This is a genomic window from Haloferax sp. ATCC BAA-644, assembly GCF_000336975.1.
Lineage (GTDB): Archaea > Halobacteriota > Halobacteria > Halobacteriales > Haloferacaceae > Haloferax > Haloferax volcanii.
Genome location: NZ_AOLF01000013.1, coordinates 494,516 through 550,175 on the forward strand (window position 1 = coordinate 494,516; position 55,660 = coordinate 550,175).

The window sequence follows — 55,660 nt, forward strand, 5'->3', positions numbered from 1 at the left end:
GGGGAACTCCCGCGTCTTCATGGTCTACGTCGACCCCGACGCGGACATCTCCGAACCCGATCTGTTGGCCTCCGACGAAGTCGTCGCCGTCGACGCGCTCGGGCGCGCGAGCGGTAAGGACGTCTTCCAGACCACCATCGAACTGGACGACGTCGTTTCGGAGGCGTTCGCCCCCGAGCGGTTCACCGCGACCCAGGTGGAACGGACGGTCGTCACGCCCGACGGCTGGTACGAAAAGAAGCTCTTTCAGAACTACAACGCGTTCAACGGGATGCGGACCCGCTGCGAGGAGTACGGCATCTCTATCGAGCTGATTTCTATCACGCAGAACCCCCGGGAACGCGACGAGTCGTCGCAGTACGGACTGACCGAGCGACAACAGGAGGCGCTGACGCTCGCCATCTCCCGCGGCTACTACGAGAGCCCGCGGCAGGTCTCGACCGAAGAGCTCGCCGGGGAGATGGGTATCTCGCAACCCTCCATGTCGAGTCTCCTCCGCCGCGGCGAGCGGCAGCTTCTCACCTCCGCGCTCGGCTCGCAGTCGCAGGTCAACACGGTCAGCAGATAGCGGCGGACCCCAGCTTTGTGTTCCGATAGCCGTGACCCCGAACCGACGGACCGTATTTAAACATCCATTCCAGATAGCATCGAAACCAAGTCATACGACACCCAACTGAGAGGTGGAGACAATCATGGATATCACCGAAGGCTGTGCGAACCCGTCCGTCGAAGGGCCCGAGGAGTACTTCACGGGAGACGCCCGAATTGACCCCCTGTTCGACTCTCAGGGCGAGGCCCGCGCGGCGGCCGCGAGCGTCACGTTCGAGCCGGGCGCTCGCACTGCGTGGCACACGCACCCACTCGGCCAGCGACTGGTCGTGACGAGCGGGTGCGGCCTCGTGCAGCGCGAAGGCGGAGAGATCAAACGAATCCGCGCGGGCGACGTGGTCTGGTTCCCCCCGGGCGAGAAACACTGGCACGGCGCGACGCCGGACAACGCGATGACCCACATCGCCATCCAAGAAGAGCAGGACGGCGAGGCCGTCACCTGGTTAGAACACGTCACCGACGAAGAGTACGGCCCGGCTCCGGAGAACTAACCCAACAGCGCGACCGGGACCGAACGCGGTCCGGCCTTATCCCCGCCACCGACGACCCGCGTGCGACGCGGCCGTCGCTTCGGAGCCACGCGGTGACCGTCCGTGTGGCGGACGACACGCGCCAGTATTTAAAAGGACTTTGTAGATAGCGCCGAGTTCAGGGAGCTTCTGCGCCTCCGTTGAGATACGACCCGACCATGAAAGCAGTACGCATTCACGAGTACGGTAGCCCGGACGTCCTCCGGTACGAAGACGTAGACGAACCGGAACCGGCCGCCGACGAGGTTCGCGTTCGGGTGCGCGCCGCCGGCGTGAACCCGGTCGACTGGCTGACGCGGAACGGTCTCGTCGAGCGCGACGAACTCCCGTGGACGGTCGGCTGGGATGCCGCCGGCGTCGTCGACGCGGTCGGTTCCGACGTGCACGACCTGGAGGTCGGTGACGAGGTGTACGGTCTCGTCGAGTTCGAGTACGGCGGCGGCGCGTACGCAGAGGCCGTCACGGCACCGAAAGACGAACTCGTTCGGAAACCGGCGTCGCTCAGCTTCGAGGAGGCGGCCGGCGTCCCGATGGCGGCGCTGACCGCGTGGCAGGCGCTGGAGGCGGTTGACGTGGATGCCGGCGGCCGCGTTCTCATCCACGCCGCGGCCGGCGGTGTCGGTCACTTCGCCGTCCAGTTCGCCCGGGAACGGGACCTCCACGTTATCGGCACCGCCTCGGGGTCGAACGAGGAGTACCTCCGAGAGCTCGGCGTCGACGAGTTCGTCAACTACCGCGAGCAACGCTTCGAAGCGGTGCTCGACCCCATTGACGGAGTCATCGACGGCGTCGGTGGAGAGACCTTCGACCGGTCCCTCGAAATCCTGAACGAAGGCGGTATCATCGACAAGCTCCCGAGTCCGCCGACCGCCGAGCAACAGGAACTGGCGGACGAACACGGCGTGGAAGCAATCATGACGAATGTCCGCTGGAACGGCGACTGGTTCGACGACATCACCGAGTTACTCGCAGACGGCACCGTCTCGGTGACGCTCGACACGGTGTTGCCGCTCTCCGAAGCGCGGGAGGCCCACCGGCTGAGCGAGGCGAAACACGCCCGCGGGAAGATTATCCTCACGCCCGGCGACGACGAGTCCGCGTCGAACTAATCGTCGCGAGTACCTCGTCCGGCGAGAAAGCCGGATGAGGTGCGCCATCGCCCACATCATCGCGGTCCCGAGGCTCCCCCAGATGACGATTTTGGGAGTCACGTAGCCGATGAACCCGACTCCGACGATCCCGACGACGAGCACGTACGCGAGTTCTAACATCGAGTGGTGGGTACGCTGACGGGTGGCTTGTGAGCACCATCTTTCCACTGACACTTCTATACCGAGAATTAGTCACCCGAGCAGAACAGACCCGATGCGGTAATTTATAAATGATAAGGCATCAACGCACCTTCTATGTTTGAACTCTCGTCTCTCGGAGGGTCGTACGATGTCTGAATCGGGGATGGTCTCAGCCATTCGCTCCACGATTGAGGATTTCCTCTCGATACTACACGACCGTCTCGACGCGCGGCAACTGGAGAGGGTTCTCTCGGGTGACGAGACCATCACCAGTAGCAAGGTCCGACAGCGCCCGGAGGCCTTCGTTGAGGACGAGCTTCTCTGGGACCTGCTGGCCGACCTCGGTCTCGAACGTGACATCCGACCATACGGCGAAGGCGGCGGGCGAGGGGAGTGGCCGGATTTCGAAATCACCAACCTGAGTGAACCTGTGCTCGGGGAGGCGAAATCGTTGAACGGGATTGATGAAGGTGTACGCGATGCGCGTGAGTACCTCGACCGAAAGTCGCTCGGTCCCGATTTCGCGCTCGCGACGGACGGGTTTGAATGGTCACTTCTCAAAATCGAGCAGTCTGGCGACTCAACGAACTTCCCAGAACTGAATCGCATCAACCTCCGACCCGTCTTCCAGCAAATCGCAAGAGACCGGGGGTTCATCGGACAATCAGCGGTGGACCCACCGGACATCGACGAGGAACTGGCCGAGTTCGCGGCGACGTTCGCCCGAAACGCGTTCGACACTCGGTTGACCGAAGCCCCCCGCGAACTCCGCGACCGCCGACAGCGGGACGTGGAGGAGTTCTATGAGCTATACATCGAGTTGCTCTTCGGGGAGAGCAACGATTACGCAGACGACTATGATACCTGCCTCCTCGACGACATCAAGCCCCCCCGAGACGCGGATGTAGACGAGGACGAGAAACGCCTCTTCGCGGTCACGCTGATGAACCGGCTCCTGTTCATCAAGTTCCTCGAACAGCGTGAGGTCCTCGAACGCGACGACGAGGATGTCCCCTTCCTGCTCCAGCGTTTGCAGGAGTACGAGTCGATGCAGGACGAATTGGCGGCGAACTTCTACGAGTCACAGCTGAAGCCGCTGTTCTACGAACTCCTGAACACGGAGAAGGACGACCGTGACCCGAAATTCACGCGGGGCTGGTTCTCGGAGGTCGAATACCTCAACGGGGGACTGTTCCGCCCCAACGTAGACCGGGAGAAAGAGTACCGGGTCCTCGACAGGACGCTCCCAAACATCATCCGCGACCTCATCGAGGGGTCGCGCCTCGAACTGTCGTCGGGTCAGGCCTTCGACCCGGCGCTCATCGGGAGTGTGTTCGAGATGACCATCAACCACCTGAACGAGGACTCGGACCAATCCGACACGGGGGCGTACTACACGCCAAACGACGTGACGAATCTCATCACCGAGCAGTCGGTTGACCCCAAGCTCCGTGAGGAAATCATCGAGGGGTACGTCGAAACGATGGGGGGTGACGACGACGACGCCAGCATCATACGGGGGCAACTGGAGTCGAAGTCACTCGAAGAAATCCTCCAGCGCGTCGAGGAGGGTGAGGGGTGGTACGCAGACCCCGACGCGATAGACGCGGCTCTCGACCGGATAGGGAGTTTGACCGTCGTTGACCCTGCGTGTGGGTCCGGCCACTTCCTGACGACGGCGATGGACGAGATTCACCGCGCACAGGTGTCGTTGCTTCGCGGGAAGCTTGGCGACGAACCGCCTGCTGATGACCGATACGAGGCCAAGAAGACGCTCGCTCTGAACTCGATATACGGGGTGGACATCGAACCAGTGGGTGTCGAAATCGCCAAGCTCCGCGTCTGGCTCAAGATGGTCGAGGGGAATGGATGGTCGCCCTCGTTCGGTCGCCTCCCCAACATCGACGTGAACATCGAGGCCGGGAACTCCCTCGTCGGCTTCCCGGTTCGCGGCCCTGTCGAGAGCATCGACATCTGGGACGAGCGTATCGACGCGCTCGACGAACTCCGGCAGAACTACAAATTCGAAGAGGATGCCGACGAGCACGACCGCCGCGAAATCCGCCGCCTGCTTAGTGAAGAGATTCGTCCCGAGAAGGACCGGGAGTTCATCCAGCACCTCAACTTCGCGGTGGACACCCGCATCGAGACCGTCGAGGCGTTCGACCGTGTTGTCGAGAGCATCGACGAGAACACCCTGTTCCCTACCGTCGAGTCGGTGAAACTCCAGCGTGCGGATGGAGACAACATCGAGGCCGAAGACGACCTCGAAGAACTGGGGTACACGGTGTACTCGAAGAGTGCCCGGCTAGACGTTCAGTCGCGCGAGTCAGAACTGAAGAAGGGCGGGAACGGGAGTGCCCGGGAGGACCTCGAATCGGAACTGCGCGGCCTGCTCGAAGGAGACTACGTGTTCGATGAGTTCGTTCGCAAGCCGCTCTCGTGCGACCTCGACGACATCCTCGGTCGTCCGTTCCACTGGACGGTCGAGTTCCCCGAACTCGTCCGAGACGACATTGGCAGGCGAACTATTGACTTCGACATCCTCCTCGGGAACCCGCCCTACGGCGACCTCCTCTCCGATACCGAGAAGAGCCTCGTCGATGGGTACGACACCGGGAGCATCAACGACATCTCGGCCAACTTCGTCGAGCGGCAACTCCAGTTGCTCGCTGAGGACGGGTACTTCGGGAATATCACGACGCTCCGACTGGTGTATCAGGGATCGCTTGAGCCTCTCCACGACCTGATGGGCAAGAAGCTCTCCGGGACGCGTATCGCGTGCTTCGGGACGCGGCCCTCGCGAGTCTTCGAGAACGCGGACATCAAGGTCGCCATTATCACCGGCAAGCGAACGGAGAGCGATGACCCGATTTACACCAGCGACGGCATCATCTTTACCGACGAGAATCGGGAGGAGAAGTTCAGAGGCATCGAGTATGGTAGCACAGAGAACCTCGTACTACGTGACGAGATAGGCGGTGACGAAGGGAACCGTGCAATCCTCCCAAAGGTAGGCCCAGACATCAAGCGAGGGATTCTGGAGAAGCTACGCGACTACGACGGGGACGTATTCTCGGAAGTCTATGAGCGCGATGAGGTCTCTGATGGGTTCCCTGTCTGGCGGCGAGAAGGCCTCCGGTACTGGACGAATGTGATGAGAGAGGAACTGTATGAGGCGCGTGAAGTCAAGCCGATGTTCTACGAGACGGAATTGGAGCGGGATGCCGCGTTCATCGTACTCAACTCCTCTCTGTTCTATACGTACTGGCTGACCTACGGCAACTTCCATCATCTGAACTGGACCCAGATTAAGGCGTTCCCGTTCCCCGAGCAGGAGTCACTCAACGAACACGAGGAGGAAATCACCGAGCTTGCGGACGAACTATGGGAGGAGATGGAAGACCACTTCTACCCCGAGCGGGGCCGGACAGGTGAGTTCGAGATGAGCCCGGTGAAGCCGGTGGTTGACCGCGTAGACGACCTCCTACAAGACGTGTACGACCTAAGCGATGAAGAAGTGGAGTTCGTGCAGAACTACCTGACGGATTGCGGCCCCGGTATGGGACGTGTCGGCCCCCAGAACGAGGACGTTCGCGGGTACGGGGAGAGCGAGGCCGAGGTCGAAGCCGAAGACTGATGCAACGGTTCGTCCCGGGCGACCGCGTTCGTGTGGACATCCTCGACGAACGAGACCCCGATTTCGAAGCGTATCACGGTCGTCGCGCGGAGGTGGTCGAAGTCTTCGAGGATGACGCGGGCGACGAGACCGGCGACGAGCGCGATGAAGTACTGTACCGGGTGCGGCTGAACGACGGGGAACAGATGGACTTCCGCTGGCGCGACCTGCGGCCCGCCTGATGCGCTTAGGCAGGCGGGCTTGATTCGGCGTTGGGCTTCTCGGAGATACTCGCTCACGTCGATTCCATCGTCCTCCAGCGCGGCTCTGAGCCCCCGGAGGTAGAGTTCGGCGGCCTCGTTCCAGTCGCAGGTGTAGGCTTCGAGGTCGTCCAGATGTTCTTCTACCGCGTCAAGCCGTTCTTCGAGTTGGTCCACCGTGGGCTGGGCCGCTGTGACCGTATCGAGTCGTCGTTTGTGCTGGTCAATTCTCTCCCGTATCGCGCGAACCTCTGCCTGCAAGCCAACGGTCGCGCCCTCGCTCGACCTTTCGTCACGAAGGGGGCTGAACAATCCTCGCTCGATTGCTCGCCTCGCAGTTCCGGTAAGGTGGGCGACCTTTGGCGGACTCCGTTCACCGAATCCTTGGTCAGCGTATGTTACGGAGATGAGACCAAGTTCTTCGAGCCGCCGGAAACGGTAGTTCGCCGCGTCACGCGAGAGTCCAGTTCGCTGTCTGATGTCGGTCATCGACGCTTCTCCACCGTAGTACTCGACCGCACGGAGGAACCGGAGTCCCTTGGTATCGACGTGACGGGCTACATCTGATGTCATATCGAAGACTCCTCCTACAAGCCCATATGAGCACTCCCACCCCGAAAACGCCGTGTAGTCTTGGTGTGAGAACGAGAACGTGTAGAAACCATGATTTCCCCGCTTCAAAACAACTGGCGACCCCTTCTATAAGACCTCCCCCGTGAACCGCCCGTGCTGGAGGCTTCGAGGGGGGTTACTTCACGTAGTTCTCATCGAGATGGTCAATCAACTGTTCCTCACGCGCTTCGATGAATTCCTCCGCGTTACTCGGGTCGAGGGAGACATCCGGGTACTGGTTCACCCGCTTGAGTTCATCTACCTCTGCATCCCCGATAGTATCGAACCATTCCTCGGGCCACATCTCTCGCTTGTCCTCGCGGTTGAGTGGATGGTAAAGTAGCTGGAGGTTCCCAAGCCGGTCAAGATCAACCTCGTGACCGACTGCTTCTTCGATTTCCTCGGCTTTGTCACGGGGGAAGATGTGGTCTACGTCGTAGTCACCGATGTCCCGCGTTGAATGGGTTGTATAGGCCCCATCAAGCAAACCGAGGATAGCCGCGACGTTCTTGTTGGTGAACACGGGTTGGCCCGGTTCTCCCGTGTAGTGAGCGTTCTCGACGACGAGACTGATATCTTCGCGAGAAGGATTGAGGTTCTCATGAGCGAGCAGTTCGTCTCCCGGGAAGACCTCGTACTCGTCCTGCCGGTCGTGGAGATACCGCATCCAACTACGCGCGTTCCCGATGGTGAACACCGAATATGACTGGTGGAGAAGTAGACACTGGGCGATGAACCGGAAGAAGGCATTTCGATTCTCGTTATTCACCTCTGCATCAGGATTGTAGTAGTAGAACACACCGAGAACGGCGATGATGGGCATGTTGCTCATCACTTTCGGGCGAATCCCAGCATCGATGATAGTTTCGAAGGCGTCTTCGAGACGCGACCGGAACCACTCGAATCGACCATAGGTCGGGGCTGGACTTCCGTCAAGCCACTTCTCTCGCAGAACGTCCATATCCCCCTCTGAGAAGCGACGGAGGTCGTCGCCCGCGAGGTCGCGTTTGATGAGATACGATGAGTACCGCATGAACAAGTCTCGGCTCATCTGCTGTTCGTACTCGGGGAACTGACGGCAGAACTCGTTTATCCACTGCTCGACCTGTTCGCGTGGATTGATGCGAAGGTCTTCATCTTCGGCGTACGGCCAGTAGCTCATCAGCCGCGACATGAATATCTGGTAAGGCTTCGGGTCCGAGCCTTCCATATTGAGCCGCTGGAATATCTCGGGGATGTCCGTCTGCGCGTGGTCCACAGAATCGTTCTTAAGGTCTGCTGTGAGAACCTCACTACGAAGGTCACGGACGACGGTAGATGCGATTTCACGAAGTGTAAGTCGAGTGGATTCATCCACCGGCATCGCGGCATCACCGGTATGCTCGCTTACGATGTCTCGCGCTTCACCTTGATTTACGAGGCCGTCGTCCCAGAGAGCACCGACGGGCATCCAGAGGTGGTGAGTCCCGTTGATTTGCTCGTACCGGGTTTCCGCGTCTTTCCCGAACCCATCAACGCGCCTGAACTGGAACTCGTAGTCGCCGCGCACGTCGGCGTCGTTGAAGTCTGGGTGACCGAACAAGTCGATGCAGAGTTGCTTCTGTTCCCAGTTTTCTAGCTCATCTCGGGGATACCCACTACCTCCCCGATATTTCGCGATGGCCCCGCAGACGCCGATGTACAGTGAGTTCAGTCGTTGTTGGCCGTCGATGACCAGTACTTCCGGCGAGGTCCCTTCGGGCATCGGGTCGTTGTGTCGAGTGAATCCAGCGTCGCTCACTTCATATGGCGGGTGGCCTTTGCTCGCGATGTATTGCCCCAGAAATCGATACGCATTGAAGTTCTCGACGTTACTGGCTCGCACGTTCCATTCGGTGAGGATTCCAACGGGATAATCGCGGATGAGAGAGTCGAACAGGCTGGCAATTTGCGTGGGCGACCAGACGAATTCCCGTTGAAGTCCGGGGAGGAAGATGTAGTCGTTAATCCCGGTGAGGTAATCTTTTACGGACCGGCTCATGTCACCGGAGTCGTATTTAAATCATAAAAATCGCCCGGTCATCTAGGTGAGTGCAATTAGGGTTGCAGAAGGAAGCACCAGTCACCGGAGAAAACGCGGCGCGCGCGGTGGCCGCATCGCTTGTTGACTCGTCCATTTCGTGCGAGTCACCGCGCACCTGAACTCAACCTACAGGCTTATGTCGATTGTCTGTGATGTTGGCACCAGCGAATCGCACGACGGCGGTGACTACCGTTACGAAGTATAACGAACCCTTCCGCGAGAAGGAGGGGTTCAATATATACACCCCTACGCGGTCTGTTGGTTCCAAAACGTTAGATTTCGTGATGGGCGCTACAGGATTTGAACCCGTGGCAACTTGGTCCGAAGCCAAGCACTCTGTCCAGACTGAGCTAAGCGCCCTACATGACTTCGTCTGTCGTGGATTGCTTTAAATGGATTGATTCGGGGCGGCGACTCCGCGCGATTTATACGCGGTCTCCGAACAGTACGTGGTATGTCTCTCGGAGCGCGGGCACGCGGGTTCGCGGAACTCACCCGACCGGGAAACGCGGTCGCCGCGGGCGTTCTCACGTTCACCGGGGCGTTCGTCGCCGGGGCGTCACCGAGCGACGCGCTCATCGTCGTCGCGGCGATGCTCGCCACCGTGTTCGCAACGGGTGCGGGCAACGCCATCAACGACTACTTCGACCGCGATATCGACCGCATCAATCGCCCGGACCGGCCGATTCCCCGCGGCGCGGTGACCGCGCCCGAGGCCAAGTGGTTCAGCGTCGCGCTGTTCGGCGGCGCGGTCGTCTCGGCGCTCGTCCTCCCGGTCGTCGCCATCGCCATCGCCGTGGTCAACCTCGTCGCGCTCCTCGCGTACACGGAGTTCTTCAAGGGTCTCCCCGGCGTCGGCAACGTCGTCGTCGCCGCGCTCACCGGCTCGACGTTCCTCTTCGGCGGCGCGGCCATCGGTGAGCCGTTGGGCGCGGTCGTCCTCTGCGTGCTCGCCGCGCTGGCGACGCTGACCCGCGAAATCGTCAAAGACGTCGAGGACATCGGCGGCGACAGAGAAGAGGGACTTCGAACGCTCCCCATCGTCGTCGGCGAGGCGGCGTCGCTGTGGCTCGGCGCGGTCGTCCTCGTGGTCGCCGTCGGCGCGAGCGCGGTGCCGTTCGTCCGGGGGGAGTTCGGACTGGCGTATCTCGGCGTGGTCGTCCCCGCCGACGCGCTCATGCTCGCCGCCACCGCGCAGTCGTTCGGTAATCCGGCCGCGGCCCAGCGCCGACTCAAACACGGGATGTTCTTGGCGGCGTTCGCGTTCATCCTCGGACGGGCGACGGCGCCAGCGGGAAGTCTGTTATAAGTGATTATGGACGGACAATCGGCAAGTTCCCGGAGAACGCCCCGACGAGCCGGAACTGTTCGATCCTCCAATCAAAAAGAATATTACCGGCTCACTGTATCATCGTACTATCCGATGACCCCCGGCGAGCGGAAGCGTCACGCGAGCGCGTTCCTCGGAGTCGACGACATCGAGCCGAGGTACCTGTATGTATAATCTGGGCGCTGATCTCGACGTCGAGGTCGAACCGGGCACGAACCTCCTCCTCGTCGGACCGGCGTTGACCGGCAAGCGTTCGCTGGCGCTCGACATCCTCGCGGAGGGGGCCCGGAGCGGTGAGGGGGCGGTCATCGTCACGACCAAAGACGGCGCGGACCGCATCCTCAACGACTTCGGCAAGCGACTCGACTACGAGGGCAAGCCCGTCGCGGTCGTCGACTGCGTCACGAAACAGCAGGGCGTCGGCGAGGTCCGCGACGACGACCGAATCCGGTACACGTCGTCGCCGGTCGACATGACCGGAATCGGAATCAAGCTCTCGGAAATCCTCCAGGAGTACTACCAGGACCGCGGGCTGCCGGAGAACCGCATCATGCTCCACTCGCTTTCGACGCTGCTGATGTACGCCGACCTCCAGACCGTCTTTCGGTTTCTGCACGTGTTCACCGGCCGCATCCAGAGCGTCGGCGGCCTCGGCGTGTTCACCATCGACGCCGACGCCCACGACGACCGGACGATGAACACCATCAAACAGCTGTTCGACGGCATCATCACGACCCACGAGGACGCGCCGCCGGACATCCGCATCGCGGACCACTAGCCGGTTCGGCGCGCGCCGGACTGGGACGGCGGCCGCGCCGCACAGCCGCCTGACGTTTTTATCCGCAGACGGCCACGTCGTAGGTATGCCCATCACCAGCGACGACGACATCCGCGCGCTGTTCGACGCCGAGACCATCGCGGTCGTCGGCTGTTCGGCCACGGCCGGCAAGCCCGCCCACGACATCCCGGCGTACATGCAGCGCCACGGCTACCGCGTCGTCCCGGTCAACCCCTTCCACGACGAAATCCTCGGTGAGACGGCGTACGACTCGCTGGCCGACGTGGACGAAGACGTCGACCTCGTGGACGTGTTCCGACCGTCCGAGGAGGCGGGCGACATCGTCGACGCCGCAATCGAGCGCGCCGCCGACCGCGGCGACGTGGCGGCGGTCTGGCTCCAACTCGGCATCCGCGACGACGACGCGGCCGCCCGCGCCGAGGAAGCCGGACTCTCGTTCGTTCAGGACAAGTGCTTCAAGGTCGAGCACTCGCGGCTCGCCTGAGCGCCCGCTGAACCGGCGATTCGACCGGGGTCAGCTTCCGGCCGGCCTGTTCTACTCTACCCTTCCCACGACTCGAAGTCGCCGTAGACGCCCTTCGAGAGATATCGCTCCGAGGAGTCGGGGAAGACCGTGACGACGGCGTCGTGCGGGAGGTCGAGGTCGCCGGCGGCGGCGCGCTCGGCCACGTCGACGGCGGCCAGCGAGTTGGCGGCGGCGCTCGACGCGACGAGGTGGCCCTCCTCGGCGGCGAGGCGCCGCATCTCGTCGTGGGTGTCGCGGTCGGCGATTTGGACGATTTCGTCCACCTGCTCGGGGTCGAACAGCTCGTTCGTCGCGGGGTCGTGCGTGCCGATGCCCTCGGTCTTGTACGACGCCTCCGCCACGTCGCGGCCGTGGAGCCGAGCGTAGAGCGACCCCTCGGGTTCGACGGCGGTGACGAACGTGTCTTCGTTGCGCTCGCGGCCGTAGCGCGCGATTCCCATCAGCGTGCCCGCGGTGCCGCAGCCGGCGACGAGCGCGCCGACCTCGCCGTCGAGCGCATCGTACATCTCGGGCGCGGTCGTCTCGTAGTGCGCCTCGGGGTTGAGCGGGTTGGAGAACTGCTGGGGGACGACGGCGTCGTCGAGTTCGTCGGCGAGCTTGTGAGCGCGGTCGATGGCGCCGCCCATCCCGTCTTCGGTGGGCGTGTTCACCACGTCGGCTCCGAGCGCGCGCATGAGCGTCTGTTTTTCCACGCTGAACCGCTCGGGGACGACGAACACCGCGCGGATGCCGAGCTGTCCGGCCGCGACGGCGAAGCCGATACCGGTGTTGCCGGCGGTCGGCTCGACGATGGTGCCGCCCTCGGGGAGTTCGCCCGATTCGAGCATCCGTTCGAGCATGTACTTCCCGATGCGGTCTTTGACGCTCGCGCCCGGGTTGAACGATTCGAGCTTCGCGTAGACGGGCACGTCGTCGGGCGACGCGTGGACCCTGACGAGCGGCGTCTCGCCGACGGTGTCGAGCACCGAGTCGAAGGGTTCGCGGTGCGTAGTCATACGCGGGCAAAAGTTGCCCCCGACCCTGAACGTTTTCATCCCGTTGTCCCCCTCGTCGGAGGTCGGTGCGTGGATGGGTCGGGTCGTATCGGTCGGTCACAGTCGCCTCTCGGGGACTCCGAGACGAGGCTAGGGCTGGGTGCGAAACCGACAGAAAACGGGGAGAGTCGGAGAGTCGGCGTGCTTACGCGTCGTCGGTGGTGGCGTCACTCGACGCGTCGGCATCGGCGTCGGCGGTCTCGTCGGCGGCCGCGTCGTCCTCGGCCTCGGAGATGTGCGCCTGCGCGATGGCGGCGTCGAGGTCGACGCCCTGTTCCTCCGCGATGGCTTCGAGAATCGCCCGCTGTTCGGCGTTCTCGGCTTCGAGCCGGTCGACGCGCGACTTCGTCTCGTTGACCGTCTCGCGGACCTCGACGACCTGCTCGCGCAGTTCGTTGAGCTTCTTGTACACGTCTTCGGCCATCTCTGCGACCTTCTGGAGCTTCTTCGCGGTGCCTCCGAGTGCCATGTGTCGCCTCTCGGACTCGGGGCTTGTACGACTTCCGGTGCGGCGTCGCGAGAAAGCCGGCCACGAACACCGAGAGCGGGGCGGGGCGGGGACACCGGGTCTCAGCCGAGTTCGTTCGGGTCCACTCGGTCGACGACGATCCGGAGGCCGACGAGCGCGACGACGCCGACGAAGACGAGCCCCGCGACGGCGGCTCTCGCGCCGACGCCCGCGGTCCCGAGCGCCAGTCGCGCGGCCGTGTTCGCGGGGTTCAGCGGCAGCAGCGACGTGCCCGCGAAGACGAGGAGCACGCCGATGGAGTACAGGAGCTGTGCGACCCGGCGGTCGGGCGAGGTAATCGCCACCGCCGCGCCGAGGGTGACGACGACGGCCGAGAGCCCGGCGACCATGCCGAACAGCCAGGGCACGCTCTCGATGGCCGTCCCGTTCAGGTGGAGGAGCAGCATCCACGCGACGGCCTGCACCGGAGCCAGTCCGCCGGCCGCGAGGAGCTTCCCGTCCACGACGGCCGCGAAGCTCACGGGCGCGACCCGCAGGAGTTCGAGCGTCCCGCGGGCGACCTCCTCCGTGAGCGAATCGACCACGAGCGACCCCGAGATGAACACGGGCAGGAACAACAACAGCGGGACGAGCACCGTATAGGTGAAGCCGAAGTACGGGCTCGACTCCGCCGCCGGCGGGAGGGAAAGCGGGTCCGTTTCGAGGAAGGCGCGCCGTTCCGCGCGCTCGTTGCGCTCCAGTTCGCGGAGCGCGTCGCGGAGGCGGGTGACGACCGCCGTCGTCTCCACGCCCGTGTCGGGCGCGACCGCCGCGACCCGTATTCTGCCGTCCTCTCCCGTCGATGCCTCTAAGACGGCATCGACCTCCCGCTCGTGGAACGCCGTCATCGCTGCCGACGTGGAGGCGTACGGTCGCCCGCTGAGCCCGTCTTCGGACCCGACGGCGCGCAGCAGGTCCTCGACGGCCTCCTCGTCGCCCGCGACGGCCACGTCCACCTGATAGCTCGCCGCGCCGGGGTCGTACAGCGAGACGAGGCCGACGACGAGGAACGACGAGAACGCCGCGACGAACAGCTGGATGGCCAGCGCCAGCACGATGGTCTTTTCCTTGCGGAGACTGCCGAGTTCGCGCCGGGCGATGGCGAGTCGCGGGCTACCCAAGGGCGCTCACCACCTGAAGGTTGTAGCCGAGGTGAATGGCGATTGCACCCGCGAGCGCGACGCCGTAGGCAGAGCGCCCCCGACTCGCCCCGAAGGCGGTCACGCTGGCGGTCACCGCGTGGAGCACGAGCGGCGCGAGGAACAGCCCGAGGACGACGAGGGCGCTCGCGCCGGTGCCGCCGGCGATGCCGACGCCGGAGGGCGCGAAGGCGGTCTGGCCGAGCGTGAGCGACTGCAACCCGGCGAGTTGGGCGATGGCGGTGAACTTCTCGCCGACGAAGAAGCCGAGGCCGGAGAGCCCGCCGAGGACGAGCGACGACCGGAGCGTCCGCGAAAAGCGCGCCTTCTCGAAGGCGGCGAGGACGTGGAGGCTCTTTGCCAACTCCTCGATGACCGCGACCGCGACGAGCACCATCGGGACGGTCAGGTCCACCGGGAGGACGAATAGCACGGCGATGGCCAGCAGTTCCGCGATGAAGACGAACGGAATCGATAGCGCCGACAGGGTCGCAACCGAGCGCGCCCGGGAGATGCGGCTGTCGAGCGCGTCGAGGAACTTCAGCGGGACCGGTCGCTGGGTGAACATGTCCTCCTCGCGGTAGACGCCGACGCCGAGGAGGAACAACACGCCCGCGGCGAGGAGAATCGGCCCGACGGAAAACAGGAACTCGCCGAGCGGAATCGACTCGCCCGCGAGGTCGCGCACGACGAGCGTCAGCGGCGAGATGAGCGCGATTGGCGTGACGTTCGTGAAGATGGCCGGGACGAACGTGTACGTCGTCAGGAACACCGACACCGTCACCGTGACGAACGTGAGTTCCTTGAACGAGCGGGCGAACATCGCGCCGACGAACGTCGACGCGAGGAACAGGAGGCCGACGGGGACGACCGCGGCCACCGAGACGACGCCGCCGCCGACCGCCGCCGCGATGGCGACGGTGATGCCGACCGTGCCGAGCAGATACGGCAGCGTCTTGCCGGCGACGATGTCGCCCGGCGAGATGGGCGCGACGAGGAGCAGTTCGCCGCGGCGGTTGATGCGCTCGTTGAGGATGCTCGACCCGTACGCCTGAATCACGAAGTTCATCGGCACGAGGAAGGCGAAGGCGAGGACGAGCGAGGCGAACGGGAACGGCGGACTGATGCTCGCCGGCGACCCGCTGGTGTCGCCGCCGAAGAGGCCCGCCATCCCGCCGAGCGACGGGGCGTCGACGCTGCCGTCGTCGGCCGCCGCGGCGTCGGACGCGCTCGGGCCGCCGCCGGCTGTCCCGCCCGCGCCGTCACCGGCACCGGACGCGCCGCTCCCGGCTCCGGTTCCAGCGTCGGCTCCGCCGCTGTCACCGGTTCCGGCTCCGCCACCACCCCCGCCCGCACCGCCGTTGACGCGGCTTCCGGCCGGGACGAGCGCGTCGCGCTCGCGGTACTGGAGGTCCACGACGACCGGGAACGCCGCGGACTGGTTCTCCTCGCGGGCCATCTGTCGCTCGTTGTACGACTGGACCGCGTCGCGGAACGCGGCGTAGGCGGCCCGGCCGGTCTGTGTGTCCGCGACGGAGATGTGCGTCTCGCTGACGACGAGCTCGACGTTCGGGTCCGAGACGGGCCGCGGGTCGAGCGCCGACGACCGATCGACCGCGTCGTAGTAGGGGCTGTCGCCGGCGATGCCGACGCGGTAGAGGTCGCGGTCGAGCGCGACTCCGCCGCCGGCCGCGCCGGCCGCGATGCCGCCGGCGACGAGGACGGCGACGAGACCGATTGCGGCGGTCCGGCGGTCGAGCGTCCCCGCCGAGCGCGACACCTCCCAGCGGGCGATGCGGAGCACGGTCCGGGCGTGCGCGACGAGTCGGGTTCGGAGGTCGGTCACGACTGCCCGCGTCCTCCGGCGACGCGCTGTTCGCGCTCGTCGTCGTACTCGCGCTCGCCGTCAGCGGCCTGCCCGCGGCCGCCCTCGGCTTCGCTCGTCGTCGGTGCCTCGCGGGCGAGGCGGAGGAAGATGTCCTCCAGCGACGCCTCGTCGGTTCGGATGTCGGCGACGCGGCCGCCGGCGGCCTCGGCGCGCTCGCGGAGCGACTCGACGGCCGACATCTCGTCGACGACGGCGACGTGGCGCTCCTCGCCACCGACCTCGTCGTCCGCGGGGAGCGTCTCCGCGAGCGGGACGGTCGTGAAGACGCGGTAGGTCGTCTCGCCGTGTTCCGCGCGAATCTCGGGGACCGTCCCGCGGGCGATGATTTCCCCGCGGTTCATGATGACGACGCGGTCGCAGATGGACTCGACGTGAAAGAGGTTGTGCGCGCTGAAGACGACCGTCTTGTCCTCGTCGCGGAGTTCGCGGACGAACTCCAAGACGACGTTCGTCGTCAGCGGGTCGAGGCCGCTGGCCGGTTCGTCGTAGATGAGCAGGTCGGGGTCGTTGACGAGCGACCGGGCGATGGCGACCTTGCGCTTCATCCCCTTCGACATGTCCCCGAGTCGGCGGTCGCGGTACTCGAGGTCGAGGCGGTCGAGCACCGCGCCGGTGCGCTCGTCGGCCACGTCGCGGGGCACGTCGTAGAGGTCGGCGAAGAATCGGAGGTACGACCGCGCGGTCATGTCCTCGTACAGCGGCGACTCCTCGGGGAGAAAGCCGAGGTTGCGCCGCATCGCCGGCTCCTCGGGGTCGTATCCGAGCACCGACGCCGACCCGCCGGTCGGTTCGACGAGTCCGGCGAGCATCTTCAGCGTCGTCGTCTTCCCCGCGCCGTTGGGGCCGACGATGCCGAACACCTCGCCCGACTCGACCGAGAAGTCGCTTCCCACGACGGCGGGGAAGTCGCCGTAGGTCTTCCGCAGGTTCTCGACCGTAATCATTGAGAGAGTTTCACGCGGGACGGCATAAAAAGCGTTCGCGCGGGGTTTCAGGATTGATAGCCTTCACCTTCGCGGGGCAACAGTTTCGCCGCCCCGCGGCCGGGAGTGAACGAATGCTCGCGCCGCCGGGAACCGACGCTCGTCTCCTTAGTCGTACTCGTAGAAGCCCTTGCCCGTCTTCTTGCCGAGGTCGCCCGCCGCGACCTTGCGCTTGAGCAGGTACGCCGGCTTGTAGCGGTCACCGAGCTCCTCGAACAGCGTCTCGGAGGCGTCCAGACAGATGTCGAGGCCGATGTGGTCCGCGAGGGTGAGCGGCCCCATCGGGACGTTCGTGCCGAGGGTCATGCCGCGGTCGATATCCTCCTTCGAGGCGACGCCCTCGTCGTAGGCGCGGATGCCCTCGTTGAGCCACGGCATGAGGATGCGGTTGGTGACGAAGCCGGGCTTGTCGTCGGACTCCCACGTCTCCTTGCCGAGGGCCTCCGAAAAGTCGTGGGCGAACGCGACGACGTCGTCGGCGGTCTTCTCGCCGCGGACGACCTCGACGCCCTTCATAATCGGCACGGGGTTCATGAAGTGGAGGCCGACGACGAGTTCGGGGCGCTCGGTCGCGGCCGCGATGGTCGTGATAGAGAGCGTGCTGGTGTTCGTCGCCAGCACGACGCCCTCGGGGACGATGTCGTCGAGGTCGGCAAAGATGTCGCGTTTCACGTCCATGTTCTCGACGGCGGCCTCGACCACGAGGTCGCAGTCCCCGAGGTCCGCGAGCTCGGTCGTCCCCGCGACGCGCCCCTTCGCGGCGTCGGCCTCGTCCGCGGTCAGTTTCTCCTTCGAGACGAACCGCGAGAGGCTGTCGTCGATGGCCGACAGGCCACGCTCGACGTACTCGGGTTCGAGGTCGCGCATGACCACGTCGTAGCCGGCCATCGCGGCCACCTGCGCGATGCCGTTGCCCATCGTTCCCGCGCCGACGACGCCCACCGTGTCGATATCTTCGGTATCGTACATATCCGGGTCTGCGCGAGGGAGGGTGGTAAAACTTGCCGATGCGTTCGGAATAGTGACAGACTCGTGACTGTCACGGGAAGACTCAAGTCGGGGGCAAGAATGGGGATATGCAACGGNGGTAAAACTTGCCGATGCGTTCGGAATAGTGACAGACTCGTGACTGTCACGGGAAGACTCAAGTCGGGGGCAAGAATGGGGATATGCAACGGTGACTGGGGTGAACGACGCCGGCAGATACGACGAAGACGACGCGGGCGGGGACGGAGGGGAAGCCGTCTCGGACGCGCGCCCGAGCGACGCCGAGGGCGCAAACCGGGGGAACGGACCGGACGAGGGGCCGAAAGACCCTGCTGAGGCGCTGACCCACCTGCTCAGACCGCGGGGCGACCGCGCGAGCGACGGCGTCCCGACCGAGTTAGAGGCCTTGAAATACGTCGGCCCGGCGACCGCCGACTGTCTCGCCGAGGCGAACATCGACGCGGCCGCTATCGTCGGCGGCGAGGTGTGTTACCGGGACCTCGTCGCCGCCGGGACGAACCCCGGCGTCGCGGCGAAGATTCGGCGCTGGCACTCGCTTTCGTGGTCGTTCAACTCCGGCGACGACCTCGACCGCCGCTCCTCGCAGGTCCGCGGACTGGGCGACGACGAGCGCGCGTGGGTCGCCGCGAGTTCGGGCGACTGGGGCGCGAGTGACGATGCCGACACCGGCGACAGCGACGGCGACAGCGACAGCGACAGCGACAGCAACACCGGCGATTGGACCCCGGACGGCCGAGGCGAGGCGACGGAGACGAGCGGCCCGGCGCGAGACGGAGACTGGACTCCGTCGGGGTCGGAATCGGACGGCGACGAGGACGCCCCCTCGGAGCCCACGGCGTCGGGCGATTGGACGCCGACCGGGCGAGGGGCGACCGACGCGTCGACCGACGGTTCGGGAGACGCGCTCGCGGCCGAAGAAGCGTGGCGCGAGCGGTCGAAGCCGAGACCGCTGACGACGCTCGCCGACATCGACGAGGCCGACGCCGAACTGCTCGCCGAGGCGGGCGTCCGCTCGGTCAGGCGACTCGCCACCGCCGACCCGGAACACGTCGCGGACGCCCTCCAAATCGACCCGACCGTCGTCAGCGCGTGGAAGGGTCAGGCGCGCGACGCCATGGAGTAACCGTCGGTTCTGACTGCCGTCCGAATTTTTACTATCTGAGTAGTAATTTCTATTCAGGATGATTTCTCCAGTAATATTTTGTTACGACCCCCATAACGACTGAATTCGGCAATATCTCCTAAACCACTCTAGACGCAGTTTTTATATAGGTAGTTACACCATTTTGAATCAGATGATGCCCGGTTCCGACACGGCCGTCGACTCCCCGCAGACGGTATCTCCCGCCCCGACGACGCTCGGGGTCAGCGCTCGACCCGCCGACGATTCGCCGACGACCCGCCGACGCCCGGAGGGGTGGGCCTGATGGCGACGACCGACGTCAACACCGCCGACACCGCCCGCGACGTGCGGACCATCGACGGCGTGGTCGACGTCATCGCGAGCACCGCGCCCGAGATTCGGACCGGCCTCCCCGGTCGCCGCGTCACCGCCGAAGACGAGAACCCGAGCGGCGAGACGCAGATGGCCGCCGACGTGTTCGCCGACGACCTCCTCTGCGAGCGCATCGGCGCGCTCGACGGCGTCGGCGAGTACGCCAGCGAGGAGCGCCCCGAGTCCGTGGACGTGGGCACCGGCCGGCTGTCGGTCGCTGTCGACCCGCTCGACGGCTCGTCGAACCTGAAGCCGAACAACACGATGGGGACCATCTTCGCGGTGTACGATGGCCCGCTGCCGGCCCACGGGCGCGACCTCGTCGCCGCCGGCTACGTCCTCTACGGCCCCGTCATGACGATGATTGTCGCCCGCAACGGCACCGTCGACGAGTACGTCATCCACGACGACGCGAGCCACGAACTCGTCCGCGAGGACGTTTCGCTCCCCGACGAGGGGTCGGTGTACGGCTTCGGCGGCCGCGTCCCCGACTGGACCGGCGACTTCGAGGCGTTCGCCCGCGAGGTCGAACAGGACCCCTCGCGCAAGCTCCGCTACGGCGGCTCGATGATCGGCGACGTGAACCAGATTCTCACCTACGGCGGCATCTTCGCGTACCCCACGCTGGAGTCCGCCCCCGAGGGCAAACTCCGCGTCCAGTTCGAGGGCTACCCCATCGGCTACGTCATCGAGACGGCCGGCGGCGCGACCTCCGACGGCACGAAGTCGCTCCTCGACGTGGACAAGGACGAACTCCACGCGCGGACCCCGATGTACGTCGGCAACACCGACCTCATCGCGAAGCTCGAAGCCGCGCTGGACTGAACGCGCCCGACCCGTCGGCCCCCGGGTCCGAGGCATCAACCGCGTCGACCGAACCGACCGGGCACCTCGTTTTCTCCGAACTCCGCGGTCGATAGCGACCGGCCTCCAAACGGACTACGGCCGGACTGCCGCCGGTCCCGTTCGGCCGACCGGCAAATCGTGCATGGAAAACCATTTTGAATACGGTGGTGCATCACCGAGTATGAAGGTCAGAATCGGTGACGGCGCGACCGGCGACGAGGCCGAGGCCATCGCCAACGCGCTGGCGCGACACCTCGGGACGGACGTGAACGTCTTCGTCGGCGACGGCGAGGAGGCCGTCGCGGACGCCGAACCGCCCGCGGACACCTTCCCGCTGGACGACGACATGGGACCCACCGAGCGCGAGGAGCAACTCCGCGAGGAAATCGCGGACATCCTCGGCGGCGGCCCCGAGAAGTACAAACAGCGCCTGCCGGAGTCGGGAAAGCTGTTCGTCCGCGACCGCCTCGACCTGTGGTTCCCCGACGGGCTGGCGTTCGAAGACGGCAAGTTCGCCAACTTCGACTCGTGGCACGAGAACTCCCCCGAGGTCGACGACGCGGACCCGAACACCCGCCTGCCGGGCGACGGCCTCCTCACGGGAGCCGCCGAGTTCGAAGGCCGCGACCTCCATTTCATGGCCAACGACTTCACCGTCAAAGCCGGGTCGATGGCCCGCCGCGGCGTCGAGAAGTTCCTTCGGATGCAGCAGCGCGCCCTCAAGACGGGCAAGCCGGTGCTCTACCTGATGGACTCCTCGGGCGGCCGCATCGACCAGCAGACCGGCTTCTTCGCCAACCGCGAGGGCATCGGGAAGTACTACTACAACCACTCGATGCTCTCGGGGTACGTCCCGCAGATATGCGTCCTCTACGGGCCGTGTATCGCCGGCGCGGCCTACACGCCCGTCTTCGCCGACTTCACGGTCATGGTCGAGGGGATGTCCGCGATGGCCATCGCCTCGCCGCGCATGGTGAAGATGGTCACCGGCGAGGAGATTTCCATGCAGGACCTCGGCGGCGCGCGGATGCACGCCGAGGAGTCCGGGAGCGCCGACCTCGTCGCCCGCGACGAGGCGCACGCCCGAGAACTCGTCTCGCAACTCGTCACCTACCTGCCCGACAAGGCCGGGGAGAAGCCGCCGCGCGCCGAGTCGAAACCGCCGCGGTACTCGCCCGACGGCATCGACGAACTCATCCCCGAGTCACCGAACCGCCCCTACGACGCCCACGACCTCATCGAGCGCGTCGTCGACGCCGAATCGGTGTTCGAACTGAAACCCGACTACGGGAAGGAAATCGTCACCGCGTTCGCCCGCATCGACGGCCGGCCGGTCGGCATCGTCGCCAACCAGCCGACCGAGCGGTCGGGGGCCATCTTCCCCGACGCCGCCGAGAAGGCCGCGGAGTTCATCTGGACCTGCGACGCCTACGAGATTCCACTTCTCTACCTCTGCGACACGCCCGGCTTCATGGCCGGCTCGCAGGTCGAAAAGGACGCTATCTTGGAGAAGGGCAAGAAGTTCATCTACGCCACGTCGTCGGCGACGGTGCCCAAACAGACCGTCATCGTGCGGAAGGCCTACGGCGCGGGCATCTACGCCATGGGCGGCCCCGCCTACGACCCCGAGAGCGTCATCGCGCTCCCCTCGGGCGAAATCGGCATCATGGGCCCCGAGGCCGCCATCAACGCGGTGTACGCGAACAAGCTCGCCGAGGTCGACGACCCCGAAGAACGGGCGCGGATGGAAGACGAACTCCGCGAGGAGTACCGCGAGGACATCGACGCCCACCGGATGGCGAGCGAGGTCGTCATCGACGAAATCGTCCCGCCGTCGGCCCTCCGCGACGAGCTTGCGGCCCGCTTCGAGTTCTACGCCGACGTGGACAAATCGCTCCCCGACAAGAAACACGGAACCGTCCTCTGAGCCGAGTCGGGAGTTAATGCTCCGTTTTTTCGGCGGGTAATCTCACGGTAACTGACCTAAGCGGTTCGTACTGAGGACGGCGGGGGTGGTACGGACCTCATCGTCGGCCGACTCCCGCCCGTTCCGCCCATCGTGTCCCGACCCGTCTCGCCGCGACATCGGGAACCGTCGCCTGCCGATAGCCAGCCATGAGCCACGAAGTCCCCCTTCCCGAGACGCCCCGCGCGGCACTCGCACACGCGGTGAGCGACGAGCACGTCCTCTGGACCGTGACGATGCTGGCGTTCGTCCTCGACGTGCTGACGACGCTCTACGGCCTCGGCCGGGGGCTGGCCGAACTCAATCCCGTCGTGCTCGCGCTCATCCCCGTGTTCGGGCCGGTCGGCGCGCTCATCTCGCTGAAACTCGTCGTGCTCGCGGTCGCGGTCGTCGCGTGGCGCGTCCTCCCGAGTCGCTACCGCGGGGCGATTCCCATCGGCGTGGCCGTCCCGTGGGGCGTCGCGGGGCTGATGAACACCCAACTCATCCTCGTCACGGTGTTCGGGTAGGCCGCCGGAGCGACTCGACCAACACGGCCCACGCGAGCCCCGCGAGTCCGATGTCGCGGGCGAGCACGTCACCGAACAGGCCGCCTTCGACGACGAAAACGACCGCGAGGTAGAGACACGTCGCCGACAGCGAGACGGCAGCGACGGCGCTCGCGGGGGCGGTGTAGCGGTCCGCGACGATGGCCGCGCCGAAGCCGACTTCGAGGACGCCGTTTGCGAGCATGAACGTCACCGGCGAGACGACGAAATGCGGCGCGAGCCACGGAACGACGTACGCCGACCACGAAAGCGGGTCCAGAAGCTTGTGGACGCCCGCGGCGAACACCATCGCGCCGAGGCCGACCCGGGCGACGGTCGTCGGGTCGGGGGCCCGGGCGGCGACCGCGGCGGCCCGGTCAGCGACCGACGCGGTCAGTGCGGAGAGGCCGTCGAAATCCATGACCGGCCTAGCGACGCCGGGGAGAAAACGGTGTGGTCGGCGGTGAAGGTGGAGACGCGGGACGCGGGACGGGCCGCCGACTCAGTCGTCCGCGTCGTCCACGTCGTCGGCGTCGGCGGAGAACTCGCGTTTCAGCGACAGCGCCGTCCGCTCGAACTCGCAGACGAGGTCGTCGTCCTGGTTGAACACTTCCACTTTCATCGTCACCACGCCGCGCTCGCCGTCGGAGGTCTCGCGCTTGTCGAGGACGGTCGTCTGCGCCCGGAGCGTGTCGCCGTGGAACACCGGGTTCGGGTGGGACACGTCGTCGTAGCCGAGGTTCGCCACGATGGTCCCGTCGGTCGTGTCGGGAATCGAGAGCCCGACCGCGAGGCTCATGGTGTAGAGGCCGTTGACCAGTCGCTCGCCGAACTGCGAGTCGGCCGCGAACTCGGCGTCGAGGTGGAGCGGCTGCTGGTTCATCGTCATGTCGCAGAAGCGCTGGTTGTCCGACTCCGAGACGGTGCGGCGCTTCTCGTGTTCGATGGTCCGGCCGACCTCGAACTCCTCGTAGTACAGACCGGTCATACTGGTGCGTGTGATAGACCGTGATAAAACCGTGCCGGTCGACCGTCTCGTGTGACAACTATTGCCCCGAGCGAAACGGGATAACAACCATTATAATTATCCACAATAGAGGATTGCGAAAGCGCCCGATGGCGGCTGATTCGGTCGGCCGTTCGGTCGGTGATTCGGCCGTCACTGCGGGCGCGGGACGACGCGTCTGTCCCCCGGCACAGCCGGCGCTCGGCCGGCACGACAATCATGGCATCCGCAGCACCATCCACCGCGACGGACGACGAACCGACCGAAGAGACAGCCCTCGAGACGGCCCGCCGACAGCTCGAACGCGCGGCGGCGCACCTCGACGTCGACCCCGGCGTCATCGAGCGGCTCCGACACCCGAATCAGGTCCACCGCGTCTCGGTGCCCCTCGAACGCGACGACGGCTCGACCGCGGTCTACACCGGCTACCGCGCCCAACACGACAGCGTCCGCGGCCCCTACAAGGGCGGCCTCCGGTTCCATCCCGACGTGACCGAAGCCGAGTGCATCGGCCTCTCGATGTGGATGACGTGGAAGTGCGCCGTGATGGACCTCCCGTTCGGCGGCGGCAAAGGCGGCGTCGTCGTCGACCCCAAGGACCTCTCGACCGACGAGAAAGAGCGGCTCACCCGCCGGTTCGCGGAGGAGCTTCGCCCCTTCATCGGTCCAACGAAAGACATCCCCGCGCCCGACATGGGAACCGACGCTCAGACGATGGCGTGGTTCATGGACGCCTACTCGATGCAGGAGGGCGAGACGAAGGCGGGCGTCGTGACGGGCAAGCCGCCGGTCGTCGGCGGGAGCGAGGGTCGCGACACCGCGCCCGGCCGCTCGGTCGCCATCATCGCCCGCAAGACCATCGACGACCTCGGCTGGGACATCGAAGACACCACCGTCGCGGTCCAAGGCTTCGGCTCGGTCGGCGCGCCCGCCGCGCGACTCCTCGACGACGAGGGCGCGACGGTCGTCGCCGTCTCCGACGTGAACGGGGCCATCTACGACCCCGACGGCCTCGACACGCACGACGTGCCGACCCACGAGGAAGAGCCCGAGGCGGTCATGAAGTACGACGCGCCGCGGAAGCTCTCGAACGAGGAACTGCTCGAACTCGACGTGGACGTGCTCATCCCGGCCGCCGTCGGCAACGTCCTGACCGCCGAGAACGCCGACGACGTGCGGGCTGACCTCGTCGTCGAGGGCGCGAACGGCCCGACCACGTCGGCCGCGGACGAAATCTTCGAAGCGCGCGGGATTCCGGTCGTCCCCGACATCCTCGCCAACGCCGGCGGCGTCACCGTCTCGTACTTCGAGTGGTTGCAGGACCTCAACCACCGCTCGTGGTCGCTCGAACGCGTCCACGACGAACTGGAGACCGAGATGCTCCGCGCGTGGACCGCCGTCCGCGAGCGCGTCGAAGAACACGACGTGACGTGGCGCGACGCCGCCTACATGGTCGCGCTCGAACGCGTCTCCGAGGCCCACGAACACCGCGGCCTCTGGCCCTGAGCCGGGCCGGCGACGCGTCGATATTTCACCGCCCCCCTCGATACACACACCATGCCCCGACGAAGCGTCCTGTTTTCCCCCGGCGACCGACCCGAACTGCTGCGGAAAGCCCCCGGCGCGGGCGCTGACGTGCTCGTCTTCGACCTCGAAGACGCCGTCTCGCCCGACAGGAAAGCCGAGGCTCGGGAGGCGGTCGCTTCGGTCCTCTCGGACCCCGAGTTCGACCCCGACGCCGAGGTCGCGGTCCGCGTCAACCCCGGCGACGCCGGCCGCGACGACATCGCCGCCGTCTGCGCCGCCCACCCGCCGGACGCGCTCGTGGTCCCGAAAGCGACGAGCGCCGACGACGTGACGAGCGTCGCCGGCGCGGCTCGCGAGGTCGGCGCGGACTGCCCCGTTATCGCCATCGTCGAGAGCGCGGCGGGCGTCCTCGCCGCCCCCGAGGTTGCCGCCGCACCCGACGCCGCCGCGGTCGTCTTCGGCGCGGAGGACTTCGCCGCCGACGTGGGTGCGACCCGGACCGACGACGGGACCGAGGTGCTGTACGCCCGCGAGCGCGTCGTCGTCGCGGCCGCGGCCGCCGGCGTCGACGCCATCGACACGCTCCACGTCGACTATCGGGACGAAGCGGGACTGCGCGAGGACGCCGCGTTCGGCCGGCGGCTCGGCTACGACGGGAAACTCGCCATCCACCCCGCGCAGGTCCCCGTCATCAACGAGGCGTTCTCCCCCGACGACGAGGACGTGGCGTGGGCGAGGAAGGTGCTCCGCGCCCGCGACGAGGCCGCGAGGGAGGGCCGGGGCGTCTTCGGCGTCGATGGGGAGATGATAGACGCCCCACTCGTCAAACAGGCCGAGAACATTCTCGACCGCGCCGGCGAGTCGTACTGAGCGCACCCGGACCGATGCGCCGGCGCGAGACCGACCCGGCCGGACGCCCGACGACTGCCACCTTTTAGCAATGGGTATGTGTATCAATAGTGTGGTATGCTACAATCCCCGCTACGCTTAACCGGATGCCCTGACCGTATTAGGGCATGGCACAAGAGGCGAATCCCTTCGAGAGTCTGCAGGAGCAAATCGACGACGCGGCCGCCTACCTCGACGTGCGCGACGACGTTATCGAGCGGCTGAAGAACCCCGAACGAGTCCTCGAGACGAACCTCGCCGTCGAGATGGACGACGGGGACATCGAGCTGTTTCGCGCCTACCGGTCGCAGTTCAACGGCGACCGCGGCCCGTACAAAGGCGGGATTCGCTACCACCCGAACGTCAGCCGAGACGAGGTGAAGGCGCTTTCCGGGTGGATGGTGTACAAGTGCGCCGTCGTCGACATTCCCTACGGCGGCGGCAAGGGCGGTATCGTCATCGACCCCAAGGCGTACTCCGAATCCGAACTCGAACGCATCACCCGGTCGTTCGCCAAAGAGCTTCGCCCCCTCATCGGCGAGAGCCGCGACATCCCCGCGCCCGACGTGAACACCGGCCAGCGCGAGATGAACTGGATTAAGGACACCTACGAGACCCTCGAAAACACCACCGCGCCGGGGGTCATCACCGGCAAGGCGCTCTCGAACGGCGGGAGCGAGGGCCGCGTCGAGGCGACGGGCCGCTCGACGATGCTCACCGCCCGCGAGGCGTTCGACTATCTCGGCCGCGACATCGAGGGCGCGACCGTCGCCGTCCAGGGCTACGGGAACGCGGGCTCCATCGCCGCGAGGCTCATCGAGGACCTCGGCGCGACGGTCGTCGCCGTCTCCGACTCCTCCGGCGGCATCTACGACGCCAACGGCCTCGACACCCGCGCGGTCAAGGAGTTCAAAAACGAGACGGGCACCGTCTCGGACTACGAGGGCACGGAGGCCATCACCAACGAAGAGCTGCTCACCCTCGACGTGGACCTGCTCGTCCCCGCCGCGCTGGAGAACGCCATCGACGGCGAACTCGCCCACGACGTGAAGGCGGACGTCATCGTCGAGGCCGCCAACGGCCCGCTCACGCCCGACGCCGACGACGTGCTCACCGAGCGCGAGGTCAACGTCTTCCCCGACATCCTCGCCAACGCCGGCGGCGTCACCGTCTCGTACTTCGAGTGGGTCCAGAACCGCCAGCGGTTCTACTGGACCGAACAGCGCGTCAACGACGAACTGGAGCGCGTCATCGTCGATGCCTTCGAGGAACTCGTCGACGCCTACGAGAGCCACGACCTGCCGAACTTCCGCACCGCGGCCTACGTCGTCGCCATCCGGCGCGTCGTCGACTCCTACGACTCCGCCGGGAACTGGCCGTAGCGTCGGAGCCGGTCGTCGCCTCGGCGTTTCGCCCTGCCGCCTCGGCGTTTCGTCCTGCCGCCTCGGCGCCTCGTTTTTCGACCGGTTCGCTCCGCTTCTGTGTCCGCCGCGACCGCCGGCGCGGTCGCGCACGCTGCCGATTCTGTGCATGGTGGTGAATATCACGCGAGGCGTCCGATGCCGGGGGATTCAAGTCGGTGTAGGTCTCGTCATTCATCGATGCGTCAGGACCACCTCATCTCCGCGTCGCACCTCTCGCGGGAGGACATCGAGGCGGTGCTCGACCGCGCGGCCGACATCGACGCCGACCCGGCCGCGTTCCGGCAACGACACGCCGGAAAGGTTCTCGGGCTCTGTTTCTTCGAGCCGAGCACGCGAACCCGGATGAGCTTCGACTCCGCGATGAAACGCCTCGGCGGCCAGACCGTCGATATGGGACCGGTCGAGTCGTCGTCGGTCAAGAAGGGCGAGACGCTCGCCGACACCGTCCGCGTGGTCGAGGGCTACGCGGACGCGCTCGTCCTCCGCCACCCGAGCGAGGGCGCGGCCACGATGGCCGCCGAGTTCGTCGACGTGCCGCTCGTCAACGCGGGCGACGGCGCGGGCCAGCACCCGAGCCAGACTCTGCTGGACCTCTACACCATCCGGGAGAACGCCGGCCTCGACGACCTCACCATCGGCATCATGGGCGACCTGAAGTACGGCCGAACGGTGCACTCGCTGGCCGAAGCGCTGACGAACTTCGACGCCAGCCAGCACTTCATCAGCCCCGAGAGCCTGCGACTCCCCCGGAACGTCCGCTACGACCTCCACGCCTCGGGCGCGCAGGTCAGAGAACACACCGAACTCGACGAGGTGCTCCCCGAACTCGACGTGCTGTACGTGACGCGCATCCAGCGCGAGCGCTTCCCCGACGAAAACGAGTACCGCAAGGTCGCGGGACAGTACCAAATCGACTCGGAGACGCTGGAAGCGGCGGCGGACGACCTCACTATCATGCACCCGCTGCCCCGCGTGGACGAGATTTCGCCGGGCATCGACGACACCGACCACGCGACGTACTTCGAACAGGCCCACAACGGCATTCCGGTCCGGATGGCGCTTCTGGATATCCTCCTCTCCCAAGACCGATGACAGACGACCACCAACTCCGCGTCTCGAAGATTCGAAACGGCACCGTCATCGACCACGTCGCCGCGGGGCAGGCGCTCAACGTCCTCGCCATCCTCGGCATCGACGGCACCAGCGGGGAGGCGGTCTCGGTCGGGATGAACGTCCCCTCCGACCGCCTCGGCCGCAAGGACATCGTGAAGGTCGAGGGCCGCGAACTGAGCCAGTCCGAGGTGGACGTGCTGTCGCTCATCGCGCCCGCCGCGAGCATCAACATCGTCCGCGACTACGACGTGGTCGAGAAGAACCGGGTCGTCCGCCCCGACGCCGTCGCGAGCATCATTTCGTGTCCGAACAGGAACTGCATCTCCAACGCCGACGAGCCCATTCAGTCCCGGTTTACGGTCCTCTCGGACGGCGTGCGCTGCGACTACTGCGAGACCATCGTCCGCGAGGACGAAGTCGCGGCCAACCTCGACGTGAACTGACCGCGTTAGGAGTCGTCCGACCCGCTTTTTCCCGCGGCGCTCGCCGGGCAGCGGTGGTCCTCGCCGGCTGACTCGACGCCCGCGAACTCGACGCCCGCGAACTCGAATCTCGCGCCGCCTGTCGCCGCCGACCCGACGGAGACCGACCAGCCGTGGGCCTCCGCCAGCGACCGGACGATATCGAGGCCGAAGCCCGTCCCCTCGGCCGAGGTGGTGAAGCCGCGTTCGAACACCCGCGTGACGATGGCGGCGTCGATGCCGGTCCCGTCGTCTTCGACCGCGAACGTCTCGTCGGCCGGCGACGCGGAGACGCGGACGGTCAGCGGCGAGCCCCGACCGCCCGCGGAACCGTGTTCGACCGAGTTCCGAAACAGGTTCTCGAACAGCCGCTGGAGCCGGCCGGGGTCGGCGTGAATCGTCGCTGTCGACTCGACGACGAGCGTCGCGTCGCCCGTCTCGACCGTGTCCCACGCGCGGCGGGCGACCGCCTCGACGGCGACGGGCGTGAACTCGACGACCGCCGTTCCGCGGCGGGCCGCGGTCAACACGTCGTTGACGATGTCGCTGATGCGGGTCAACGAGGTCGCGACCCGTTCGAGATGTTCGGAGTCGTTGGTCTCTCGTTCGAGGTCGAGAAAGCCGATTGCGACGGAAAGCGGGTTTCGCAGGTCGTGCGAGAGGACTCGCGCGAACTCGCCCAGTCGCTCGTTTTGCCGTGCGAGCTGTTCTTCGTGCTGCCGGTGGGTCGTGATATCGCGCCCGACGCCGCAGAAGCCGACGACCTCGCCGTTCGGTTTCGTGAGCCGACGGCCGGTGAGTTGGAACAACAGCATGCCGTCGTCGGTCGGCAACCGCGCTTCGACGACCGTCGTCCCCGTTCGGATGACCTCCTCGACGGCGCGCTCGACCGCCGGGCGGTCGGCCTCGTGGAAGAACGCGTCGGCCGACATCCCGGCGAGGTCGGCGTCCGTTAGGCCGGTGAGCTCCGAGAGCCGCTCGTTCCACGAGACGAGGTGTCCCTCGCCGTCGTAGACGTAGAACACGTCGTCGAGCGCGTCGAGTGCGTCCTCGATGAACCAACTCGCGCCGGCCGGAGGGTCCCCACTGAGCGCGTCGATGGCGACCCGCGCCTTGCGGTGTTCGCAGGCGAGTCGCCGGACGCGCGACCCGAGTTCGCCGTCAGGAGACGCGCCCGCGGGGGTGTCGCCGTCGGTGTCGTCGCTGTCGTCACCGTCGGCGCGCGCCGCCCTCCGCAGGACCGCCGCACGGTCGAGGTAGGCGTCGATACCCAAATCGACCAGTTCCGTCACGGCGTGGTCGGCGTCGCCGGACGCGAGGACGACCACCGGGAGGTCGTCGTCGGTCGCGCGAACCTCGCGGAGCAGCGAGACGCCGTCGCCGTCGGAGAATCCTGCGCCGAGGACGAGACAGTCGTACGCGTCGCCGTCGAGGGCGCGACGGGCGGCGGCGAGCGTCGCGGCCGAGTCGACGACGGCGTCCGAGACCGCCCGCTGGACGGCGCGGGAAATCGCGCGGTCGCCGTCGGCGGAGAGGACGCGAATCGAGGAATCGGATGGCATCGGGCGGAAGGGAACGAACTGAACGACCGACAGGATGGTCTCTGATACTATAACGTTTCTGTGACTATTGTCACTTAATCAACGCCAGTAGGAAACGTGTATCCAGTTTCCCGTCGGCGTCCGCGAATGCCCCGGTGTCGTAATCACTTAGTGCGGTGCGGTCGAAGTCCTCGGTATGTCCAAGAAGGCCAAACTGGTCCTGGTACTGGCGCTCGTCGCGGTCCTCTACACCGTGTTCTCCGGCAGCGGAGAGACCGTCGAAGTCGAAATCGAAGAGTAACCGCTTTTCGGCGCTCGGTCGCCACCGACCGAGTCAGCCCCACTCCCGCCCGTCCAGCGGCCGCGCCGGAGCGGGCCCCACGCCCGAGAGCGAACGACTTACCCGACGCCCGCGCGAAGGCGGAGCCATGTACGGGGTCGTCACGCGCAACGAGGAGGAAGTCGACTGGCCGGAGTTCGACCGCGGGTTCTACGAGGTCAAAGACGTCACCGGCCGGGCGGCCGAACCGCTGTCGAACGCCGTCAACATGATTTCGTGTTTCGGTGACAACGCCGCCGCCAACGAGAACCCCGAGTTGGTCCCCGTCGACGGCGAGGGGAACCCGGCGACGCGCGACCGCACGTACTTCGACTGGGCGTACATCTGCCCGACGAACGAGAACTACCGCGCCGGCCTGCTCGAAATCGTCGCGGACGCCGCCGCGGCCAACGGCGACGTGCGCCTCGACGACGTGGGGTTCCCGCGCGACGAGTACTGCCGGTGTGACCGCTGTACCTCGCAGTTCGAGGCGTGGGCCGCCGACCGCGACCGCGACGCCGACGACGAGGACGCGTGGTTCGAGTGGCGCGCCGAGGTCATCACCGAGTTCGTCGCCGACGCCGCCGAGCGCGTCCCCGGCCGCCTGTATCTCACGCTGTACCCCGACCCCTATCCGGGCCACCTCTACCGCCGCGCCGGCCTCGACATCGAGGCGCTTTCGGAGTACGTCGACGAGTTCGTCGTCCCGCTGTACGACACCAACTACGGGACGACCTACTGGCTCGAAACCATCGCCCGCGGCTTCGTCTCGCTTCTGGAGCCGTACGACGCCGACTGCTCGCTCGAACTGTACGCCGTGAACGTTGACGTGGACGACCTCATCCACGCCATCGAGGTCGCAGACGAGTACGCGAAGGACGTGCTGTTCGGCTACGACGCGAGCAACGCCGCCGCGACGCTCCGCCGGATGACCGCCGACGGGTCGCGCGGGAAGACCTACCACCCCGACGACGCGACCCGCTGAGGGCGGGGCTCACCGGCGCGGCGACCGATTGATTGGGCGGTCGCCTCCGACCGATTTCAGAACGCGCCGGCGAGGTAGCCGATGACGACGATGCCGAGGAGGAAGACGAGCGTCGCGAACGCGAACAGCGCGAACATGAGTCGCCGCTGCCCGCTCGTCGGTTGTGCCATGGACGTTTTCCGGACCGCACCCACTTATGATAGTCGGCGCTCCGGACGGTCCCGCTGGGTCCCCCCCGTCTCAGTCGAGGTCTTCGATGGGCTCCGCGTTGCCGAAGTACGGGTCGGGGCCGTCGCCGGGGGCCGCCCACTCGACGGCGTTGTCGAGGACGGTCCGAACCTCCGCCTGCTCGTAGATGGGGTAGGTCTCGTGGCCCGGCCGGAAGTAGAAGACGCGACCCTTGCCGCGGGTGTAACAGCAGCCGGAGCGGAACACCTCGCCGCCCTCGAACCACGACGTGAACACGAGTTCGTCCGGCGCGGGGATGTCGAACCGCTCGCCGTACATCTCGGCGCGGGGGACCTCGAACGACTCGGGAAGCCCGTCTGCGATGGGGTGGCCCGGCTCGACGACCCAGACGCGCTCTGTCTCGCCCGACTCGCGCCACTTCAGCGAGCAGGTCGTCCCCATCAGGCGCTTGAACGGCTTGGAGTAATGCCCCGAGTGGAGCACCAGCAGTCCCATCCCGCCGCGGACGCGGTCGACCACGCGGTCGACGATTGCGTCGTCCACCTCGTCGTGGGCCTTGTGGCCCCACCACGCCAGCACGTCGGTGTCGTCGAGGACCGACTCGGTGAGCCCGTGTTCGGGGTCGTCCAGCGTGGCCGTCTGCACGTCGTAGCCGGCCTCGCGGAGTCCCTCGGCAATCGTCGCGTGGATGCCGTCGGGGTAGATCGCGGCGACCTCGTCGTCTTCCTTCTCGTGACGGTACTCGTTCCAGACGGTGACGGTGACCATACTCCCGGCGTCACCGGGCGGCGACAAGTATGCACCGAACGCGGGGCCGGCCCGTGGCGGTCGCCCGACGGCCCGGCTACGTCCCCTCGAACTCCGGTTCCCGCCGACTCGTGAACGACGCTACGCCTTCGGCGTGGTCGTCGGTCTCGAATACGACTGCCTGCGCCGACGCCTCGTGTTCGATGGCCGCCTCGATGGAGTCGTCGGGGCGGCGGAGCAGGCGCTTCGAGGCGGTGAGCGCCGTCGTCGGGCCGCCGGCGATGCGTTCCGTGAGGGCGTCGAGTTTGGACTCAAACTCGTCCTCGCCCGCGACGCGGTTCACGACGCCGAGTTCCAGCGCCCGCTCGGGACCGAGTTCCTCGCCGGTGTAGACGAGTTCCATGGCGACGTTGCGCCCGACGAGTCGGGGAAGGAGATACGACACCCCCGAATCGACCGCGAGGCCGACCCGGCGGAAGCCGAAGCTGACGGCGGCGTCGTCGCGGAGGAGTTGGAGGTCGCAGGCGATGGCGAGCGCAGCGCCCGCGCCCACGGCCGGGCCGTCGATGGCCGCGACCGTCGGGAGGTCGCACTCGTAGACGCGGCGCACGCAGTCGGCGGTGTCGCGGACGACGTGGTCGACCGCCTCGGGGAGCGTCATCGCGTCGGCTTGGAGCTCACGCATGGCGTTCACGTCGCCGCCGGCGCAGAACGCGCCCGCCTCGTCGCTCCCGCGGACGACGACACAGCGCGCCTCGTCAGGAAGCGAGTCCAGCGCCTCGCGCACGCCCGCTGTCACCTCGACCGTCAGCGCGTTCCGAACCGCCGGGGCGTCCAGCGTCACCGTCGCCACGCCGTCGTCGAGCGAGAGCCGTACCGCGTCGGAGTCGAGTTCGACCTCGGTCATCCCCCGGTTCGACGTGCAGAATCGTGAAAAACGTTTGGACTGTGGAGAGTTGATTGCCACTGCGCTCAGGGGAACAGCGCGTCCACGTCGATACCGAGTCCGGGTGCGTCGGGGACGCGTATCCGACCGTCGCGCACGGGTGCCGGGTCGGCCGCGAGGTCGGCGTCGAGGAACGAGGCGGTCGCCAGCCCGTGGGCCCGGTCGCCGGGGAGCGACGCCGCGACGTGGAGCGCGCCGAGTCGGGCGACGACGGCGTCGATGGTGGTCGTGACGACGGTTTCGACGCCGGCGTCGCGAGCGCGGGCGACGAGGTCGCGGACGCGGTCCGGGCCGCCGAGCGCCATCGGCTTGCAGACGAGCACGTCCGCCGCGTTCGAGGCGAGCGCCCGCCCCGGTGGGACCGCCGCCAGCGACTCGTCGAGCGCGATAGGCGTGTCGTGGAGCCGTCGGAGGACGGCGTGGCCGTCGAGTTCGTCGGCCGGAAGCGGCTGTTCGAGGTAGTCGAGGTCGAGGCCGAGTTCCTCGACCGAGTTCAGAAAGCGGTCGGCGGTCCAGCGGTCCCACGCGGCGTTCGCGTCGGCCCGGAGCGCCACGTCGGGGCCGACCGCCTCGCGGACCGCCCGGAGGCGCGCCACGTCGTCGACCGGGTCCCGCACGCCGACCTTCAGTTTGAGGCAGTCGTACCCCGATTCGACGGCGGTTTCGGCGGCTTCGACGGTCGCCTCGGGGTCGTCGTCGCCGAGGGTCGCGTTCACCGGAAGCGAGGTGTGAGAGTCGGTGTCGAGGGCCGCGGCGAGCGGCCGGCCGGCGGCGCGAGCGCGGGCGTCAGCGACGGCGAGCGAGACGGCGTGTCTCGCGGCGGGCGCGTCCGCGAGCGCCCCGTCTTCGAGCGCCGATTTGGGGTCCATCTCGCCCGCGGCAGCCCCCTCGACATCGCCTTCCGTGAGACCGGCGAGCGCGTCGCGGCAGTCTTCGAGCGACTCGGTCCAGCCCGGAAGCGGGGTCGCCTCGCCGACGCCGGTTTCGCCCGCGACGTCGACCGCGACGAGGAATCCCTCGCGGCGCTCGATGTCGCCCGCGGCGGTCGAAAGCGGCGTTCGGAGGTCGACGGCGAACTCGCGGACGCGCATCGTCACGCGAGCACGAGGCCGACCGAAAAGAGGACGGCGTAGAGCGCGAGGAGTTTCCCCGTGTCTTCGAGCGCGGGGTTGAGCTTCTCGCCTTCCGTCTCGGTCACGACGGTCCGTGCGATTCGGGCCGCGACGGGCATCGAGAACACCGGCAACAGGACGTACCAGTCGAAGCCGGCGCGGGTCCAGAGATAGACGGGGACGGCGTAGGCGAGCGCGAGCATGGCGACGTACTCGGCGCGGGCGAAGCCGTAGCCGAACCGGACCGCGAGCGTCCGCTTGCCCGTGGTCGCGTCTTCCTCCTTGTCGCGGACGTTGTTCACGACGAGGATGTTCGTGGAGATGGCGGCGATGGGGAGGCTGGCGAGGACGGCGACGAGCGTGACGGTTCCCGCCGGAATCCCGACGGAAAGCGGGGCGGCGAGGACGCTCGCGGCCTGCACGTAGAACGTGCCGACGACGGCGACGAGACCGAAGAAGACGAAGACGAACAGGTCGCCCAGACCGTGGTAGCCGAGGGGGTACGGGCCGCCGGTGTAGGCGATGCCCGAGGCGACCGAGAGCAGGCCGATGACGAGGATAGCCACGCCGCCGACGTAGACGAGATAGGTGCCGAGGAGGACGGCGGCGGCGAAGGTGAGATACATCGCCCGCTTGACCTCTGACGGAGGGATGAGCCCGCCCGCGGTGACGCGGGTGAAGCCCTCGCGGGCCTCGGTGTCAGCGCCCTGTACCGCGTCGTAGTAGTCGTTGGCGAAGTTGGTCCCGACCTGGATGAGAAGCGCGCCCACGAGCGCCGCGAGCGCGGGCAGCGGGGCGAACAGGTCGGCGTGGACGGCCACCGCGGTGCCGACGACGACCGGCGCGGCGGCCGCCGGGAGCGTCTGCGGCCGCGACGCCATCACCCACGCCCGCCTGCGAGAGATGTCCTGCGTGCTCATTGTCTGCATACGAGTGCCGGAGCAGTGAGTAAGTTCCTATCCGAAAGCGCGCGACGCCGAGGCGGTGAGTGGGAGAACACGGTCGCTCGACGGTCGCGCCGGCTCCGACGCGGCACTCGCGTCCCGCGTCGGCGACGACGTGGTCATCGCTGTCGGCCGACGGGGATCGGGGAGCGCCCCGCTACTCGGGACCGGCGTCTGACTCGGAATCAGAGGCGGGCCGGGCGTCGAAGCCGAGACGGGCGGCGAGCCGCTCGCGGCCCCGTTCGGCGCGCGCTTCGACCACCTCCTCGGAGACGTACATCTCGCGTTGGCGCTCCACGTCGGCCTCGCGGAGTTCGCGGAGTCGCGCTTCGGAGAGGTCGCAGTCGTCGGGAACCCGGCTGTCGAACCGCTCGCGCCAATCGTCGCGGGCGGCCGCGTCGTCCGCGAGTTCCGCTTCGGGGCGTACCCAGTCCCAGTGGCGCGCGAGGGCTTCGGGATACCCCCGTTCGAGGCGGTGGTCGGTGATGACCGACCGGCCGACTCGCGCGCCCTGTCCGGCCGACATGATGGCCTGAAGGTTGACCTCGCTCACCGGCGCGGCGACGTACAGGCCGGCGATTACGGTTCGGCCCTCGATGTCGGCGTAGTCGCGGTCGAACTTCGTCCGCGTCTCGCCGTCGTGCTCGTAGGTGACGAACATCTCGTCGTCGCCGAGCGGTTCGAGGAAGTCGCCGCCGTAGCGGGCGGCCGAAACGACCCGCCTCGCGGTGACGGTTTCGCCGCTTTGCGTCGTGACCGCGAAGCCGGGGCGGGTGGCGTCCGGGTCGCCCCCGTCGCCACCGGTCGGTTCGACCGCCTCGACGAGCTCCGAAACGAGGTCGCAGCCGGCCGCCTCGGCGTGGTCGTGGATGAGTCCGTAGAACGTCTCGATGTCGACGCCGCCGGGGAAGCCGAGGTAGTTCTCCAGATACGCGCAGCGCTGGAGCGACGACCGGCCGCGGTCGAAGACGACGGTGTCGAGGCCGTACCGGCCGGTGAAGACCCCCGCCGAGCAGCCCGTCGGCCCGCCGCCGACGATGGCCACGTCGTAGTCGAACGCCGCCGCTTGCGGCTCCGTCGCGGTCTCCGCCTCCTCGGAGCGCCCGGCGTCCGCCATCTCAGAACTCCCCGGTGACGATGTCCGCGACGCGCCGGCGGTCGAACAGTTCCGCGTCGCCCGTCACCTCGCCGAACTCGTCGGGGAACAGCTGCTTCGCGGCGCGCTCGGTCAGGAACAGGTTGTGAATCGGGCCCTGATTGAGGTAGCCGCCGCGGTAGACGCGGCCGTTCTGGACGGCCGTCAGCTCGCCGCCGACGGGGTGGTCTTCCATGTACGCGAGGACGGTGTCGCGGAACTCCGCGGCCGTCTTGCGCTCGTGACCGCGGACCAGAATCACGTCGGGGTCGACTTCGAGGAGGTTCTCGTAGTCGAGTTCGCCGCGGTTGGTCGTGCTGAGGTTCTCGATGTCGGTCCCGGTGAGCGCGTCGGTGACGCCGAGGTCGTTCCACTGCTTTTTGCTCGTGCCCTTGTCGTTGAGGCGGTACGGCGAGAACGTCTCGGGCTCGGTCGTCCCCTCGTAGGTGAGAAAGACGTTCGGGCGCTCGTCCGCCGGCGGCAGCCGCGACTGTATGTCCGCGATGAACTCGTCGTGGAGCGCCGCGAACGCCTCGTAGCGGTCCTCGCGCTGGAACACTTGGGCGACCTTCTCGAACGCCTCGTAGAGCGTGTANGCGATGAACTCGTCGTGGAGCGCCGCGAACGCCTCGTAGCGGTCCTCGCGCTGGAACACTTGGGCGACCTTCTCGAACGCCTCGTAGAGCGTGTAGTAGCGGTAGTCGTGCCAGCCGTCCGACCGCCGGAAGATGAGGTTGCCGACGAACGGGGCGACGTTCTCCGCGATTTCGTCTACGTCCGCTTGGTCCCAGTCGAACCAGTTGATGAGCATGTTCGGGTCGTAGAGGTGGACGTCGTTGTCGAGTTCGTAGAACTCCTCTTTCGTCCTGACCTCGGGGTACGCCTCGATTTGCTCGCGGTCGACGCTCACGCCGGGGAGTTCGTCGTAGACGTAGGTGTAGTACCGACCCGCGCCGCCGACGCCGGTCACCCCGTCGCCGACGCCGAGCGCGACGGCCATGTCCGCGTAGCCGCCGTCGTAGGCGGCCCACGACTCGGGAACCGAGTCGAACGTGACCTCGCCCATCGGCTCCATCGTCACCGAGTACGAGTCGGCCGCCTCGGCCGCGTCGGTCTCCGTCTCGGTGTCGGCCGCGGTGGTGGTCTCGGCGGCCGCCTCGGTCGTCGTCCCGGCCGCGGCGGTCGTCTCGTCGCTCCCCGACGAGTCCGACGTGCAACCGGCGAGCATCCCGGCCCCGAGCGCCGTACCGCCGTACCGAATGTAACTGCGTCGCGTGAGTCCGTCGTTCCCGGTGGAGTTGTCGTCCATAGGATTTAGGCTACCCTAAACGCACAAGAGCGTTGCTATTTTTCGGCGTGCCTAAACAGTGGCGGAGCGACGTGTTTCGGCGCTCCGACGGGAGGTCGGTCCGCCGCCGGCGGCGTCAGCGCCTCAGTAGTGCCACGGGTAGTCGCGGAAGCGCGGTTCGCGCTTTTCGAGGAAGGCGTCGCGGCCCTCCTGTGCCTCCTCGGTCATGTAGGCGAGTCGGGTCGCCTCGCCGGCGAACACCTGTTGGCCGACCATGCCGTCGTCGGTCATGTTGAAGGCGTACTTGAGCATCCGCATGGCCGTCGGGGACTTCTTCGTCATCTCGTCGGCCCACTCCAGCGCCACGTCTTCGAGGTCCTCGTGGGGAATCGCCTCGTTCGCCATCCCCATGTCGACGGCCTCCTCGGCGGAGTAAGTCTTCCCCATGAAGAACACCTCGCGGGCCTTCTTCTGGCCGACCTGCTTGGCGAGGTACGCGGAGCCGAAGCCGCCGTCGAAGGAGGCCACGTCGGGGTCGGTCTGGAGGAACTTCGCGTGCTCCTCGGAGGCGAGCGTCATGTCGCAGACGACGTGCAGGGAGTGGCCGCCGCCGACGGCCCATCCGGGAACGACGGCGACGACGGGCTTGGGCATGAAGCGGATGAGCCGCTGGACTTCGAGGATGTGCAGGCGACCGGCCTTCGCCTCGCGGACGAGCGGGTCGTCGGCGGCGTCGGCCTCGTCGTCGTCGCGGTACTCGTAGCCGGAGCCGCCGCGAACCGACTGGTCGCCGCCGGAACAGAACGCCCAGCCGCCGTCCTTCTCGGAGGGGCCGTTGCCCGTCAGGAGGACGCACCCGACGTTCGCGCGCTTTCTGGCGTCGTCGAGCGCGGCGTAGAGTTCGTCCACGGTTCCGGGTCGGAAGGCGTTTCGGACCTCGGGGCGGTCGAACGCGATGCGGACCGCCGGCACGTCGACGGCGCGGTGGTAGGTGATGTCGTCGAACTCGTCGGACCCCGGGACTGGCTCCCAGCGGTCGGGGTCGAAAATCTCCGAGACCATACCGAGAGGCGGCGCGGGCGGCGCAAAAAGATTCGCTTGCGGCCGCGGTTCGGGGGACGGCCCGCCGCCTGACCGCTCCCGCGGCCCGGGGCTATTTGTCAGTCCGCGAACGACTCTCGCGTATGTCGGCCGCGACCACCCTCCTCGTCAGACTCGTCCACGTCGTCGGAATGGCGCTCGTCTTCGGCGGCGCGGCGTTCGCGTGGGCGACGCTCAGAGCCGGCGGTCCCGGACGCGCGGACGCCGGCGGCTCGACCGCCTCTGGCGGCGACCAGACCCCGTTCGCAGCCCTCTACGAGTTGGTTTTCTGGGCGGCGATGGGTGCGATGGTCGTCACCGGCGTCGGCAACCTCGGCGCGCTCGGCCCGCCCGGACCCTCCGGACGCTGGGGGTCGCTCCTGACCGCGAAGCTCCTCGCGGTGACCGCGTTCGTCCTCGGGTCGTTCGTCCGGACGCTCGTCGTGTTCAGGCTCCGGCGGAGCGGCCCGACTGGTTTGGGGCGCTCGCTTCTCGCCAAGAGCTACGGCGCGACCGCCGCCGCGCTCCTCGTGCTCGTCGCGCTCGCGGAGGTGTTGGCCCATGGCTGAGGCCGCCGCCGGCCGCTTCGAGGCGTGGGTCGTCTCGTCGTTCAACCTCGTCGCGCTGAGCCTCGTCGGACTCCTCGCAGCGCACGCAGGCGGCGCGCTCGAAGGCGAACTCGCCAACTTCGGGACGCTCCCCGGCGTCGCCGTCTTCGCGTACCTGTGGCTCCTCACCGCGGCCGCGACCCGGTGGGCGCTGGCGGACGACGGGTTGGCCGACCTTCGGAACGGCCCCCGCGGACTGTGGCGACTCGTCCTCCGCGGGTTCGCGGCGGGCGCGCTCATCGGGGCGGCGTTCCTCCTCGGCGTCGTCCTCGTCGGCGCGGTGCTGAACGGCGCGCCACTCGTCGCGCTGGCGCTCATCGCGCTCATCGGCGTCGCGGCCGCGAGCGTCGTCGGCGGTGTCATCGGTGTTCTGTCGGTCGTCCTCGATGCGGGCTGTTACTGGGCGGCCGGCCGGCTCGTCGGGCGGTGGGCGGAGCCGGACGGCTCGGGGCGGGCCGCCGACGCGGAATGAGTGAGTGAGTCAGTCAGTCAGTCTGTCAGTCCCGAAGCGGCCCGCGCGGACTCGTCAGCCACGACGCCAACCCGACGAGCATCGCGCCCGCGATGCCGACGAGGAAGGCGGTCGCCCCGGCAAACGACCCGTACGCGACGAGTCCGGTCCCGACGAACGCGGTGGCGAGCGACCGGCGGCGACCCATCGACTCGGGGTAGCCGACGGCTTTGAACCACGCGAGCCCCCACGCGACCACGGCGACGAGCGGGGCGAGACCGAGACCCATGAGTGGGCGCTGGACGACGAACCAGAGGGCGGGAAACGCGACCACGACTGCAACGAGCGCGAGCGTTCCGCGGCGGCCGAGCGCCGGAGGATAACCGCGTTCGGCGATGTCTGAGAGGAGTACCGCGCCGAAGACGACGGTGCCGCCGGCGAAGACTCCGGCGAGCGGTTCGTAGGCGACGACGGTCGCGTAGGCGAACACGAGAGCGCCGAGGAACCCGGCGACGGCGTAGACGCTGCCGCGGTACTGGCGGAAGAGTCTGGAGGACATGTCGCCACGATTCGGAGCGCGGGAGAAAAGTCAGTCGATCAATCGAACAGTCGGTCAGTCGGTCAATCGGACAGTCGCTCTCTGGCGCGGTCGGCAATGCGCTCGCGGACGCGGTGCGAGTCCTCGGCGTCGGTGCGGACCTCGATGACATCGGTTCCGTCGGCGGCGACCGACTCGGCGTAGGCGTCGCGGAAGTCGTCGGGGTCGACAGGCGCGAACGAGAGGTCGTAGAGGTCCTCGGTGGCCGCGAAGTCGAGGCCGTGGGGCGTCTTGAACTGGTCCGTAAACGGCGGTTCGTACTCCTCGATGGGGAGCATGTGGAAGATGCCGCCGCCGTCGTTGTTGACGAGGACGATGGTCGCGTCCACGCCGAGGCGACCGAGCGCGAGCAGGCCGTTCATGTCGTGGTAGTACGCGAGGTCGCCGGTCAGGAGCGTCAGGTGGTCGGTCGCCGCGGAGCCGGCTCCGAGCGCCGAGGAGACGATGCCGTCGATGCCGGACGCGCCGCGGTTGCCGAGGACCGTCCGGGACTTCGTCGAGGGGCGCGCGAAGCGGTCGAGGTCGCGGACGGGCATCGAGTTCGAGACGAACAGCGTCGACGGCTCGGGCGCGAGGTCGGCCACGTCGGCGGCGACTCGGCCCTCGAAGGCGTCGGTCTCGTCGTCGACGAGGTCCCAGTAGGCGTCCTCCGCGTCGGTCCACAGCGCGTTCCACGACTCGTCGGGGCGATTGCGGATGAGTTGCGAGAGCCGCCACGCCAGCACCGACGGCTCGGCCTCCACGAGGTCGGTCGCGCCGAACTCGGCCTCGCGCCAGCGACCCGTCGGGTCGACGAGATACTGCCGGGCGTCGGTGCGCGCGAGGTACTTCCGGAGTGCCTTCGAGGTCGGGGACGCGCCGATGCGGACGACGACTTCCGGGTCGGCCCAGTCGGCGGTGACGCGCTCGTCGAGGTAGGCGTCGTAGCCGCCGAGGACGGTCGTCGTCCGGGTGTGGCCGCCGAATCGGAGTCCCGAAAGCGGGTCAGCGACGACCGGGAAGCCGGTCGCGTGGGCGAACGCGGCGACGGCCTCGGCGTTGAATCCCGGCGGGTCGGCGGGCCCGGCGACGATGAGTCCGCGGTCGACCGCGAGGTCGTCGGCCAGCTTTCGGAGGTGGTCGTCGGAGAGTTCCGGCGCGCCAGCGGTCGTCCTGACGTAGGGTCGGCTCCCGCTCCGGCCGTCGAGCGCCTCGGGGTCGAGGTCGGCGGGCACGTCGCCCTCGACGTACGTCGGTTCGAGCGGCTTTCTGAACGGGAAGTTGAGGTGAACGGGGCCGGCGTCGACGCCCGTTGCCTCGGAGACGGCGCGGGCCGCGGTCGTCCGGAGGCTCCGGAGTTTCCTGTCTGTCGCCTCCGGTTCGGGCATGTCCTTGTACCAGCGAACGGCGTCGCCGTAGAGCTTCTCTTGGTCGACGGTCTGGTTGGCTCCGCTGTCGCGGAGTTCCGGCGGGCGGTCGGCCGTGAGGACGAGCATCGGCACGCGGGCCTGCGACGCCTCGATGACCGCGGGGTGGAAGTTGGCCGCGGCGGTGCCCGAGGTGCAGACGATGGGCGTCACCTCGCCCGTGCGCCGGGCGCGGCCGAGCGCGAAGTAGGCCGCCGAGCGCTCGTCGAGGTGCGAGAACGTCTCGATGTCGTCGTGGCGGTCGAACGCCTCCGTGAGGGGCGTCGAGCGACTGCCGGGTGCGATGCACACCGCGTCGATGCCGGTGCGTGCCAGTTCGTCGGCGAAGGTCCGTGCCCAGAGGGCGTTTCGGTTCGGTGCTGTCATCTCGTCTGGGTCGTCGTGGAATCCAGTCGGGTCAAATCGGAGTCGAGTCGAGTCGGAGTCGGTCCCGAACTCAGTCGTCGCGTTCGAGTTCGTCGAGGATGGGTCGGTACTTCAGTTGCACTTCGTCCCACTCGGCGTCGGGGTCGGAGTCGGCGACGAGGCCGACGCCCGCAAACAGCGTCGCCAGCGTCTCCTCGACGATCGCCGAGCGGAGGGCGACCGCGAAACTGCCGTCGCCGTCGGCGTCGAACCAGCCGACCGGCGCGGCGTACCAGCCGCGGTCGAACGGCTCGGTGTCGCGAATCACGTCGAGGGCGGCCTCGGGCGGGAGGCCGCCGACCGCGGGCGTCGGGTGGAGCGCGTCCACGAGAGAAAGGACGTGTTCGTCGCGTTCGAGCGTCGCGTCGATGGGTGTCCAGAGGTGCTGGACGGTCGCGAGCTTCCGAATCCCGCGGTCACCGACGCGGATGTCGGCCGACAGCGGCGCGAGCTGTTCCCGAATCGTCTCCGCGACGAGTTCGTGTTCGTGGTTGTCCTTCTCGCTTCCGAGCAGTTCGTTCGCGAGCCACTCGTCTTCGTCATCGGTGTCGCCGCGGCCGGTCGTCCCGGCGAGCGCGCCGGTTTCGACCTCGCGGCCGCGGAGCGAGACGAGTCGCTCGGGCGTCGCGCCGAGGAAGCTCGCCCCGCCGTTCGGCTCGACGAGGAAGCGGTGGCAGTCGGGGTACGTCCGGCCGAGGCGGGCGAGCAGGTCGGGCGTGGCGGCGGGGCGGTCGAGTTCGACTTCGAGCGCCTGCGCGAGGACGACCTTCCGGAGGTCGCCGGCGCGGATGCGCGAGACCGCGGCGTCGACGCTCTCGTGCCACGCCTCGACGGAGGTCGTCCGGTGGCGGTCCGAGACGCCCGGCGGCCCCTCGGGGGGCGCGTCGTCGAGCGATTCGAGCGTCTCCCGGAGGTCGTCGAGTCGGTCGCCGACAGTGTCGGCGTCGGCCTCGCCGTCGAGGGCGGTGACCGTGAGCCACGCGTCGTCGCCGTCGAAGACGACCTGCGCCTCGGGGACGACGAAGCGCGCGGCCGGGAAGTCGGCCCACGGGTCGCGGCCGGTCGCCTCCTCGTGGAAGGCGAGGCCGCCGAAGAATCGCGGGCGGGCAACGTCGGGGGCGTCCACGTCCGCGCCGTCGAACAGCGCCGTGGCCGCCCGGCGGACGCGCGCGAGTCGCTCGGGACCGTCGGCCTCGACGGCCACGGCGACGCCGCCGCCGACGACGGTTGGCTCGTCGGGGGCGGTCCACAGCGCACGCGGGCGCTGCATCGCCGCGAGCGACGCCGACACGGGCGGCGCAGACAGTCGAACCGACCTGCTGACGAGGTGGGTCCCCACCTCGTCGGTCCGCAACGGTTCCATCGACCGTGGCTCAGGACCGGGGACGCTTGAAACTCTCCCTTCTGTCCCGCGGGTGGGTTGGACGACCCCGGTCGAACGTGCACATCTGTCCACCGAGCGACAACGCTGGCGGACGGGACTCGAAGCGACCGCCGAACACGCCGAACACTCAGCGTCGCGGACCGAAAACTCAGCTCAGCTGTACCGCTCTTCGTTCCACGGGTTCGCCGTGTTCGAGTAGCCGCGCTTCTCCCAGTAGCCGCGTTCGGGTTCGGTGAGGAACTCGACGCCCGAGACCCACTTCGCGCCCTTGTAGGCGTACTTGTGCGGGGTGACGACCCGGAGGGGGCCGCCGTGGTCGGCGGGGAGGTCCTCGCCGTCGTAGCCCCAGACGAACATGACCTCGTCGCGCATGCACTGGTCGAGCGGCAGGTTCGTCGTGTAGCCGTCCATCGCGTGGAACATCACGTGAACCGCGTCGTCGTCGACGCCGACCGCGTCGGCGAGCGTCGGAAACGTGACGCCCTCGAACTCGCAGTCGAACTTGCTCCAGCCGGTGACACAATGGAAGTCCTGTACCTGCGTCTCGGCGGGGAGGTCGCGGAACTCGTCGAACGAGAGGTCGAGTTCGGTGTCGACCGCGCCCCACGCCTCGAACGACCACGTCTCGGGGTCCCACGAGGGCGTGCCGCTCTTGGAGAGGACGGGGAACCGCTGGGTCTCGCGTTGGCCCGGCGGGAGCCGGTCGTCGCCGAACTCCTCGTAGAGGTGGGTCACGTCGTTGGCCATGCTCGAATCTTCGGCCCGACGCACCTATCACTAACGACTCCGGACACCCGCAGGCGACCGGGGCGACGGCCGCACTAACCGAACGTAAGCGGGAATTCGCGTTCGCCCGGGCGACCTTCGGAAAACCCGATTATTCCCCCGGTAGAGTTATATACGGTCCTTCCAAAGCGACGGACGTTCAGATGCCCAAAGTAGAGATTACCGTGCCGGAACACCTGGAGATGCAGATCGTCCAACTCGTCGAGCAGGGCGAGTTCGTCAACCGCGACGAGGCCATCGAGGACCTGCTGTCGACCGGTATCCGCGCGTACAAAACGAGCGGTCCGATGTCCGACGAGGACCGCGCGTACGAAGACGACGGAATGATGGGCCACGAAGACGAGTACGTCTTCTGAGCCGAGTGACAGTATCCCCCAATAACGCTTAAACCGCCCTCGCACCTACCCAACGCTCATGCACAAGGACGAACTGCTGGAGCTGCACGAACAGATGGTTATCATCAAGGACCACTTCTCGGCCCGCGACCACGTCGATTCGAGCCTGTTCGACCCCTACGACGAGCTTGCGGTCGAGCCCTCCCACGTCCACAAATCGAAAAGCGAACACAAACACGCCGTGTTCGTGCTCGGCAACGCTCTCGCGACCGCGATGAGCGACGACGAGTTCTCCAGCGCGGGCCGCATCGGCAAGCGCATGGAGGAGTTGGCCGACGACGCCGAAGGCAAAATCTGAGCGGCCGTCGACCGCGACGCGCCTCCTGACCGACCGACGCGGAGTCGTCGATGACGCCGGCGTTCGTGTCGTTCGCTAGCACTACTCAAGCAGTTCTCCGCGGGTTTCTTTATCACCCGTTCGCACGACACAGGTAGCTCATGCTAGAGATACCGGGCTGGATACCGTTCCAGCGGCTCGCCGCGCTCCTCGCGCTTCTCGCGGCCGCCGTCGCGCTCGCCGTCGTCGACAGACCGAGTCGGCTCTCGGCGGCGCTTCGGCGGCGCTTCCTGTTCGGTCTCCCGCTCGGAACGCTCGTCAGCGCCGGCGGCGTCCTCCTCGTCTATCTCGTGGTGCAGGACGGCTGGTCGTCGTGGTATCGGCCCGTCGTCATCCCGTTCCGGGCGTGGTCGTACGTCTACCCGTCCGGGATGCTGACCGCCGCGTTCGCCCACTCCAGCCCCGGGCACCTCGTCGGCAACCTCGTCGGTACGCTCACCCTCGCTCCCGTCGCGGAGTACGCGTGGAGCCACTACCCGACGCGCCGCGGGTCCACGTCGTTCGGGTCGGCCCGCGAGAACCCCTACATCCGGTCGCTCGTCGTCTTCCCCGCGGTCGTCTTCGCCGTGGGGCTCCTCACCGCCGTGTTCGCGCTCGGCCCGGTCGTCGGCTTCTCGGGCGTCGTGTTCGCGTTCGCCGGCTTCGCGCTCGTCTTCCGGCCGCTGGCGACCGTGCTGGCGTTCGTCTCCGGGCGCGTCGTCAGCCTGTTTTACAACGCGATGCTCTCGCCCGAGGTCGTCTCGTCGGCCCGCCCCGTCTTCTCGACGCCGTGGTGGTCCCAAATCGCCATTCAGGGCCACGCCATCGGCTTCCTGTTCGGCGTCCTCCTCGGTGCGTGGCTCAGTCACCGCCGCGGGGGTTCGAACCCGCCCGCGCTCCGCAGTTTCGCCGGCGTCCTCCTGTTTGCCGTCAGCGAGTCGCTGTGGGCGGTGTACTGGTACCGCGGCGGCGAGACCTACGTGCTGTTCCGCGCGGTCGGGTTCGCGCTCGTCGTCGCGCTCGCGACCATCGTCGCGCTGACGGTCGCGGCGTCCGACAAGCCGCTTCGGGCGTACGCGCCCGACAACTCGCTGTTTTCGGCCCGTCGCTGGCAGGCCGGCCTCGCCGTACTCCTCGTCGTCGTCGCGGCGCTGTCGGGGCCGGCGATGCTGTACAACACGTTCACCGCGAGCGGCGACGACCTGCCGGGCGAGAGCGTCACGGTCAGGGACTACGAGGTGACGTACGCCGAGGACGTGCCGAACGGGCTGACCGCCGTCTTCGACGTCGAACTGTTCGGCGAATCGACGACGACCAACACCTCGGGGGTCATCGTCAAAAGCGAGCGGCGCGGCATCTGGACGACGGCCGTCTCGACGAGTCGGCTGGCGTTCGACGGCGAGTCCGCGGTCAGAGTCGGCGGCCTCGGCTGGCGCGACCGGGTGACGGCGGTCCGCGACGGCTACGTCGTCACGGGCGCGGGAGTCGCCTACCGGGTGTTCCTCGTCGCCGACGGCGAGGCGCGACTGGCGTACGAGACCGGCCCGGTCCGGGCCGAACCCGTCGTCGCACGGCGGAACATCTCGGTCGTGCCGACGGCGACGGGCTACGACGTGCAGGTGTCGTCCGACAGCGGGACCGTCAGGGGGCCGATGCCGACCGAGAACACGACGACGACGCTCGATGGGGTTCGGTTCGTCCGCGAGAACTCCCTCGTCTTCGCTGAATCCCGGGGGACGAAAGTCCGCATCGCGCGACAGGAGACGTACAATTAGGGCGCGGTCGGCGGGCGATTCGTGCGGTGTCGGCGGGCGGTTCGCGCGGTGAGTTGTCGGCGGTGCGACCGCCGGCTCACCACTCGATTCTGAACACTTCGGCGTCGAGCTGTCGGCGGTCCTCGTCGTGGAAGTCGAACTGGCGGTCGAGGTCGAACGTCGCCCGGAAGGCGTCGGTGAGGTCGCCGCCGGCGTCGGCGACGAACGACTCGACGAACTCCTTGCTCCCCTCGTTGTGGACCGAATAGGACACGTCGGCGACCGACGCGACCGAGTCGAGGAAGGCGCGGTCGGCGTGTTCGTTGCCACGCTGCGCGCCGAACGGCGGGTTCATGAGCACCGTGACCTGCCGGTCGTCGGGGAGACAGAGCGGCAGGCGGGCGGCGTCGGCGCGAATCCAGTCGATGGGGGCGCTCGCGCCGACCCGGCGGGCGTTGTCAGTCGCGGTGGCGAGCGCGTCGTCGTCGAGTTCGACGCCGACGACGCGGGCGGGCGACCGGAGCGCCGCGCCGAGTCCGAGCATCCCGGTCCCGGAGCCCAAATCGAGCACCGTCGCGCCCTCGATGTCGCCGCGGAGGTCCGCGAGGTGGACGAGGTGCGCGGCGAGGTCCGGCGGCGTCGGGTACTGTTCGAGCGAGACCTTCGGGTTCTCGAAGCCGGCGACCACCGCCAACTGCGCCTCCAGCGCGGCCTTAGTTGCCATCAGCCGTCGATGGAACCTCGAAGCTCAAAAGCGACACCCTCGCGCCGGGCGCGCTCGCCCAGCGCCGCGAGCGCCGACTCGGCGTCGTCGGGGCGACAGCACTCCGCGACGTCGACGGCGACGCGCCCGACGCCGAGGAACGCGGCGGCGCGGACGTACTCGCGGAGGCGGTCGGACTCCGACTGCACCGCGAGGGGGTCGTCCTCGCAGAAGCGGGCTTCGACGGTGAGTTCGGCCGGGAGGTAGCCCTCCTCGGCGAGCCCGGCCTTCAGGTCGCGGAGGTGCGAGGGAGCGGTCGACTCCAGACACGACGCGGCGAGGACGACGGGAGTCAGGTCGGCGGGACGACTGGCGGCGACGGCGGCCTCGACGGACGAGGTTTCGAGCGTGCTCATGTTGCACACACATTTTCTCTAGTTATGTATATATCTTTGTAAATGTGCAGTGGTAATTCAACAGAGTGGATTCGCCGGTTGCCCACGGATATTCCCGCGAACGTGACAACCTAGAGACTAATGATGGAAGATGTCGTACTGCCGTTGGGGGGAGCACGCTCCACCCCCATTCCCCTTGACGCCGCGCGGGCGGTTCTGCTCGCCTCCACGAGGTTCTACCTAGGTGGCTACTCGTACGTGTACGCGAGCACTTCGTCGCCGGTGGCGTCCCGAACCGTGACCGTGTCGCCGCCGTTGTTCCACACCGCGCCGCCGCGGCCCCAGTAGACATCGCCTTCCGCGTCGGTTCCCGACCCCGTGTGGAGCGTCAGCGACGCGCCGGGGTCGAGTTCGGTTCCCCCGGCGAACGTGTAGGTCGCTCCCGCCGCGTCGGAGATGGTCCACCCCGAGAGGTCGACGGCGGCGTCGCCGTCGTTCCTGAGCGTGACGTACTCCTCGTTCAGGTTGTCGTTGTCGTTGCCCGGCGCGTCGGCGACGACCGAAACCGAAAGGCCGTCGTCGGTGGTCGCGTCCGCGCCGCCCGCGGCCGCGCCCTCGGTCGCGCAGGACCAGAGGCCGACCCCGCGCTCTCTGGCGTCGCGCTCGGCGCGCTCGTAGCGCTCGCGCTCCTCGAACGAACTCTCGTAGAGCCGGGCGTGGCCCTCGGTGATGAGGTCGTAGTTGAACTCCGCGCCGTCGACGACGACGTACGCGAGGATTCGGCCGTAGTAGCCGCGCTCGCCCGCCTTCTCGTCGTACCGGAGTTCGACGGTCCGGTCGGCGAGCCGGGATTTCGCGTAGGCGCTCGCGTCCTCGCCGGCCGCCCGGAGGCAGGTCCGCCCGGCCTCCGTCTCGGGGACGCCCTCGAACTCGTCGGGCGTGTTCTCGGCGTGGACCTCCGGCGTGTCGACGCCGAGGAGTCGCACCGTCTCGCGCGCGCCGTCGGGCATGACGACCTTGACGGTGTCGCCGTCGACCACCTCGACCACCTCGACTGTCACGTCGCCCGCGGCGGCCGCGGTCGCCGGCGACCCCGACTGCGATGTCGTCGCCGCCGTCTCCGTCGCGGTCGGTTCGGCCGTCGGCGTCGCGCCCGCGCCGCCCCCACCGAGACAGCCCGCGAGGACCGCGAGCGCGACGACAACGAGTGTCGCGGTAGCACGTCTGACCATTCGATTCACCGTTAGTCAGGGAACTGTATAAGTAGGTGCGTCCCGATTGCCCGAGCCCGAACGCGGCGAATCGGCAGACTGCGGCCTGTATCACATTTCTGTTACAAAGGTTTAAATTCACGCTCCACCAGAAACCTTTTAATGGAACGTCCGAGCCGGCAGCGTCAACGAGAGGAGGAGGCAACGGCACAAGAGGACGAGCAAGTCAACTGTCCGGAGTGCGGCTCTGACCAGATCGTCACGGACGCAGACCAGGGGGAGCTGGTGTGTGACGACTGCGGACTCGTCCTCGACGAGCGACAGATTGACCGCGGTCCGGAGTGGCGGGCGTTCAACCACTCCGAGCGGCAGTCGAAGTCGCGCGTCGGTGCGCCCATCACCGAAACGATGCACGACCGGGGGCTGACGACGACCATCGACTGGAAGGACAAAGACGCCTACGGTCGCTCGCTTTCCTCCGAGAAACGCTCGCAGATGCACCGCCTGCGCAAGTGGCAAGAGCGCATCCGGACCAAGGACGCCGGCGAGCGCAACCTCCAGTTCGCCCTCAGCGAAATCGACCGCATGGCGTCGGCGCTCGGCGTCCCCCGGTCGGTCCGGGAAGTCGCCTCGGTCATCTATCGACGCGCGCTCAACGAGGACCTGATTCGCGGCCGCTCCATCGAGGGCGTCGCCACCTCGGCACTGTACGCCGCTTGCCGTCAGGAAGGCATCCCGCGCTCGCTCGACGAGGTCGCGGAAGTGTCGCGCGTCCCGCAGAAGGAAATCGGGCGCACGTACCGCTACATCTCCCAGGAACTCGGCCTCGAACTCAAGCCCGTCGACCCCAAGCAGTTCGTCCCGCGGTTCGCCTCCGCGCTCGACCTCTCCGAGGAGGTCCAGGCGAAGGCGACCGAAATCATCGACGTGTCCGCCGAGCAGGGCCTGCTGTCGGGCAAGTCGCCGACCGGCTTCGCCGCCGCCGCCATCTACGCCGCGTCGCTTCTCTGCAACGAAAAGAAGACCCAACGCGAGGTCGCGGACGTGGCGCAGGTGACGGAAGTCACCATCCGGAACCGCTACCAAGAACAGATCGAAGCGATGGGCTTCCGCTGAGCGTCGGTCCGCCGACCCGACCCGCGACCCGGCTCGCCGTCACCACCGATTGAGACCGCCCGCGACACTCAGTTTTTCACGAACACCACGACCGACCGCCCCCAGAGGCCGCTGTCGTACTGGTGTGCGACGTAGCCGTCGAGCAGCGGCGCGACCGTCCCGCGCTCGTCGGCGGGCGCGATGACCACCGGCGGCATCGACGACCGCGATTCGAGCGCTTCCGGTGTCGCCGCCGACGCGGCGTCGGCCCCGAGACGCTCGACGTACCACGCCATCGGGAGTCGCTCGCCCCACGACTCGGGCACCGGCGGGTAGTCGGCGGCGCCGTCGGCGACGTACATCGAACTCCCGTAGTAGAGCACGTCCGGCCCCTCGTCGTCGGTCGAACCGACCCACGCAGAGAGGTTGTCGCGGAACGACGAGAACTCCGCCGACGGCTGGGCGAACTGCGCGAGTTCGGCGTCGCGGTCGCTCGGGCCGTACACCTCGCTCGACGCCACCGCGCCGGTCTGGACGACGAGCGCGAGCAGGACGATGACCGCGGCCGCGACGCGGGGCGCGTCCCGCGAGTCGAAGGCGCGCCGCCCCCAGCGGACGAGCGCCGCGAGGCCGACGCCCGCCGGGAGCGCGAGCGGGACGACGACGTAGACGCCGAGCCACGGCGCGGACACCTCAGTCAGCATGGGGACGAACACGAGCGACGCGCCGGCCCAGTACACCGCCGCCGACACCTCCGAGCGCGGCCCGCCGGCCGTGTAGCGGTCGACGAGGAACACCGCCGCGCCGAGGACGACGACCGGAAGCGCCGCCAACGCGAGCGTTCCGAGGAGGTCGCCGAGGTAGGGGAGGTACTCGTGGGTCCCGTCGGGGTAGCGGTCGACGACGCGGACGCCGACGAACCGCCGGACCGAGTCGAACAGCGCCGCGTCGACTGCGCCGAGCACCGTCCCCGGCGTGTAGAGGCCCGCGCCGTCGGTGTCGCCCGCCCGCGGCGCGAACGCGACGACGTAGACGGCGACGAAGACGAGGAGCGCGCGAGCCACGGGGGTCGCCGCGCCGCGGACTCGGGCGGCGTACTCACCGAGGCGCATCGCGGCCGGGCGCGCCGACGGGAGGAGCGCCGCGTGGTCGAACACGAGGAGTCCGGCGACGCCGAGACAGCAGAGGGCGACGACGCCGAGTCCCGACGAGGCGACGGCGAGCGCCAGAGCCGCGGCGAGTCCGTAGGCGTTGCGCCGCCCCGCGCCGTCGACGAGACGGACCGCGAAGCCGAAGGCGACGAGCGCGAAGCCGACCGCGAGCACGTCGCCGCGGGCGAACCGGCCGTAGTAGACGAGAATCGGGTTCGCCGCGAGGACGGCCGCGAACCCGACGGTCTCGTCGGCGGCGAGGCGGCCGCGGAAGAGGAGCGCCGCGAGCGGGAGGGCCGCGCCGAACAGCGCGAAGGGGAGGCGGAGCGCGAAGTCTGTCGCGCCGAAGAGGGCGAGCGACGGCCGCGAGAGGTGATAGACGAGCGGGCCGCCGGCGACGGGGCGGTACGAGAAGAAGCCGGTTTCGAGCGACCGGAGGCTCCAGTAGCCGACGCGGGCCTCGTCCCAGTGGAGCGGCCGGTCGCCGAGTCCGACGAGGCGGACGACGAGCGCCGCGGCGGCGAGCGCGACGACGGCGAGCGTCGTTCGGTCGGGTCGCCGCCCGACGCGGGAGGGAATCATGGGATGACGTGGCGCGCCGGACGGCAGAAAGGTTACGACTTGGACGGCCGCCGGTCCGCCCCTTCGAAAGCGTCATCCCCGCCGACCGGTAGCACTCGGATATGTCGCTCATCGAGTCGCTGCCCGCTCGCCCGCTCGAACCGCAGGAACTCACGTCTTTGAACCGCGCCGACGCGTTCGACCTCGTCGTCGCCGTCGAGGACGACGGCCCCGCCCGCAGCCTGCTCGTCGCCACCGAGGGATGGGTCAAGGCTATCGCCCACGAGGACGACGCCGGCTGGTCGGTCGTCGAGACGGTCGCACTCGACGACGAGACCGAGCGAATCGACGGCCTGCGAGCGTGCGAGGAAGCCATTCTGTCGTTCCGAGACGACGGGAACGAGGAGTAGTATTAACCCCGTTCCGAACTAAGTATAATTTGTCATGTACCGCGAAATCCTCGTCCCGACCGACGGCAGCAAGGCCGCCGAACGCGCCATCGACCACGCGCTCGACCTCGCAGAGACCTACGACGCGCGGATTCACGCGCTGTACGTCGTCGATACCAGCATCTACACCTCGCTCGACGCCGGCGCGGACGTGGTCATCGACGCCCTCGAACGGGAGGGCGACGCCGCGACCCGACACGTCCGCGAAGCCGCCGAGGAAGCCGGCATCGACGTGCAGGCGGAGGTCGTCACCGGAACCGCCTACCGCTCCATCCGGGAGTACATCGACGGCCACGACATCGACCTCGTCGTCATGGGTACCCACGGGCGCACGGGCCTGAGCCACTACCTGCTCGGGAGCGTCACCGAGCGCGTCGTCCGCACCTCGCCGGTTCCGGTGTTGACCATCCGACTGGGCGACGACGAAGAAAACGAGGCGGACGCCGCGGACGAAGCGACGGACGCCGAGGAGTAGGCCGACAGTTTCGGGGAGTCCAGACACAGCCTCGGCCGGCGCGGTCGGTGACGGGGTCGCCGCGGCTTTGATAAACAGTTTTGGTGCGGTCGCGCATACGCCGCGGTATGACCGAGTACACCGTCGAGTTCGTCGGCACGGGCGAGACCATCACCGTCTCCGACAAGCAGACCATTCTCAAGGCCTGCATCGAGGAGGGCATCGCACAGGAGTACTCCTGCCGGGTCGGGATGTGCCTCGCCTGCTCCGCCGAGATTCTCGAAGGCGACGTCACCCAGCCCGCCGCCCGCGGGCTGACCGAGGAGGAGGCAGAGCGCTTCGCGCTCACCTGCATGGCCCGCCCGCAGAGCGACCTCAAACTCGACCGCGGCGTCTACCCGCCGAGCATCGAGGACGACGCCGCGGCCGCCGGCACCGCCGCTGACGACGACTGACGACGGGTACTCTCCGGGGGCGGCCCTGCGGCCGCCGACCCACGTTCTCAGTTCCGCATCGCGCCGCCGAGCCGACGCGCTGGCCCGACGTATTCGCTCGACCCGCAATCTGCCCGCGGACCGCGCCTCACGCCTCGCTCGTCGCCGCGCAGTTGTTCGGCCCCAACTCGACTTCGAACGCCTCCTCGTCGGTCAGCGAGTCCCGACCGAGATTCGTCTCGATGATGCGCTCGTAGTTGGCCGGCCGCGGCGGCATATCCGAGCAGACGAACGAGACGAACGCCGCCTCGTCCATCGAGAGCGCCCCGAGCCGCTCGCGGAGCACCCCGAGTTCCGCGACGTACGCGCCGGGTTCGTCCGGGAGCGTCCGCGGGCCGTAGTGGGCGGGCGCGACCAGCGTGTCGTCCGCGAACTCGCCGTACCGCTCGGTGAGCGTCGCGTGGAGCCGTCTCGCGGCGTCGGGCGCGCCCTCGTCGCCGTCTTCGAGGTCCGGGCGGGCGACGCTCGCTAAAAAGAGGCTGTCGCCCGCAACGAGCAGGTCTCCGAGGCGGAACGCGGTCATCTCGGTCGTGTGCCCCGGCGCGTGGACGGCGACGAGTTCCGCGCCGCCGACGCCGATGGTCTCGCCGTCCGCGACGAGTCGCGCGTCGAAGTCGAGGCCGCGGTCGGCCGCGCCCGCCGGGAGGACGGGCGTCGCGTCGGTGCGCTCCGCGACCGCTCTGACGCCGCTGACGTGGTCGGCGTGGACGTGCGTGTCGACGGCGGCGACGACCTCCGCGCCGCGCTCGCGGGCGTCTGCGACGTATCGGTCCGCGAACGCCCGAAGCGGGTCAACGACCACGGCCTCGTCGCCGGCGACGACCAGATAGGCGAGACAGCCGCTGGAGGGGCGGTCGTACTGGAGCACCGTCGCGTCCCTGTCCCCGTCCGCGTCTCCGACGGGGAGGTCGCGGGCGCGGTAGACGCGCGCCCAGCCGTCCATACCGGTTTCGAGGTTCTCGGCGGGGACGCCGGCCTCGGAGAGCAGGCCGGCGACGTGCGCGCTCGACCGACCCTCCGCGCAGACGACGACCACCGGCGAGGGGGCGTCTCGGAACTCGGCGGCGAGTTCGTCGACCGTCCCGCGAATCTCGGCCTGCGTGAAGCGAATCGCCGGAATCTGGGTCGCGGTCACGGCCGCGCCGTCGACGCGCCACGCCGCGAACTCGTCGCGGTCTCGCACGTCGAGCACCGTCGTGGGGTCGCCGCGGGCGAGTCGAGTCGCCAGTTCCTCGGGAGTCATACGCACACGATACGCGCGCCGGGCGGAAGAACGCTCCGCGGGTCGAAAAGAGAACAGCGGCCC

54 protein-coding genes, 1 tRNA gene and 1 pseudogene (1 of these 56 only partly in view) are annotated in these 55,660 nt (G+C 67.7%); 28 read left to right on the top strand and 28 right to left on the bottom strand.

What is annotated here, in order from left to right; genetic code table 11:
- From C458_RS06315 to C458_RS18230, 5 genes are all read left to right on the top strand, one after another.
- Positions 1–568 carry the 3' portion of a helix-turn-helix domain-containing protein gene (locus C458_RS06315; protein ID WP_008574182.1) on the top strand. Its footprint begins 110 nt before the window's first position, so only the last 568 of its 678 coding nucleotides appear in the window; its start codon lies off the left edge, out of view; it ends in the stop codon at positions 566–568.
- A 124-nt stretch (positions 569–692) separates the two neighbouring features.
- Positions 693–1,100 (top strand): cupin domain-containing protein, encoded by a 408-nt coding sequence (locus C458_RS06320; RefSeq protein ID WP_049896982.1) that lies wholly within the window; start codon positions 693–695, stop codon positions 1,098–1,100.
- Between the two features lie 197 nt (positions 1,101–1,297).
- Positions 1,298–2,248 carry an NADP-dependent oxidoreductase gene (locus tag C458_RS06325; protein ID WP_008574184.1) on the top strand — a complete coding sequence of 317 codons (951 nt, stop codon included), beginning with the start codon at positions 1,298–1,300 and terminating at the stop codon, positions 2,246–2,248.
- A gap of 331 nt (positions 2,249–2,579) precedes the next feature.
- Positions 2,580–6,071, top strand: a complete 3,492-nt coding sequence (locus C458_RS06330) for an Eco57I restriction-modification methylase domain-containing protein (protein ID WP_239638770.1) — start codon at positions 2,580–2,582, stop codon at positions 6,069–6,071.
- Positions 6,071–6,292: a hypothetical protein gene (locus tag C458_RS18230; RefSeq protein ID WP_008574186.1), complete on the top strand. Its 222-nt coding sequence runs from the start codon at positions 6,071–6,073 to the stop codon at positions 6,290–6,292. Before C458_RS06330 ends, C458_RS18230 begins: the two co-directional genes overlap by 1 nt.
- Positions 6,293–6,757: 465 nt before the next feature.
- On the opposite strand, the pseudogene C458_RS18925 reads toward C458_RS18230, so the two are convergent.
- The 3 genes and pseudogenes from C458_RS18925 to C458_RS06350 all read right to left on the bottom strand — a co-directional run.
- Positions 6,758–6,883 (bottom strand): annotated as a pseudogene (locus C458_RS18925) (hypothetical protein); the annotation flags it as partial.
- A 175-nt stretch (positions 6,884–7,058) separates the two neighbouring features.
- On the bottom strand, positions 7,059–8,942 hold the full coding sequence (locus tag C458_RS06345) for a DUF262 domain-containing protein (RefSeq protein WP_008574189.1): 1,884 nt from the start codon (positions 8,940–8,942) through the stop codon (positions 7,059–7,061).
- A 327-nt stretch (positions 8,943–9,269) separates the two neighbouring features.
- Positions 9,270–9,344 (bottom strand) — tRNA-Arg (locus tag C458_RS06350).
- A 94-nt stretch (positions 9,345–9,438) separates the two neighbouring features.
- Between C458_RS06350 and C458_RS06355 the strand changes: the two genes are divergently transcribed.
- From C458_RS06355 to C458_RS06365, 3 genes are all read left to right on the top strand, one after another.
- Positions 9,439–10,293 (top strand): geranylgeranylglycerol-phosphate geranylgeranyltransferase, encoded by an 855-nt coding sequence (locus C458_RS06355; RefSeq protein ID WP_008574190.1) that lies wholly within the window; start codon positions 9,439–9,441, stop codon positions 10,291–10,293.
- A gap of 187 nt (positions 10,294–10,480) precedes the next feature.
- On the top strand, positions 10,481–11,092 hold the full coding sequence (locus C458_RS06360; protein ID WP_008574192.1) for a hypothetical protein: 612 nt from the start codon (positions 10,481–10,483) through the stop codon (positions 11,090–11,092).
- An 85-nt stretch (positions 11,093–11,177) separates the two neighbouring features.
- The gene (locus tag C458_RS06365; protein ID WP_008574193.1) at positions 11,178–11,597 is read left to right on the top strand and encodes a CoA-binding protein; all 420 of its coding nucleotides are present in this window, start codon (positions 11,178–11,180) and stop codon (positions 11,595–11,597) included.
- 56 nt (positions 11,598–11,653) lie between these two features.
- Here the strand turns inward: C458_RS06365 and C458_RS06370 are convergent, their stop codons facing one another.
- From C458_RS06370 to C458_RS06395, 6 genes are all read right to left on the bottom strand, one after another.
- Entirely contained in the window at positions 11,654–12,634 is a 981-nt protein-coding gene (locus tag C458_RS06370) for a PLP-dependent cysteine synthase family protein (RefSeq protein ID WP_008574195.1), read from the bottom strand.
- 184 nt (positions 12,635–12,818) lie between these two features.
- Positions 12,819–13,142 (bottom strand): DUF5798 family protein, encoded by a 324-nt coding sequence (locus C458_RS06375; protein ID WP_008574197.1) that lies wholly within the window; start codon positions 13,140–13,142, stop codon positions 12,819–12,821.
- 101 nt (positions 13,143–13,243) lie between these two features.
- The gene (locus C458_RS06380; RefSeq protein ID WP_008574199.1) at positions 13,244–14,302 is read right to left on the bottom strand and encodes an ABC transporter permease; all 1,059 of its coding nucleotides are present in this window, start codon (positions 14,300–14,302) and stop codon (positions 13,244–13,246) included.
- Positions 14,295–16,166 (bottom strand): ABC transporter permease, encoded by a 1,872-nt coding sequence (locus C458_RS06385; RefSeq protein WP_008574201.1) that lies wholly within the window; start codon positions 16,164–16,166, stop codon positions 14,295–14,297. Before C458_RS06385 ends, C458_RS06380 begins: the two co-directional genes overlap by 8 nt.
- Positions 16,163–17,152, bottom strand: coding sequence for an ABC transporter ATP-binding protein (locus tag C458_RS06390; protein ID WP_008574202.1), 990 nt, complete (start codon positions 17,150–17,152; stop codon positions 16,163–16,165). The genes C458_RS06385 and C458_RS06390 overlap by 4 nt, the downstream gene beginning before the upstream one ends.
- Before the next feature lie 147 nt (positions 17,153–17,299).
- Positions 17,300–18,160, bottom strand: a complete 861-nt coding sequence (locus C458_RS06395) for a 3-hydroxyacyl-CoA dehydrogenase family protein (RefSeq protein ID WP_008574204.1) — start codon at positions 18,158–18,160, stop codon at positions 17,300–17,302.
- 217 nt (positions 18,161–18,377) lie between these two features.
- Here C458_RS06395 and C458_RS06400 point away from each other — a divergent pair, with 217 nt between their 5' ends.
- The 4 genes from C458_RS06400 (at position 18,378) to C458_RS06415 (ending at position 23,015) form a co-directional block, all read left to right on the top strand.
- The gene (locus tag C458_RS06400) at positions 18,378–19,322 is read left to right on the top strand and encodes a helix-hairpin-helix domain-containing protein (protein ID WP_008574205.1); all 945 of its coding nucleotides are present in this window, start codon (positions 18,378–18,380) and stop codon (positions 19,320–19,322) included.
- 303 nt (positions 19,323–19,625) lie between these two features.
- The gene (locus C458_RS06405; RefSeq protein ID WP_008574206.1) at positions 19,626–20,519 is read left to right on the top strand and encodes a class 1 fructose-bisphosphatase; all 894 of its coding nucleotides are present in this window, start codon (positions 19,626–19,628) and stop codon (positions 20,517–20,519) included.
- A 202-nt stretch (positions 20,520–20,721) separates the two neighbouring features.
- Positions 20,722–22,467: an acyl-CoA carboxylase subunit beta gene (locus tag C458_RS06410; protein ID WP_008574207.1), complete on the top strand. Its 1,746-nt coding sequence runs from the start codon at positions 20,722–20,724 to the stop codon at positions 22,465–22,467.
- A gap of 188 nt (positions 22,468–22,655) precedes the next feature.
- A complete protein-coding gene (locus tag C458_RS06415; protein ID WP_008574208.1) occupies positions 22,656–23,015 on the top strand; it encodes a DUF5658 family protein in 360 nt (119 codons plus the stop codon).
- Here C458_RS06415 and C458_RS06420 read toward each other — a convergent pair.
- Positions 22,999–23,454, bottom strand: a complete 456-nt coding sequence (locus C458_RS06420; protein WP_008574209.1) for a DoxX family membrane protein — start codon at positions 23,452–23,454, stop codon at positions 22,999–23,001. The two genes, C458_RS06415 and C458_RS06420, sit on opposite strands and share 17 nt — an antisense overlap.
- Positions 23,455–23,535: 81 nt before the next feature.
- Entirely contained in the window at positions 23,536–24,108 is a 573-nt protein-coding gene (locus C458_RS06425; protein ID WP_333782710.1) for a MaoC family dehydratase, read from the bottom strand.
- A gap of 150 nt (positions 24,109–24,258) precedes the next feature.
- Between C458_RS06425 and gdhB the strand changes: the two genes are divergently transcribed.
- The 5 genes from gdhB (at position 24,259) to pyrI (ending at position 29,434) form a co-directional block, all read left to right on the top strand.
- Positions 24,259–25,545, top strand: a complete 1,287-nt coding sequence (gene gdhB, locus C458_RS06430) for a glutamate dehydrogenase GdhB (protein ID WP_008574211.1) — start codon at positions 24,259–24,261, stop codon at positions 25,543–25,545.
- A gap of 51 nt (positions 25,546–25,596) precedes the next feature.
- Positions 25,597–26,436 (top strand): CoA ester lyase, encoded by an 840-nt coding sequence (locus C458_RS06435; RefSeq protein ID WP_008574212.1) that lies wholly within the window; start codon positions 25,597–25,599, stop codon positions 26,434–26,436.
- Between the two features lie 146 nt (positions 26,437–26,582).
- Positions 26,583–27,836: a Glu/Leu/Phe/Val dehydrogenase gene (locus tag C458_RS06440; RefSeq protein WP_008574214.1), complete on the top strand. Its 1,254-nt coding sequence runs from the start codon at positions 26,583–26,585 to the stop codon at positions 27,834–27,836.
- A 219-nt stretch (positions 27,837–28,055) separates the two neighbouring features.
- A complete protein-coding gene (gene pyrB / locus C458_RS06445; protein WP_008574216.1) occupies positions 28,056–28,970 on the top strand; it encodes an aspartate carbamoyltransferase in 915 nt (304 codons plus the stop codon).
- Positions 28,967–29,434, top strand: a complete 468-nt coding sequence (gene pyrI, locus C458_RS06450; protein ID WP_004043480.1) for an aspartate carbamoyltransferase regulatory subunit — start codon at positions 28,967–28,969, stop codon at positions 29,432–29,434. Before pyrB ends, pyrI begins: the two co-directional genes overlap by 4 nt.
- Positions 29,435–29,439: 5 nt before the next feature.
- Here the strand turns inward: pyrI and C458_RS06455 are convergent, their stop codons facing one another.
- The gene (locus C458_RS06455; RefSeq protein WP_008574217.1) at positions 29,440–31,014 is read right to left on the bottom strand and encodes an ATP-binding protein; all 1,575 of its coding nucleotides are present in this window, start codon (positions 31,012–31,014) and stop codon (positions 29,440–29,442) included.
- Between the two features lie 407 nt (positions 31,015–31,421).
- On the opposite strand from C458_RS06455, the gene C458_RS06460 reads away from it, so the two are divergent.
- Complete coding sequence (locus C458_RS06460; protein WP_008574218.1) at positions 31,422–32,297, top strand: hypothetical protein; 876 nt, start codon at positions 31,422–31,424, stop codon at positions 32,295–32,297.
- A gap of 240 nt (positions 32,298–32,537) precedes the next feature.
- Here C458_RS06460 and C458_RS06465 read toward each other — a convergent pair whose 3' ends face one another.
- The 4 genes from C458_RS06465 to C458_RS06480 form a co-directional block, all read right to left on the bottom strand.
- The gene (locus C458_RS06465; RefSeq protein ID WP_008574219.1) at positions 32,538–33,254 is read right to left on the bottom strand and encodes a ThuA domain-containing protein; all 717 of its coding nucleotides are present in this window, start codon (positions 33,252–33,254) and stop codon (positions 32,538–32,540) included.
- Positions 33,255–33,330: 76 nt separating this feature from the next.
- Positions 33,331–34,140 carry an enoyl-CoA hydratase/isomerase family protein gene (locus tag C458_RS06470; RefSeq protein WP_008574220.1) on the bottom strand — a complete coding sequence of 270 codons (810 nt, stop codon included), beginning with the start codon at positions 34,138–34,140 and terminating at the stop codon, positions 33,331–33,333.
- Positions 34,141–34,205: 65 nt separating this feature from the next.
- The gene (menC, locus tag C458_RS06475) at positions 34,206–35,270 is read right to left on the bottom strand and encodes an o-succinylbenzoate synthase (protein WP_008574221.1); all 1,065 of its coding nucleotides are present in this window, start codon (positions 35,268–35,270) and stop codon (positions 34,206–34,208) included.
- A gap of 2 nt (positions 35,271–35,272) precedes the next feature.
- Complete coding sequence (locus C458_RS06480; protein WP_049896978.1) at positions 35,273–36,211, bottom strand: 1,4-dihydroxy-2-naphthoate polyprenyltransferase; 939 nt, start codon at positions 36,209–36,211, stop codon at positions 35,273–35,275.
- Positions 36,212–36,275: 64 nt separating this feature from the next.
- Between C458_RS06480 and C458_RS18240 the strand changes: the two genes are divergently transcribed.
- Positions 36,276–36,413, top strand: coding sequence for a hypothetical protein (locus C458_RS18240; protein ID WP_160162990.1), 138 nt, complete (start codon positions 36,276–36,278; stop codon positions 36,411–36,413).
- Here the strand turns inward: C458_RS18240 and C458_RS06485 are convergent.
- The 3 genes from C458_RS06485 to C458_RS06495 form a co-directional block, all read right to left on the bottom strand.
- Complete coding sequence (locus C458_RS06485; RefSeq protein WP_008574223.1) at positions 36,393–37,352, bottom strand: NAD(P)/FAD-dependent oxidoreductase; 960 nt, start codon at positions 37,350–37,352, stop codon at positions 36,393–36,395. The two genes, C458_RS18240 and C458_RS06485, sit on opposite strands and share 21 nt — an antisense overlap.
- A 1-nt stretch (position 37,353) precedes the next feature.
- A complete protein-coding gene (locus C458_RS06490) occupies positions 37,354–38,679 on the bottom strand; it encodes an ABC transporter substrate-binding protein (RefSeq protein ID WP_008574224.1) in 1,326 nt (441 codons plus the stop codon).
- A 123-nt stretch (positions 38,680–38,802) separates the two neighbouring features.
- A complete protein-coding gene (locus C458_RS06495; protein WP_008574226.1) occupies positions 38,803–39,720 on the bottom strand; it encodes a 1,4-dihydroxy-2-naphthoyl-CoA synthase in 918 nt (305 codons plus the stop codon).
- Positions 39,721–39,842: 122 nt separating this feature from the next.
- Here C458_RS06495 and C458_RS06500 point away from each other — a divergent pair, with 122 nt between their 5' ends.
- Positions 39,843–40,307: a hypothetical protein gene (locus C458_RS06500; protein ID WP_006600294.1), complete on the top strand. Its 465-nt coding sequence runs from the start codon at positions 39,843–39,845 to the stop codon at positions 40,305–40,307.
- Positions 40,300–40,818, top strand: a complete 519-nt coding sequence (locus C458_RS06505) for a hypothetical protein (RefSeq protein ID WP_008574228.1) — start codon at positions 40,300–40,302, stop codon at positions 40,816–40,818. The genes C458_RS06500 and C458_RS06505 overlap by 8 nt, the downstream gene beginning before the upstream one ends.
- A 25-nt stretch (positions 40,819–40,843) precedes the next feature.
- On the opposite strand, the gene C458_RS06510 is transcribed toward C458_RS06505, so the two are convergent.
- The 4 genes from C458_RS06510 to C458_RS06525 form a co-directional block, all read right to left on the bottom strand.
- Complete coding sequence (locus C458_RS06510) at positions 40,844–41,356, bottom strand: hypothetical protein (protein WP_008574230.1); 513 nt, start codon at positions 41,354–41,356, stop codon at positions 40,844–40,846.
- A 62-nt stretch (positions 41,357–41,418) separates the two neighbouring features.
- Complete coding sequence (gene menD, locus C458_RS06515) at positions 41,419–43,167, bottom strand: 2-succinyl-5-enolpyruvyl-6-hydroxy-3-cyclohexene-1-carboxylic-acid synthase (protein WP_008574232.1); 1,749 nt, start codon at positions 43,165–43,167, stop codon at positions 41,419–41,421.
- A gap of 70 nt (positions 43,168–43,237) precedes the next feature.
- Positions 43,238–44,569: an isochorismate synthase MenF gene (locus C458_RS06520; RefSeq protein WP_008574234.1), complete on the bottom strand. Its 1,332-nt coding sequence runs from the start codon at positions 44,567–44,569 to the stop codon at positions 43,238–43,240.
- 174 nt (positions 44,570–44,743) lie between these two features.
- Entirely contained in the window at positions 44,744–45,337 is a 594-nt protein-coding gene (locus C458_RS06525; protein WP_004063338.1) for a sulfite oxidase-like oxidoreductase, read from the bottom strand.
- 182 nt (positions 45,338–45,519) lie between these two features.
- Between C458_RS06525 and C458_RS06530 the strand changes: the two genes are divergently transcribed.
- The 3 genes from C458_RS06530 to C458_RS06540 all read left to right on the top strand — a co-directional run bounded on the left by C458_RS06530 (position 45,520) and on the right by C458_RS06540 (position 47,862).
- Entirely contained in the window at positions 45,520–45,732 is a 213-nt protein-coding gene (locus C458_RS06530; protein ID WP_004043463.1) for a ribbon-helix-helix domain-containing protein, read from the top strand.
- A 58-nt stretch (positions 45,733–45,790) separates the two neighbouring features.
- On the top strand, positions 45,791–46,069 hold the full coding sequence (locus tag C458_RS06535; protein WP_004043462.1) for a UPF0058 family protein: 279 nt from the start codon (positions 45,791–45,793) through the stop codon (positions 46,067–46,069).
- A 140-nt stretch (positions 46,070–46,209) separates the two neighbouring features.
- Positions 46,210–47,862 (top strand): rhomboid family intramembrane serine protease, encoded by a 1,653-nt coding sequence (locus tag C458_RS06540; protein ID WP_008574235.1) that lies wholly within the window; start codon positions 46,210–46,212, stop codon positions 47,860–47,862.
- A 76-nt stretch (positions 47,863–47,938) separates the two neighbouring features.
- On the opposite strand, the gene C458_RS06545 is transcribed toward C458_RS06540, so the two are convergent.
- The 3 genes from C458_RS06545 to C458_RS06555 form a co-directional block, all read right to left on the bottom strand.
- On the bottom strand, positions 47,939–48,565 hold the full coding sequence (locus tag C458_RS06545) for an METTL5 family protein (protein ID WP_008574236.1): 627 nt from the start codon (positions 48,563–48,565) through the stop codon (positions 47,939–47,941).
- Positions 48,565–48,960, bottom strand: coding sequence for a hypothetical protein (locus tag C458_RS06550; protein WP_008574237.1), 396 nt, complete (start codon positions 48,958–48,960; stop codon positions 48,565–48,567). Before C458_RS06550 ends, C458_RS06545 begins: the two co-directional genes overlap by 1 nt.
- 227 nt (positions 48,961–49,187) lie before the next feature.
- Positions 49,188–50,171, bottom strand: coding sequence for a lamin tail domain-containing protein (locus tag C458_RS06555; protein WP_008574238.1), 984 nt, complete (start codon positions 50,169–50,171; stop codon positions 49,188–49,190).
- A gap of 141 nt (positions 50,172–50,312) precedes the next feature.
- On the opposite strand from C458_RS06555, the gene C458_RS06560 reads away from it, so the two are divergent.
- A complete protein-coding gene (locus C458_RS06560; RefSeq protein ID WP_004043457.1) occupies positions 50,313–51,266 on the top strand; it encodes a transcription initiation factor IIB family protein in 954 nt (317 codons plus the stop codon).
- Positions 51,267–51,334: 68 nt separating this feature from the next.
- Here C458_RS06560 and C458_RS06565 read toward each other — a convergent pair whose 3' ends face one another.
- Positions 51,335–52,978, bottom strand: coding sequence for a flippase activity-associated protein Agl23 (locus C458_RS06565; RefSeq protein WP_008574239.1), 1,644 nt, complete (start codon positions 52,976–52,978; stop codon positions 51,335–51,337).
- 101 nt (positions 52,979–53,079) lie between these two features.
- Between C458_RS06565 and C458_RS06570 the strand changes: the two genes are divergently transcribed.
- The 3 genes from C458_RS06570 to C458_RS06580 all read left to right on the top strand — a co-directional run bounded on the left by C458_RS06570 (position 53,080) and on the right by C458_RS06580 (position 54,315).
- Complete coding sequence (locus C458_RS06570) at positions 53,080–53,367, top strand: hypothetical protein (RefSeq protein ID WP_008574241.1); 288 nt, start codon at positions 53,080–53,082, stop codon at positions 53,365–53,367.
- A gap of 34 nt (positions 53,368–53,401) precedes the next feature.
- Complete coding sequence (locus tag C458_RS06575) at positions 53,402–53,881, top strand: universal stress protein (RefSeq protein ID WP_008574243.1); 480 nt, start codon at positions 53,402–53,404, stop codon at positions 53,879–53,881.
- A 107-nt stretch (positions 53,882–53,988) separates the two neighbouring features.
- Positions 53,989–54,315 (top strand): 2Fe-2S iron-sulfur cluster-binding protein, encoded by a 327-nt coding sequence (locus C458_RS06580; protein WP_004043453.1) that lies wholly within the window; start codon positions 53,989–53,991, stop codon positions 54,313–54,315.
- A gap of 127 nt (positions 54,316–54,442) precedes the next feature.
- On the opposite strand, the gene C458_RS06585 is transcribed toward C458_RS06580, so the two are convergent.
- Complete coding sequence (locus C458_RS06585) at positions 54,443–55,597, bottom strand: MBL fold metallo-hydrolase (protein ID WP_008574246.1); 1,155 nt, start codon at positions 55,595–55,597, stop codon at positions 54,443–54,445.
- Positions 55,598–55,660: the final 63 nt, after the last annotated feature.

What these genes read in the sequence shown, in the direction of transcription:
- C458_RS06585 (WP_008574246.1), bottom strand. Translation starts at nt 55,597, where the DNA reads ATGACTCCCGAGGAACTGGCGACTCGACTCGCCCGCGGCGACCCCACG.
- C458_RS06540 (WP_008574235.1), top strand. Translation starts at nt 46,210, where the DNA reads ATGCTAGAGATACCGGGCTGGATACCGTTCCAGCGGCTCGCCGCGCTC.
- C458_RS06535 (WP_004043462.1), top strand. Translation starts at nt 45,791, where the DNA reads ATGCACAAGGACGAACTGCTGGAGCTGCACGAACAGATGGTTATCATC.
- C458_RS06365 (WP_008574193.1), top strand. Translation starts at nt 11,178, where the DNA reads ATGCCCATCACCAGCGACGACGACATCCGCGCGCTGTTCGACGCCGAG.
- C458_RS06360 (WP_008574192.1), top strand. Translation starts at nt 10,481, where the DNA reads ATGTATAATCTGGGCGCTGATCTCGACGTCGAGGTCGAACCGGGCACG.
- C458_RS06550 (WP_008574237.1), bottom strand. Translation starts at nt 48,960, where the DNA reads ATGAGCACGCTCGAAACCTCGTCCGTCGAGGCCGCCGTCGCCGCCAGT.
- C458_RS06410 (WP_008574207.1), top strand. Translation starts at nt 20,722, where the DNA reads ATGAAGGTCAGAATCGGTGACGGCGCGACCGGCGACGAGGCCGAGGCC.
- C458_RS06325 (WP_008574184.1), top strand. Translation starts at nt 1,298, where the DNA reads ATGAAAGCAGTACGCATTCACGAGTACGGTAGCCCGGACGTCCTCCGG.
- C458_RS06520 (WP_008574234.1), bottom strand. Translation starts at nt 44,569, where the DNA reads ATGGAACCGTTGCGGACCGACGAGGTGGGGACCCACCTCGTCAGCAGG.
- C458_RS06370 (WP_008574195.1), bottom strand. Translation starts at nt 12,634, where the DNA reads ATGACTACGCACCGCGAACCCTTCGACTCGGTGCTCGACACCGTCGGC.
- C458_RS06470 (WP_008574220.1), bottom strand. Translation starts at nt 34,140, where the DNA reads ATGACCGAGGTCGAACTCGACTCCGACGCGGTACGGCTCTCGCTCGAC.
- C458_RS06345 (WP_008574189.1), bottom strand. Translation starts at nt 8,942, where the DNA reads ATGAGCCGGTCCGTAAAAGATTACCTCACCGGGATTAACGACTACATC.
- C458_RS06565 (WP_008574239.1), bottom strand. Translation starts at nt 52,978, where the DNA reads ATGATTCCCTCCCGCGTCGGGCGGCGACCCGACCGAACGACGCTCGCC.
- C458_RS06435 (WP_008574212.1), top strand. Translation starts at nt 25,597, where the DNA reads ATGCCCCGACGAAGCGTCCTGTTTTCCCCCGGCGACCGACCCGAACTG.
- C458_RS06555 (WP_008574238.1), bottom strand. Translation starts at nt 50,171, where the DNA reads ATGGTCAGACGTGCTACCGCGACACTCGTTGTCGTCGCGCTCGCGGTC.
- C458_RS06575 (WP_008574243.1), top strand. Translation starts at nt 53,402, where the DNA reads ATGTACCGCGAAATCCTCGTCCCGACCGACGGCAGCAAGGCCGCCGAA.
- C458_RS06505 (WP_008574228.1), top strand. Translation starts at nt 40,300, where the DNA reads ATGGCTGAGGCCGCCGCCGGCCGCTTCGAGGCGTGGGTCGTCTCGTCG.
- pyrI (WP_004043480.1), top strand. Translation starts at nt 28,967, where the DNA reads ATGACAGACGACCACCAACTCCGCGTCTCGAAGATTCGAAACGGCACC.
- C458_RS06560 (WP_004043457.1), top strand. Translation starts at nt 50,313, where the DNA reads ATGGAACGTCCGAGCCGGCAGCGTCAACGAGAGGAGGAGGCAACGGCA.
- C458_RS06455 (WP_008574217.1), bottom strand. Translation starts at nt 31,014, where the DNA reads ATGCCATCCGATTCCTCGATTCGCGTCCTCTCCGCCGACGGCGACCGC.
- C458_RS06510 (WP_008574230.1), bottom strand. Translation starts at nt 41,356, where the DNA reads ATGTCCTCCAGACTCTTCCGCCAGTACCGCGGCAGCGTCTACGCCGTC.
- C458_RS18230 (WP_008574186.1), top strand. Translation starts at nt 6,071, where the DNA reads ATGCAACGGTTCGTCCCGGGCGACCGCGTTCGTGTGGACATCCTCGAC.
- C458_RS06405 (WP_008574206.1), top strand. Translation starts at nt 19,626, where the DNA reads ATGGCGACGACCGACGTCAACACCGCCGACACCGCCCGCGACGTGCGG.
- C458_RS06415 (WP_008574208.1), top strand. Translation starts at nt 22,656, where the DNA reads ATGAGCCACGAAGTCCCCCTTCCCGAGACGCCCCGCGCGGCACTCGCA.
- C458_RS06460 (WP_008574218.1), top strand. Translation starts at nt 31,422, where the DNA reads ATGTACGGGGTCGTCACGCGCAACGAGGAGGAAGTCGACTGGCCGGAG.
- C458_RS06530 (WP_004043463.1), top strand. Translation starts at nt 45,520, where the DNA reads ATGCCCAAAGTAGAGATTACCGTGCCGGAACACCTGGAGATGCAGATC.
- C458_RS06375 (WP_008574197.1), bottom strand. Translation starts at nt 13,142, where the DNA reads ATGGCACTCGGAGGCACCGCGAAGAAGCTCCAGAAGGTCGCAGAGATG.
- C458_RS06545 (WP_008574236.1), bottom strand. Translation starts at nt 48,565, where the DNA reads ATGGCAACTAAGGCCGCGCTGGAGGCGCAGTTGGCGGTGGTCGCCGGC.
- C458_RS06420 (WP_008574209.1), bottom strand. Translation starts at nt 23,454, where the DNA reads ATGGATTTCGACGGCCTCTCCGCACTGACCGCGTCGGTCGCTGACCGG.
- C458_RS06355 (WP_008574190.1), top strand. Translation starts at nt 9,439, where the DNA reads ATGTCTCTCGGAGCGCGGGCACGCGGGTTCGCGGAACTCACCCGACCG.
- C458_RS06480 (WP_049896978.1), bottom strand. Translation starts at nt 36,211, where the DNA reads ATGAGCACGCAGGACATCTCTCGCAGGCGGGCGTGGGTGATGGCGTCG.
- C458_RS06440 (WP_008574214.1), top strand. Translation starts at nt 26,583, where the DNA reads ATGGCACAAGAGGCGAATCCCTTCGAGAGTCTGCAGGAGCAAATCGAC.
- menC (WP_008574221.1), bottom strand. Translation starts at nt 35,270, where the DNA reads ATGCGCGTCCGCGAGTTCGCCGTCGACCTCCGAACGCCGCTTTCGACC.
- menD (WP_008574232.1), bottom strand. Translation starts at nt 43,167, where the DNA reads ATGACAGCACCGAACCGAAACGCCCTCTGGGCACGGACCTTCGCCGAC.
- C458_RS06320 (WP_049896982.1), top strand. Translation starts at nt 693, where the DNA reads ATGGATATCACCGAAGGCTGTGCGAACCCGTCCGTCGAAGGGCCCGAG.
- C458_RS06580 (WP_004043453.1), top strand. Translation starts at nt 53,989, where the DNA reads ATGACCGAGTACACCGTCGAGTTCGTCGGCACGGGCGAGACCATCACC.
- pyrB (WP_008574216.1), top strand. Translation starts at nt 28,056, where the DNA reads ATGCGTCAGGACCACCTCATCTCCGCGTCGCACCTCTCGCGGGAGGAC.
- C458_RS06495 (WP_008574226.1), bottom strand. Translation starts at nt 39,720, where the DNA reads ATGGTCTCGGAGATTTTCGACCCCGACCGCTGGGAGCCAGTCCCGGGG.
- C458_RS06485 (WP_008574223.1), bottom strand. Translation starts at nt 37,352, where the DNA reads ATGGCGGACGCCGGGCGCTCCGAGGAGGCGGAGACCGCGACGGAGCCG.
- C458_RS06330 (WP_239638770.1), top strand. Translation starts at nt 2,580, where the DNA reads ATGTCTGAATCGGGGATGGTCTCAGCCATTCGCTCCACGATTGAGGAT.
- C458_RS06390 (WP_008574202.1), bottom strand. Translation starts at nt 17,152, where the DNA reads ATGATTACGGTCGAGAACCTGCGGAAGACCTACGGCGACTTCCCCGCC.
- C458_RS06525 (WP_004063338.1), bottom strand. Translation starts at nt 45,337, where the DNA reads ATGGCCAACGACGTGACCCACCTCTACGAGGAGTTCGGCGACGACCGG.
- gdhB (WP_008574211.1), top strand. Translation starts at nt 24,259, where the DNA reads ATGGCATCCGCAGCACCATCCACCGCGACGGACGACGAACCGACCGAA.
- C458_RS06465 (WP_008574219.1), bottom strand. Translation starts at nt 33,254, where the DNA reads ATGGTCACCGTCACCGTCTGGAACGAGTACCGTCACGAGAAGGAAGAC.
- C458_RS06395 (WP_008574204.1), bottom strand. Translation starts at nt 18,160, where the DNA reads ATGTACGATACCGAAGATATCGACACGGTGGGCGTCGTCGGCGCGGGA.
- C458_RS06500 (WP_006600294.1), top strand. Translation starts at nt 39,843, where the DNA reads ATGTCGGCCGCGACCACCCTCCTCGTCAGACTCGTCCACGTCGTCGGA.
- C458_RS06570 (WP_008574241.1), top strand. Translation starts at nt 53,080, where the DNA reads ATGTCGCTCATCGAGTCGCTGCCCGCTCGCCCGCTCGAACCGCAGGAA.